The sequence below is a fragment of the Streptomyces sp. CB02980 genome (genome assembly GCF_014451325.2).
In the GTDB taxonomy this organism is placed as follows: Bacteria; Actinomycetota; Actinomycetes; order Streptomycetales; family Streptomycetaceae; genus Streptomyces.
This window is the reverse complement of sequence record NZ_JACSCH020000026.1, coordinates 54,912-105,367: the sequence shown is the minus strand read 5'-3', so window position 1 is coordinate 105,367 and position 50,456 is coordinate 54,912. Positions and strand designations below refer to the sequence as shown.

General features: G+C 71.9%; 51 protein-coding genes and 1 tRNA gene. 23 read left to right on the top strand and 29 right to left on the bottom strand.

The features are described from left to right. Both E0F75_RS36685 and E0F75_RS36680 read right to left on the bottom strand, forming a co-directional pair. Positions 1-2,388 (bottom strand): tetratricopeptide repeat protein (locus tag E0F75_RS36685; RefSeq protein WP_229315306.1); only part of this gene is annotated, 2,388 nt, incomplete at its 3' end. A gap of 148 nt (positions 2,389-2,536) precedes the next feature. Further along, positions 2,537-2,869: a trypco2 family protein gene (locus tag E0F75_RS36680; protein WP_229315305.1), complete on the bottom strand. Its 333-nt coding sequence runs from the start codon at positions 2,867-2,869 to the stop codon at positions 2,537-2,539. A 1,215-nt stretch (positions 2,870-4,084) separates the two neighbouring features. On the opposite strand from E0F75_RS36680, the gene E0F75_RS36675 reads away from it, so the two are divergent. Then, positions 4,085-4,384, top strand: a complete 300-nt coding sequence (locus E0F75_RS36675; protein WP_229315304.1) for a hypothetical protein — start codon at positions 4,085-4,087, stop codon at positions 4,382-4,384. A gap of 71 nt (positions 4,385-4,455) precedes the next feature. On the opposite strand, the gene E0F75_RS36670 is transcribed toward E0F75_RS36675, so the two are convergent. Beyond that, positions 4,456-4,529: transfer RNA gene (locus E0F75_RS36670), tRNA-Thr, on the bottom strand. A 182-nt stretch (positions 4,530-4,711) separates the two neighbouring features. Between E0F75_RS36670 and E0F75_RS36665 the strand changes: the two genes are divergently transcribed. The 4 genes from E0F75_RS36665 to E0F75_RS36650 all read left to right on the top strand — a co-directional run bounded on the left by E0F75_RS36665 (position 4,712) and on the right by E0F75_RS36650 (position 7,464). After that, complete coding sequence (locus E0F75_RS36665) at positions 4,712-5,809, top strand: ABC transporter ATP-binding protein (protein WP_229315303.1); 1,098 nt, start codon at positions 4,712-4,714, stop codon at positions 5,807-5,809. Between the two features lie 283 nt (positions 5,810-6,092). Then, a complete protein-coding gene (locus tag E0F75_RS36660) occupies positions 6,093-6,503 on the top strand; it encodes a hypothetical protein (RefSeq protein ID WP_229315302.1) in 411 nt (136 codons plus the stop codon). Positions 6,504-6,583: 80 nt separating this feature from the next. Continuing rightward, on the top strand, positions 6,584-7,300 hold the full coding sequence (locus E0F75_RS36655; RefSeq protein ID WP_229315301.1) for a nucleotidyltransferase family protein: 717 nt from the start codon (positions 6,584-6,586) through the stop codon (positions 7,298-7,300). Positions 7,301-7,305: 5 nt separating this feature from the next. Then, on the top strand, positions 7,306-7,464 hold the full coding sequence (locus tag E0F75_RS36650; RefSeq protein ID WP_229315300.1) for a hypothetical protein: 159 nt from the start codon (positions 7,306-7,308) through the stop codon (positions 7,462-7,464). Between the two features lie 133 nt (positions 7,465-7,597). On the opposite strand, the gene E0F75_RS36645 is transcribed toward E0F75_RS36650, so the two are convergent. The 6 genes from E0F75_RS36645 to E0F75_RS36620 form a co-directional block, all read right to left on the bottom strand. Continuing rightward, a complete protein-coding gene (locus E0F75_RS36645) occupies positions 7,598-9,226 on the bottom strand; it encodes a DoxX family membrane protein (RefSeq protein ID WP_229315299.1) in 1,629 nt (542 codons plus the stop codon). Positions 9,227-9,332: 106 nt separating this feature from the next. Further along, positions 9,333-10,292 (bottom strand): 23S rRNA (guanosine(2251)-2'-O)-methyltransferase RlmB, encoded by a 960-nt coding sequence (rlmB, locus tag E0F75_RS36640; protein ID WP_229315298.1) that lies wholly within the window; start codon positions 10,290-10,292, stop codon positions 9,333-9,335. 99 nt (positions 10,293-10,391) lie between these two features. Then, the gene (gene cysS / locus E0F75_RS36635) at positions 10,392-11,792 is read right to left on the bottom strand and encodes a cysteine--tRNA ligase (RefSeq protein ID WP_229315297.1); all 1,401 of its coding nucleotides are present in this window, start codon (positions 11,790-11,792) and stop codon (positions 10,392-10,394) included. A 124-nt stretch (positions 11,793-11,916) separates the two neighbouring features. Then, on the bottom strand, positions 11,917-12,426 hold the full coding sequence (gene ispF, locus E0F75_RS36630) for a 2-C-methyl-D-erythritol 2,4-cyclodiphosphate synthase (RefSeq protein WP_229315296.1): 510 nt from the start codon (positions 12,424-12,426) through the stop codon (positions 11,917-11,919). After that, positions 12,416-13,165 carry a 2-C-methyl-D-erythritol 4-phosphate cytidylyltransferase gene (gene ispD / locus E0F75_RS36625; RefSeq protein WP_229315295.1) on the bottom strand — a complete coding sequence of 250 codons (750 nt, stop codon included), beginning with the start codon at positions 13,163-13,165 and terminating at the stop codon, positions 12,416-12,418. The genes ispF and ispD overlap by 11 nt, the downstream gene beginning before the upstream one ends. Before the next feature lie 384 nt (positions 13,166-13,549). Next, the gene (locus E0F75_RS36620) at positions 13,550-14,032 is read right to left on the bottom strand and encodes a CarD family transcriptional regulator (RefSeq protein WP_003953493.1); all 483 of its coding nucleotides are present in this window, start codon (positions 14,030-14,032) and stop codon (positions 13,550-13,552) included. Positions 14,033-14,712: 680 nt separating this feature from the next. Here E0F75_RS36620 and E0F75_RS36615 point away from each other — a divergent pair. Then, positions 14,713-15,351 carry a DUF461 domain-containing protein gene (locus E0F75_RS36615; protein ID WP_229315294.1) on the top strand — a complete coding sequence of 213 codons (639 nt, stop codon included), beginning with the start codon at positions 14,713-14,715 and terminating at the stop codon, positions 15,349-15,351. 253 nt (positions 15,352-15,604) lie between these two features. Here E0F75_RS36615 and E0F75_RS36605 read toward each other — a convergent pair whose 3' ends face one another. Both E0F75_RS36605 and E0F75_RS36600 read right to left on the bottom strand, forming a co-directional pair. After that, positions 15,605-16,285 carry a response regulator transcription factor gene (locus tag E0F75_RS36605; RefSeq protein WP_015035162.1) on the bottom strand — a complete coding sequence of 227 codons (681 nt, stop codon included), beginning with the start codon at positions 16,283-16,285 and terminating at the stop codon, positions 15,605-15,607. Beyond that, complete coding sequence (locus E0F75_RS36600; protein WP_229315293.1) at positions 16,282-17,511, bottom strand: cell wall metabolism sensor histidine kinase WalK; 1,230 nt, start codon at positions 17,509-17,511, stop codon at positions 16,282-16,284. The genes E0F75_RS36605 and E0F75_RS36600 overlap by 4 nt, the downstream gene beginning before the upstream one ends. A 276-nt stretch (positions 17,512-17,787) precedes the next feature. Between E0F75_RS36600 and phoU the strand changes: the two genes are divergently transcribed. Together phoU and E0F75_RS36590 are read left to right on the top strand one after the other, a co-directional pair. Beyond that, on the top strand, positions 17,788-18,468 hold the full coding sequence (phoU, locus tag E0F75_RS36595) for a phosphate signaling complex protein PhoU (protein ID WP_229315292.1): 681 nt from the start codon (positions 17,788-17,790) through the stop codon (positions 18,466-18,468). A gap of 90 nt (positions 18,469-18,558) precedes the next feature. Then, complete coding sequence (locus E0F75_RS36590) at positions 18,559-18,717, top strand: hypothetical protein (protein ID WP_229315291.1); 159 nt, start codon at positions 18,559-18,561, stop codon at positions 18,715-18,717. Positions 18,718-18,784: 67 nt separating this feature from the next. Here E0F75_RS36590 and E0F75_RS36585 read toward each other — a convergent pair whose 3' ends face one another. From E0F75_RS36585 to E0F75_RS36570, 4 genes are all read right to left on the bottom strand, one after another. Beyond that, positions 18,785-19,252, bottom strand: a complete 468-nt coding sequence (locus E0F75_RS36585) for a GNAT family N-acetyltransferase (RefSeq protein WP_229315290.1) — start codon at positions 19,250-19,252, stop codon at positions 18,785-18,787. Positions 19,253-19,350: 98 nt separating this feature from the next. Further along, positions 19,351-19,701 (bottom strand): hypothetical protein, encoded by a 351-nt coding sequence (locus tag E0F75_RS36580; protein ID WP_229315289.1) that lies wholly within the window; start codon positions 19,699-19,701, stop codon positions 19,351-19,353. Positions 19,702-19,855: 154 nt separating this feature from the next. Next, positions 19,856-21,193 (bottom strand): S41 family peptidase, encoded by a 1,338-nt coding sequence (locus tag E0F75_RS36575; RefSeq protein WP_229315288.1) that lies wholly within the window; start codon positions 21,191-21,193, stop codon positions 19,856-19,858. 271 nt (positions 21,194-21,464) lie between these two features. Beyond that, entirely contained in the window at positions 21,465-22,433 is a 969-nt protein-coding gene (locus E0F75_RS36570) for a YafY family protein (protein ID WP_229315287.1), read from the bottom strand. Between the two features lie 63 nt (positions 22,434-22,496). Between E0F75_RS36570 and E0F75_RS36565 the strand changes: the two genes are divergently transcribed. Then, positions 22,497-23,642 carry an epoxide hydrolase family protein gene (locus tag E0F75_RS36565; protein WP_229315286.1) on the top strand — a complete coding sequence of 382 codons (1,146 nt, stop codon included), beginning with the start codon at positions 22,497-22,499 and terminating at the stop codon, positions 23,640-23,642. A 136-nt stretch (positions 23,643-23,778) separates the two neighbouring features. Here E0F75_RS36565 and E0F75_RS36560 read toward each other — a convergent pair whose 3' ends face one another. Beyond that, complete coding sequence (locus tag E0F75_RS36560) at positions 23,779-24,537, bottom strand: phosphoglyceromutase (protein WP_055601085.1); 759 nt, start codon at positions 24,535-24,537, stop codon at positions 23,779-23,781. A gap of 126 nt (positions 24,538-24,663) precedes the next feature. Here E0F75_RS36560 and E0F75_RS36555 point away from each other — a divergent pair, with 126 nt between their 5' ends. Beyond that, the gene (locus tag E0F75_RS36555; RefSeq protein WP_229315285.1) at positions 24,664-26,082 is read left to right on the top strand and encodes an MFS transporter; all 1,419 of its coding nucleotides are present in this window, start codon (positions 24,664-24,666) and stop codon (positions 26,080-26,082) included. On the opposite strand, the gene E0F75_RS36550 is transcribed toward E0F75_RS36555, so the two are convergent. Continuing rightward, a complete protein-coding gene (locus tag E0F75_RS36550) occupies positions 26,072-27,034 on the bottom strand; it encodes an MBL fold metallo-hydrolase (protein WP_229315284.1) in 963 nt (320 codons plus the stop codon). The genes E0F75_RS36555 and E0F75_RS36550 overlap by 11 nt on opposite strands. Positions 27,035-27,148: 114 nt before the next feature. On the opposite strand from E0F75_RS36550, the gene E0F75_RS36545 reads away from it, so the two are divergent. Further along, positions 27,149-28,141 (top strand): AraC family transcriptional regulator, encoded by a 993-nt coding sequence (locus E0F75_RS36545; RefSeq protein ID WP_229315283.1) that lies wholly within the window; start codon positions 27,149-27,151, stop codon positions 28,139-28,141. Here E0F75_RS36545 and E0F75_RS36540 read toward each other — a convergent pair. From E0F75_RS36540 to mshA, 3 genes are all read right to left on the bottom strand, one after another. Beyond that, positions 28,128-29,786, bottom strand: a complete 1,659-nt coding sequence (locus tag E0F75_RS36540; RefSeq protein ID WP_229315282.1) for a glycoside hydrolase family 55 protein — start codon at positions 29,784-29,786, stop codon at positions 28,128-28,130. The genes E0F75_RS36545 and E0F75_RS36540 overlap by 14 nt on opposite strands. Before the next feature lie 85 nt (positions 29,787-29,871). Then, positions 29,872-30,372: a YbjN domain-containing protein gene (locus E0F75_RS36535; protein ID WP_229315281.1), complete on the bottom strand. Its 501-nt coding sequence runs from the start codon at positions 30,370-30,372 to the stop codon at positions 29,872-29,874. After that, complete coding sequence (gene mshA / locus E0F75_RS36530; RefSeq protein ID WP_229315280.1) at positions 30,365-31,732, bottom strand: D-inositol-3-phosphate glycosyltransferase; 1,368 nt, start codon at positions 31,730-31,732, stop codon at positions 30,365-30,367. The genes E0F75_RS36535 and mshA overlap by 8 nt, the downstream gene beginning before the upstream one ends. Before the next feature lie 277 nt (positions 31,733-32,009). Between mshA and E0F75_RS36525 the strand changes: the two genes are divergently transcribed. The 3 genes from E0F75_RS36525 (at position 32,010) to E0F75_RS36515 (ending at position 35,768) form a co-directional block, all read left to right on the top strand. After that, positions 32,010-32,804 (top strand): class I SAM-dependent methyltransferase, encoded by a 795-nt coding sequence (locus E0F75_RS36525; RefSeq protein WP_229315279.1) that lies wholly within the window; start codon positions 32,010-32,012, stop codon positions 32,802-32,804. Positions 32,805-33,094: 290 nt separating this feature from the next. Next, the gene (locus E0F75_RS36520) at positions 33,095-34,144 is read left to right on the top strand and encodes a C40 family peptidase (RefSeq protein ID WP_229315278.1); all 1,050 of its coding nucleotides are present in this window, start codon (positions 33,095-33,097) and stop codon (positions 34,142-34,144) included. A 307-nt stretch (positions 34,145-34,451) separates the two neighbouring features. Next, positions 34,452-35,768, top strand: a complete 1,317-nt coding sequence (locus tag E0F75_RS36515) for a PP2C family protein-serine/threonine phosphatase (protein WP_229315277.1) — start codon at positions 34,452-34,454, stop codon at positions 35,766-35,768. 59 nt (positions 35,769-35,827) lie between these two features. Here the strand turns inward: E0F75_RS36515 and E0F75_RS36510 are convergent, their stop codons facing one another. The 3 genes from E0F75_RS36510 to E0F75_RS36500 all read right to left on the bottom strand — a co-directional run bounded on the left by E0F75_RS36510 (position 35,828) and on the right by E0F75_RS36500 (position 37,432). Continuing rightward, positions 35,828-36,172, bottom strand: coding sequence for a DUF2516 family protein (locus E0F75_RS36510; protein ID WP_030323240.1), 345 nt, complete (start codon positions 36,170-36,172; stop codon positions 35,828-35,830). 89 nt (positions 36,173-36,261) lie between these two features. Next, positions 36,262-36,852, bottom strand: coding sequence for a hypothetical protein (locus E0F75_RS36505; protein ID WP_229315276.1), 591 nt, complete (start codon positions 36,850-36,852; stop codon positions 36,262-36,264). A gap of 52 nt (positions 36,853-36,904) precedes the next feature. After that, the gene (locus E0F75_RS36500) at positions 36,905-37,432 is read right to left on the bottom strand and encodes a helix-turn-helix domain-containing protein (protein WP_229315275.1); all 528 of its coding nucleotides are present in this window, start codon (positions 37,430-37,432) and stop codon (positions 36,905-36,907) included. 285 nt (positions 37,433-37,717) lie between these two features. On the opposite strand from E0F75_RS36500, the gene E0F75_RS36495 reads away from it, so the two are divergent. Further along, the gene (locus E0F75_RS36495; RefSeq protein WP_229315274.1) at positions 37,718-38,401 is read left to right on the top strand and encodes an ATP-dependent endonuclease; all 684 of its coding nucleotides are present in this window, start codon (positions 37,718-37,720) and stop codon (positions 38,399-38,401) included. 60 nt (positions 38,402-38,461) lie between these two features. Here the strand turns inward: E0F75_RS36495 and E0F75_RS36490 are convergent, their stop codons facing one another. Then, positions 38,462-38,851, bottom strand: a complete 390-nt coding sequence (locus tag E0F75_RS36490) for a helix-turn-helix domain-containing protein (RefSeq protein WP_229315273.1) — start codon at positions 38,849-38,851, stop codon at positions 38,462-38,464. A 113-nt stretch (positions 38,852-38,964) separates the two neighbouring features. On the opposite strand from E0F75_RS36490, the gene E0F75_RS36485 reads away from it, so the two are divergent. From E0F75_RS36485 to E0F75_RS36475, 3 genes are all read left to right on the top strand, one after another. After that, on the top strand, positions 38,965-39,372 hold the full coding sequence (locus E0F75_RS36485) for a RidA family protein (protein WP_229315272.1): 408 nt from the start codon (positions 38,965-38,967) through the stop codon (positions 39,370-39,372). A gap of 109 nt (positions 39,373-39,481) precedes the next feature. Next, on the top strand, positions 39,482-39,889 hold the full coding sequence (locus tag E0F75_RS36480; protein ID WP_229315271.1) for a helix-turn-helix domain-containing protein: 408 nt from the start codon (positions 39,482-39,484) through the stop codon (positions 39,887-39,889). Positions 39,890-39,945: 56 nt separating this feature from the next. Further along, positions 39,946-40,362, top strand: a complete 417-nt coding sequence (locus tag E0F75_RS36475) for a VOC family protein (protein ID WP_229315270.1) — start codon at positions 39,946-39,948, stop codon at positions 40,360-40,362. 105 nt (positions 40,363-40,467) lie between these two features. On the opposite strand, the gene E0F75_RS36470 is transcribed toward E0F75_RS36475, so the two are convergent. Continuing rightward, the gene (locus tag E0F75_RS36470) at positions 40,468-41,217 is read right to left on the bottom strand and encodes a class I SAM-dependent methyltransferase (protein ID WP_229315269.1); all 750 of its coding nucleotides are present in this window, start codon (positions 41,215-41,217) and stop codon (positions 40,468-40,470) included. Between the two features lie 166 nt (positions 41,218-41,383). Then, the gene (locus E0F75_RS36465; protein ID WP_229315268.1) at positions 41,384-41,863 is read right to left on the bottom strand and encodes a hypothetical protein; all 480 of its coding nucleotides are present in this window, start codon (positions 41,861-41,863) and stop codon (positions 41,384-41,386) included. Positions 41,864-41,949: 86 nt separating this feature from the next. Here E0F75_RS36465 and E0F75_RS36460 point away from each other — a divergent pair, with 86 nt between their 5' ends. The 3 genes from E0F75_RS36460 (at position 41,950) to E0F75_RS36450 (ending at position 45,029) form a co-directional block, all read left to right on the top strand. Then, positions 41,950-42,435 carry a MarR family winged helix-turn-helix transcriptional regulator gene (locus E0F75_RS36460; protein WP_229315267.1) on the top strand — a complete coding sequence of 162 codons (486 nt, stop codon included), beginning with the start codon at positions 41,950-41,952 and terminating at the stop codon, positions 42,433-42,435. A 162-nt stretch (positions 42,436-42,597) separates the two neighbouring features. Beyond that, positions 42,598-44,025 carry an MFS transporter gene (locus tag E0F75_RS36455; protein WP_229315308.1) on the top strand — a complete coding sequence of 476 codons (1,428 nt, stop codon included), beginning with the start codon at positions 42,598-42,600 and terminating at the stop codon, positions 44,023-44,025. Next, entirely contained in the window at positions 44,022-45,029 is a 1,008-nt protein-coding gene (locus E0F75_RS36450; protein WP_229315266.1) for a YafY family protein, read from the top strand. The genes E0F75_RS36455 and E0F75_RS36450 overlap by 4 nt, the downstream gene beginning before the upstream one ends. Here E0F75_RS36450 and E0F75_RS36445 read toward each other — a convergent pair. From E0F75_RS36445 to E0F75_RS36435, 3 genes are all read right to left on the bottom strand, one after another. Continuing rightward, a complete protein-coding gene (locus E0F75_RS36445; protein WP_229315265.1) occupies positions 44,941-46,944 on the bottom strand; it encodes an AAA family ATPase in 2,004 nt (667 codons plus the stop codon). The two genes, E0F75_RS36450 and E0F75_RS36445, sit on opposite strands and share 89 nt — an antisense overlap. Positions 46,945-47,016: 72 nt before the next feature. Continuing rightward, the gene (locus tag E0F75_RS36440; protein WP_229315264.1) at positions 47,017-47,661 is read right to left on the bottom strand and encodes a TetR family transcriptional regulator; all 645 of its coding nucleotides are present in this window, start codon (positions 47,659-47,661) and stop codon (positions 47,017-47,019) included. Further along, positions 47,658-48,491, bottom strand: coding sequence for a TetR/AcrR family transcriptional regulator (locus E0F75_RS36435; protein ID WP_374115496.1), 834 nt, complete (start codon positions 48,489-48,491; stop codon positions 47,658-47,660). The genes E0F75_RS36440 and E0F75_RS36435 overlap by 4 nt, the downstream gene beginning before the upstream one ends. Before the next feature lie 122 nt (positions 48,492-48,613). On the opposite strand from E0F75_RS36435, the gene E0F75_RS36430 reads away from it, so the two are divergent. Continuing rightward, entirely contained in the window at positions 48,614-49,600 is a 987-nt protein-coding gene (locus tag E0F75_RS36430) for an ATP-binding cassette domain-containing protein (RefSeq protein ID WP_229315263.1), read from the top strand. Continuing rightward, positions 49,593-50,360 carry an ABC transporter permease gene (locus tag E0F75_RS36425; protein ID WP_229315262.1) on the top strand — a complete coding sequence of 256 codons (768 nt, stop codon included), beginning with the start codon at positions 49,593-49,595 and terminating at the stop codon, positions 50,358-50,360. Before E0F75_RS36430 ends, E0F75_RS36425 begins: the two co-directional genes overlap by 8 nt. Positions 50,361-50,456: the final 96 nt, after the last annotated feature.

The window sequence follows — 50,456 nt, the reverse complement described above, 5'->3', positions numbered from 1 at the left end:
GGCGAGGTCGGGGAGGAAGGCGTCAGGCCGCCGGTCGGCGAGGGTCTGGTAGGTGTCGACGGCGCGGGTGATGGCGGTCAGCGCCTCCTCCCGGCGCCCCAGATCGGACAGGCGGTTGGACTGGTTGTTCAGCGACATGGCGAGGTCGGGGAGGAAGGCGTCAGGCCGCCGGTCGGCGAGAGTCTCGCGGATCTCGACGGCGCGGGTGACGGCGATCAGCGCCTCCTCCCGGCGCCCCAGCCCTGTCAGACGGACGGACTGGTTGTTCAGCGAGGCGGCGAGGCCGGGAAGGTCGGGATTGTGTGAATCGTAGTGTTCGACCAGGGCTGTGGCGAGGTCGGCGGCCCATTCGCTGAGGGCCAGGGTGGCGTGCGGGATCCGGCTACTGAGGTCGCACAGCAGCGCGACGTCCGACGTGGTCCGGGTCAGCTCGGTCAGCGCGGCGATCAGGGGTGCGGGGTGCGCGGTACGGGTCGCGGTGGTCAGGGCGGCCGGTCCCAGTACCTCCGGGGCGGTACCGACGGCCTCGCGCAGGATGTGGCTGATCACGCCATTGTATTGGGGGTGCTGGCTGGTGCGGGCCAGGACAGTCAGGGCCTGGGCGGCTTGCGGGTCGGGGAGTTCGGTGAGGATGCGGGTGAACAGGGACCGTTCGCGGGCGGCCTCGGTGCCGAGCTGGTGTTCGGCGATCCGGTCGGGCTGGAGACTGCCCCATTCTGCTTCCGCGGGTGCGGGATACAGATCAGTGAGCCAGGTGGCCAACTCGCTGCGCACGGCGGCCGCGCTGTCGTCGCCCAGACCGGGCAGATGGGCCAGAAGCGCGCGGGCGTCGTCGCGATCGGTCGCGGGGACCATGCAGGCCAGGGCGACAGCCAGCGCACGCGTCTGGGTCCCGGTACGTTCCCCGCACAGGGCTTCCCGGCTGCTGGCGGTCTTGTCCCAGTAGCCACGCTCATGCCCCAGGAGTCGACCTTCGAGTGAGTTGGCCTGGTTGGTCGGCTGGGGGATGCCGGTGGCGTCAAGCAGGGCGAGAAGCGCGGCCATCTGCACCGACAAAGGCGTGTCGAACTCGCTGCCGTCCAGTGGCGGTCGTGCGGCCGGGGCAAGGACTGTGGGCAGGAGCGCCGACCAGTCGACGGTGGGGGACAGGAGGTGCAGCCGAGTACTGAAATCGCCCACCGCCTGCTGGTAGGCAGTGGCGCGGTCGTCGACGGCGGGGTGCAGGGCCGTTACCGGGGTGACGGCGGCGGCGGCCAGGGCCTGGCTGTGGGGGTGCTGCGCGGCGCGGGTCCACCAGTCGCCCGCGGCGCGGGCCAGAGCCAGCACCCGTACGGGGCTGTCCGCCTGGTCGTGGTCGACTGCTTCGAGCAGGGCATGTAGTTGCGGTGTACGGGTCTCGGCGTAGTCGACCACGATCAGCAGTGGGCGGCCAACCTGGGACAGGATGTCTAGCGGCACGGTGGTGTCGGTTGTCAGACGGATCGTCGTCCAACCCCGGACCGTCATCCGGGCGGCGAGCTCGCCGGACAGCCGGGTCTTGCCCGCTCCCCCCTGCCCGGTCAGCAGCCGCGCCCGCACAGGGCTCTCGCCCCACTCCCAGATCCCCTCGCCTGCCGCATCCGGCGGGCTGGACGCGGCGGTCTCGGGGGCCGGTTCGCACCAGTGGCTCAACTCCTTGAGGAGGTCGTCCCGCCCCATGAAGGACACCACCGCCTGCTCGGGGCGCAGCAGGTCGGCCGGTGAGCGTGGTGGCCGGGGTGTGGCCAGGCGGTCGGTGACGTCCTGGAGGTCGGCCGGCTCCAGGGACATCGGCCGTCCGGTGTGCTCCTCGACCAGCCGGCGCACGACCGGATTCGACGCCAGCGCGTAGGCGGGCATGGCCTCCAGTTGGGTGTGGCTCCAGCCGGGTGCGTCACCGACCACCACCCCGGTCAGCAGCGGCAGCATGCCCGGCCCGCTGCCGCACCACAGGGCCGCCCCCGACATCCCGCCCCACGGCGAGACCCCCTCCACCGGTGCGGCGCCACTGGCGCCGGCCAGGACGTAGCGGTCCCGGTCCCGGCCGCTCACAGGCAGCACGCGTCCGTCCCGCTGCACCAGCGACACCGCGTCCCCGCCGGCCTTCCCGACCTCCGGGAAACCGAACGCCCGTGCGGGACAGGACTGCATGGTCACCAGCCGCCCCCACCGCACCCCCGGCAACGGCCGGTCCGACAACTCCCCCTCCGCCAGCAACAGCGCTGCATCCCACCCCTGCGGACCGTCATCCAACTGCTGCCACATCACCCGGCACTTCACCACACCCGCCCGGTCCGGCAACTGCACCGACACCCGCGAGGGGTCCTTCAGCACGTGCGCGGCCGTCAGCACCAGCCTTCCGCCCAGCACATACCCCGACCCCCGCGCCTCCCCCGACCGCACCACCGCTATCCGCGCCCTGTGCACCCCGATCAGCCCTCCCCGCGATCGCGCCCGACTCCGATGTGCACCATCCCGCGGGCCGGCACCCCGTGGTCGGCGGGCGGGATGCCCGGCCCTACTCGCCGAAGCGGGAGCCAATCAACTCGCCTGTCTCGTCAGGCCGGTCGGTGTTCACGTGATAGGCGCCGTTGGTCACCGTGTCCTTCGGCGTCAGCACCAACTTCACCCGGTGCACCGACGCCTTCGACACCGACCCCTCCGCCCCCGCCGACACCACCCACGCCTTCACACCCAGCTTCCCCTTGCCCTCCCTGCGCATCTCCACCGAGAACTCCAACTCCACCGGCCCCACCTCGAACCGCGGACCGCTCCCCTCACCTGCCGCCGCGGCCACCAGCTCCGCCCGCAGATGCTCCACAGCCTCCGCGATCCCGATCTCCTCAGCCATCCTGAACCCCTCTTCTTTCGGCGCACAGCGCGTCACCGCCCCCACGGGCGATGCACCCGTGAGTACGACCACCACCACTGGATGAGTTCCCCCACCAACCCACACGACAACAAACGATCGAAAACAACCGACTCGACACACTGGAGATCGCTTGTGCGCCATCACGGGAAACGTCACACCCAGCCCTCACCCCAGCTTCCATCCCGTCTGCCGTCGACCCACACACCGTGGAGCAGCCGCGGTGCCGGGCGCCCAGGTGGAGCGCGCCACTGTACGAACGACCTGGACGCCCGGTGCCGTGTCTGCTCAGCTCTGCCTGGGTCGACGGCAGACGGGATGGGAGCCCCCACCGCCACACCCCACCGGCCGGCACCCGAGCACGGTCCCCCGCCATCCCGGAGCCTGAGCGCCCCCGCCGGAGGCATCGTCTTGAGCCGCACCCGCGGACCGCCTCGGCCGATCCGTGGTCGTCGCCCATCAACCCGAGCTGTCAGGCGTGCGGTCGGCGGCCGGGCTGGAGTGGGGCGTAGACAGGAGCGCAGGCCCGGGCGACGGGCCGTGCGCGGCGGGTGCCTTGACGAGGTAGAGAAATCTGTAACAGCTCCCTGCGGCCGCAAGCTCTGGGACCTGTCCGGTTGATCATGCGCAGCAGTCGCTGGCCCACGTTCCCGGGCACCGGTGCGTGCCAGAATCGGCAGATGGTGCTCGTGGGAGAGTTCTTCCTTGCTGGAGACGACGAGTCCGCAGTGCGTGTAGGACCGCGTAAGAGTCACGCCTTTCCTGCCGTGCCGTGTGACGGTGTCTATGCGGATGACGCGGTTCCGAGGTGGGAGGCCCTGCTGACCGGGGCAGAGAGTCCACTCAGATACGTGGTGCCGATGGCCAACGATGGCTTCACCGTCTTCGCTGTTCCGCAGCCGCTCTGCACGGCATTGGCAAGTGCAGGAACGGATCGGCTCCGAACCGCAGCTACGAGTTGGGCTGAGATCCTCTCTGAGCCCGACGATGAGATTTCACCAGACAGCGCGGTTGGTCTCCTTGAACGTCTGTCAGCCTTGGCCGGCAGTCGTAAGGAGAGAGGCCTGAGCCTGTACTGCTGGTACTTCGCTCCCTGATCACACCTCGTCGGCATGCCTGTAGCTGCGCTCCCAGCCTCGCCAGGGCGGAGCGAGCGGGCCTCGCTCCGCCGCCGGCCTCGACCTGACCCGCCGCTCCGTGGTCCTGGTCCGCCGTGCCCAGTCCGAGCTGCAGAACGGCACGCTGGCCGACAAGGCGCCGAAGACCGCTCCCGGCGTCTCCGGTGATATCCACTTCCACGACCTCCACCACACCGGGACCACCCTCGCCTCCAGCGCCGGGGCCAGCACGCGCGAGCTGATGACGCGGATGGGACACAGCACGACCCGGGCCGCGCTGATCTACCAGCACATGACGAGCGACCGTGATCAGCACATCGCCGGGAAGCTCGGCGAGATGATCCGCCAAGCCCGCCCGGAAGGGCCTTCTGGCACGTAGGTGGCACGGCCGTGATCATGCGAAAGGGCCAGCGCCGGGGAAACATGCCCCTGCGCCGGCCCTTTGCCTTGAGCCCCCTGTCGGGTTCGAACCGACGACCCCCGCTTTACAAGAGCGGTGCTCTGGCCAGCTGAGCTAAGGAGGCAGCGAGTGCAGTGTAACCAACCTCGTCCCGGCGACGGTCGGAAATCTCACCCCGGGCGGAGTGCTGACAGATGCCGCGGCGCCAGGTAGCGTCACGTGCAGTTCATCCAGGTGGACTAGACCTCAATCCTTCCTTTACTCGGATCGTCCGGCACGTTCCTGCCGGTGAAGGGACACATCACCATGGCTTCCGTCACTTTCGACAAGGCGACCCGGGTGTACCCCGGTGCCACCAAGCCCTCCGTCGACCAGCTCGACATCGAGATCGCCGACGGCGAGTTCCTCGTCCTCGTCGGGCCCTCCGGCTGTGGCAAGTCGACCTCCCTGCGCATGCTCGCGGGTCTCGAGGACGTCAACGCCGGCTCCATCCGCATCGGTGACCGCGACGTCACGCACCTGCCGCCCAAGGACCGGGACATCGCCATGGTGTTCCAGAACTACGCGCTGTACCCGCACATGAGCGTCGCCGACAACATGGGCTTCGCGCTCAAGATCGCCGGTGTCAACAAGTCCGAGATCCGCACCAAGGTCGAAGAGGCCGCGAAGATCCTGGACCTCACCGAGTACCTCGACCGCAAGCCGAAGGCGCTCTCCGGCGGTCAGCGTCAGCGTGTCGCCATGGGTCGCGCCATCGTGCGTGAGCCGCAGGTCTTCCTCATGGACGAGCCGCTGTCGAACCTCGACGCCAAGCTCCGTGTCTCGACCCGTACGCAGATCGCCGGCCTCCAGCGCCGTCTGGGCATCACCACGGTCTACGTCACCCACGACCAGACCGAGGCCCTCACCATGGGCGACCGCGTCGCGGTCCTCAAGGACGGTCTGCTCCAGCAGGTCGACTCGCCGCGCAACATGTACGACAAGCCGGCCAACCTCTTCGTCGCCGGCTTCATCGGCTCCCCCGCGATGAACCTGATCGAGGTCCCGATCACCGACGGCGGCGTCAAGTTCGGCAACAGCGTCGTCCCGGTCTCCCGTGACGCCATCGCCGCCGCCTCCGCCAACGGCGACACCACCGTCACCGTCGGCGTCCGCCCCGAGCACTTCGACGTGCAGGGCCCCACCGGCAAGGACGGCCTGGCCGTCACCGTCAACGTCGTCGAGGAGCTCGGCTCCGACGGCTTCGTGTACGGCTCCACCCGCGTCGGCGGCGAGGACAAGGACCTGGTCGTCCGCGTCGGCGGCCGTGACGTCCCCGCCAAGGGCACCACGCTGCACGTCGTCCCGCGCGCCGCCGAGCTCCACGTCTTCTCGACGTCGACCGGCGCCCGCCTCAGCGACTGACCTCAGTGGCTGACCTCAGTGGCTGACCTCAGCCGCGTGATGCCTGACGACTGACGCCTGACAGCCGGCGGCTGGTCCTGGCCGAACGGCCCCGTATCTCTTGCAGATGCGGGGTCGTTCGTCTTGGTGCAGGACCCCGTGGGGTTTACCGGGGAAAACCCCGGCATTCCCGGCCCACCCCCACCCCCCGCGTCAACACGGAATTCGAAAAGCCGCTTCGAACCATCCCCCGCGAGAGTGACTAAATGTCGCCATATCACTACCGGCCGCTACGCTCGCCTGCGTGACGCCTACTGCCCGCCGAATCGGCCGCTCTCTCGCCCTCGTCCTGCCCGTCGTCCTGGTGCTCTCGGGAACGCTCGCGGTGTCCGCCGTGCCGTGGGCCGGCGAGGACGCCGGGACCCAGCTGACGGCGTCCTCCTCCGAGGTCTCCGTCCGCGCCAAGTCCCGTGCCCCGCAGGACATTCTGCGCGACCAGCTCCTCGCCGAGCTCCAGGAGAAGGACCCCGGGGTCGCCCTCACCCACCTCCAGCGCGAGGTGGAGAACCGGCCCTCCCTCGCCAAGCACTGCATGTCCATCGCCCGCTCCCTCGGCCGCGCCGCCGTCGAGCAGTACGGCCCCTCCCGCGCCCAGGGCTTCTCGCGGCCGGTCTGCGACACCTCGTACGCGACCGGCGTGATGCACGCGAGCTGAGCGACGACGCTGAGCCACGACGCGCGTCCGGCCGTCGGGCGTCCGACCGCCGGACGTACGGGGCGCCTATCGTTCCCCGTATGCACACCACTCCGACGCAGGCCGTGGTCCTGGCGGGCGGCCAGGGCTCACGGCTCCGCCCGTACACCGACGACCGCCCCAAGCCGATGGTCGAGATCCCGGGCACCGGGACCCCGATCATCGGCCATCAGCTTTCCTGGCTTGCCGCCGAGGGCGTGACCGACGCCGTCGTCTCCTGCGGCCACCTCGCCGAAGTGCTCCAGGAGTGGCTGGAGAGCGCCGACCTCCCCCTCAAGGTGACGACGGTCGTCGAGACCGAGCCCCTGGGCCGCGGCGGAGGCCTCAAGTACGCCGCCGCACATCTGCCCGCGCCGGACCAGCCCTGGTACGCCACCAACGGCGACATCTGGACCCGCTTCTCGCTGCGCGAGATGGCCGCCTTCCACGACGAGCGCGACGCCCTCGCCACCCTCGCCCTGGCCCGCCCCCGCATCCCGTGGGGCGCCGTCGAGACCGACACCTTCGGCCACATCACCGACTTCATCGAAGCGCCGCCGTCGCCCTTCCTCATCAACGCGGGCGTGTACGTCTTCTCCGCGGCCTTCACGGAGCTTCTCCCGGACCTGGGCGACCACGAGCGCACCACGTTCCCCCGGCTCGCCCGAGAGCGGCGGCTGGCCGGCTTCCCGCTGCCCCAGGGGGCCTACTGGCGGGCCATCGACACCGCCAAGGACCTCACCGAGGCCGCCAAGGAGCTTGCCGCACAGCGGGGATGACCCACATGGCCCGCATGGCCCGCATGGCCCGCATGGCCCGCACGGCCCGCACGGCCCGCACGGCCCGCATGGCCCGCATGGCCCGCATGACCCGCATGACCCGCATGGCCCGCACGGCCTCCACGGCCTCCACGGCCTCCATGGCCGACTCCCACCGGGGATGACATCCCCGCACACGAAGAGGGCGGCACCGCGTTCTCGCGGTGCCGCCCTCTTCGTGTCCGTCGCCGTGGCCGGACGTCCGTACGTACGGAAGGTCGTCGGAAGGTCGTCCGGACGTCCCTCCGTACGGACTCCTCAGCCCAGCAGTCCGCCGATCGGGTTCCTCGCCCCGCCCGACGTCGAGCTGCTCTCCGACGGCGTGCCCGTCGAGCCGGTCGAGCCGCCGCCGGAGCCGCCGCCCGACGTGCTGCCGCCCGTGCTGCTCGGGGTGTCGCTGGTGGACGGCGGCGGCTCCGGGTTGGACTGCGTGGGCGTACGGCTGCTGCCGCCGCCACCGGTGCCGGTGCCCGAGCCCTGCGTGGCCGTCGGGCGCTGCTCCTGCGTCCGGGTGGCCTCGCGGGTGGTCTCGGTGGGCCGGGTCGCCTCCTGCGTCTCCTCGCGCTCCGCCGGGGCCTCGCTGGTCGCGGCGGGCGCGGGCACGGTGGACGCGGCCTGGGAGGGGGCGCTGCGCTTCGGCTCGGTGGGGAGCGGCCGGCCCGGGAGGTGGTTGATCGGGTCGTCGTTGGGGCCCGGGACGGTGACCATCTCGGTGGAGCGGACGGCGCCGCCGAGGACGGAGCCGATGAGGAGGGTGAGGCCGACGACGACCGCCGCGACGAGGGTGCTGCGGCGCACGACGCGGCGGCGCAGGTCCCACAGGTCGGCGCGCGGGCCGAGGGTGCGCCAGGCCTCGCCGGCCAGGCGGCCGTCGATCGAGTAGACGGGGGCGCCGGCGATGATCAGCGGGGACCAGGCGGCCAGGAAGATGATGTCGGCGGAGTCGTAGACCGGGACGGTCTTCCAGCTGACCGTGAGGAGCAGCGCGGCGGAGAGCAGGGCTCCGACGACGGCGGCGACGCGCTGCCAGAGGCCGAGGACGGTGAGGACGCCGACGACGACCTGGAGGAAGGCGACGGTGAGTCCGGCGCCGACCGGGTGCTGGAGGGCGAAGTCGCGGAGGGGTTCGGCGAGGGGCCAGGGGTGCAGGGAGTTGAGCCACTTGACCATGGAGCCGCGCTCGCCGCCGTCGAAGTAGACGGGGTCGCAGAGCTTGCCCATGCCCGCGTAGATGGAGATGAAGCCGAGGAAGACGCGGAGCGGGAGGAGGACGACGCCGAGGTTCATCCGGCGGCCGGGGTAGTAGGCGTGCCGGACAGTGTCCTGCCCGTGGCGCTGCGCGGGCCGGGCCTCCGCCGTGCCGTCCTCGTACGCCGCCGAGCCGGGTCCTTCGGTCTCGGGCCGGAGCTCGTACACGTCGTCGTACGCGCCCTCGGCGCGGCGCATCGGCGGCAGCAGGGGGCCGGAGTCGGCGGTCACCACGGGGGTGGGCATGGTGTCGCCGATGCGCGGGATGGCCTGGGTGGAGCCCGCGTCCAGACCCGGGTGGCCGCCGCGGCCGCCGTCACGACCGCCGTGGCCGACCGCCGGCTCCAGCGTGGAGACGGAGGACTCCCGTACGGCCTGGAGGAGGCCGGTCGCGCCCGGCGCGGACTTTCCGGTCCACACGACGGGACGACGGCGCGGTCCGCCCGCTCCTGCCCCGGCCCCGGACAGGGCTGCGGTGCGGGCGCCGGCGCCGATCTTCGGCTGCGGAGCCGGCGCGAGCCGCACACGGAAGCTGGCGTGGTTCACGATCACCTGGGCGGGATCGGAATCCACCTTGACCATGCTCAACGCGGGCTGATCGTCGAACCCCGGCCGGGGCGTTCTGGTGTCCACACTCATCTAACCGAGTGATCTGGGTTTAGGACACTGCCTTGACGGCTCGCAAATGTCCGAGACCCGTCAAGATCACGCCACGGCCGAGGCCGGAAGTACTACCGGCCCGGTGTCAGCGGGCCATCCGGCGGCGGGCCGCCTCGTAGAGCACGACACCGGCCGCGACACCGGCGTTCAGCGACTCGGCGCCGCCCGGCATCGGGATGCGGACGAGGAAGTCGCAGGTCTCGCCGACGAGACGGGACAGGCCCTTGCCCTCGGAGCCGACGACGATGACGACCGGACCGCCCAGCTCCTCCAGCTCGTGCACCTCGCGGTCACCGTCGGCGGCGAGGCCGACGACCGTGACACCGGCCTTCTGGTACTGCTCCAGGCAGCGCGTCAGGTTGGTGGCGCGGGCGACCGGGGTACGGGCGGCGGTGCCGGCCGAGGTCTTCCACGCACCGGCGGTCATGCCGGCGGCGCGCCGCTCGGGGACGACGACACCGTGGCCGCCGAAGGCGGAGACGGAGCGGACGACGGCGCCGAGGTTGCGCGGGTCGGTGACGCCGTCGAGGGCGACGATCAGCGGGTCGTCGTGGTCGTCGAACGCGGCCGTGACGAGGTCCTCGGGGTGCGCGTACTCGTACGGCGGCACCTGGAGGACGAGGCCCTGGTGGTTCAGGCCGTTCGTCATCCGGTCGAGCTCGGGGCGCGGCGCCTCCATGATGTTGATGTTGCCGCGGCCGGTGGCGAGGTTCAGGGCCTCGCGCACGCGCTCGTCGTTGTCGATGAACTGCTGCACGTACAGCGTCGAAGCGGGCACGCCGTCCCGCAGGGCCTCGAAGACCGGGTTGCGGCCGACGACCATCTCGGACAGGCCCTTGCCGCCGCGGCGGGCGACGGGCTTGCGCTTGGCCGTGTTCCGGGCCATCGCGTTGGTTACGCGGAATGCCTTGTGGCCCTTGCGGGCCTCGGCCTTGGGCGTCGGGCCCTTGCCTTCGAGGCCCTTGCGCCGCTGGCCACCGCTCCCGATCGTCGCACCCTTCTTGTTGGACGTGCGACGGTTCCTGCGCTGGCTGTTCCCGGCCATGACTACCTAATCCTCGGTGTTGCGTACGGAGGCGTACTCGGCCCTCGTACAAGGTCTGTAACTGAAGTGTGCCGCCCGGAGGCCCGAGCGGCACGTCTTCTAACGGTTGCCCAGCGTCCAGCGGGGGCCGTCGGGGCTGTCCTCGATGGCGAGACCGGACTGGTTGAGCTGGTCGCGGATCGCGTCCGCGGTCGCCCAGTCCTTGCGCTCGCGCGCCGACTCGCGCTGCTGGAGCACGAGCCGTACGAGGGTGTCGACGGCGCCGTGGAGCTCGTCGCCGCCACCGCTCTCCTCGGCCCAGTGCGGGTCGAGCGGGTCCAGGCCGAGAACGCCGAGCATGGCCCGGACCTCGGCGAGGCGGGCGATGGCCTCGTCCTTGTCGTCCGCGGCGAGGGCGCTGTTGCCCTGCCGGACGGTGGTGTGGATGATCGCGAGCGCGTGCGGCACGCCCAGGTCGTCGTCCATGGCCTCGGCGAAGGCCGGCGGCACCTCGGCGGCGGGCGCGACGTCCTTCCCGGCCTTCTCGGTGGTGCGCTGGACGAAGCCCTCGATCCGGGCGAACGCCGACTCGGCCTCGCGCAGGGACTCCTCGCTGTACTCGATCATCGAGCGGTAGTGCGGGGTGCCCAGGTAGTAGCGGAGGACGATGGGGCGCCAGTTCTTCACCATCTCGGACACCAGCACGCTGTTGCCGAGCGACTTCGACATCTTCTCGCCGCTCATGGTGACCCAGGCGTTGTGCACCCAGTACTGGGCGAAGGAGTCGCCGAAGGCCTTGGCCTGGGCGATCTCGTTCTCGTGGTGCGGGAAGATCAGGTCGAGGCCGCCGCCGTGGATGTCGAAGGCGGAGCCCAGGTACTTGTGGGCCATCGCCGAGCACTCCAGGTGCCAGCCGGGACGGCCGCGGCCCCACGGGGTCTCCCAGTCGGGCTCGCCCGGCTTGGTCGCCTTCCACATCGCGAAGTCGCGCGGGTCGCGCTTGCCGGTGATGCCGTCCTCGGCGGGCTGACGCAGGTCGTCGATGTCCTGGTTGGACAGCTCCAGGTAGCCCGGGAAGGAGCGCACGTCGAAGTAGACGCTGCCGTCGGCCTCGTACGCGTGACCGCGCTCGATGAGGCCGCGCATCATCTCGATCATCTCGGGTACGTGCCCGGTGGCGCGGGGCTCGTACGTCGGCGGCAGGCAACCGAGCGCGTCGTAGCCCGCGTTGAACGCGCGCTCGTTCTCGTAGCCGATGGACCACCAGGGGCGGCCCTGGTCCGCACCCTTGGCGATGATCTTGTCGTCGATGTCGGTGACGTTGCGGATGAACGTGACGTCGTAGCCGCGGTACGCGAACCAGCGGCGCATGATGTCGAAGTTCAGCCCCGAACGGATGTGGCCGATGTGCGGGGCCGCCTGGACGGTGGCACCACAGAGGTAGATCGAGACCTGGCCCGGCGTGAGCGGGGTGAAGGCACGGATCTGCCGGGCGCTGGTGTCGTACAGGCGAATAGTCACCACTCCAGGGTAGTGGGCGTGTGGTAGTGCCCCGATACCTGTTCGCCGTCTCCGATGACGTTTTTCACCGGTACCGGTGGATGCCGGTACCGGTGAACGTGACGACGGACGCTCCGGAACGCGGTTACGCGCGTGCCACCGGGTACACGAGGGCCGTCGCCAGCGCCGCGAGGCCCTCCGCGCGGCCCGTCAGACCGAGGCCGTCCGTGGTGGTGCCGGAGACGGAGACCGGTGCGCCGGCCGCCTCGCTCAGCGCCTTCTGCGCCTCGTCGCGCCGCTTGCCGACCTTGGGGCGGACGCCGATGACCTGGACGGCGATGTTGCCGATCTCGTATCCCTCGGCGCGCACGATCCGGGCGGCCTCCGCGAGCAGGGTGACGCCGGAGGCGCCGGAGTACTCGGGGCGGGAGGTGCCGAAGTGGGCGCCGAGGTCGCCGATGCCGGCGGCGGAGAAGAGCGCGTCGCAGGCGGCGTGGGCGGCGACGTCGCCGTCGGAGTGCCCGGCGAGGCCGTATCCGTCGTTCTCCCCGGCGTCCCAGAGGAGGCCGGCGCACCAGAGTTCGCGGCCCTTCTCGAAGGCGTGGACGTCGGTACCGATGCCGGTACGGGGGAGGTTCATCGGCTCAGAAGCCATCGTTGGCCCTCCTGCGGGCGAGTACGGCCTCGGCGAGGACGAGGTCGAGGGGGCGGGTCACCTTGAAGGCCTCCTCGTGGCCGGGCACGACGACGACGGGCGCGCCGAGCCGCTCGACCATACCGGCGTCGTCGGTGGCGCCCTCACCGGTGAGGGCGATGGTGGCGTGGGCGTTGACCAGGGTGTCGTGGTCGAAGCCCTGGGGGGTCTGGACGGCGCGGAGCCGGGCCCGGACCGGGGTGGCGACGACCTGCTCGGGGCCGCCCGGCTGCTCGGCCGGCTCGACCTCCTTGACGGTGTCGGAGACGGGCATGGCGGGGACGACGGCGACGGCCCCGTCCCGTACGGCCTCGATGACCGCGTCCACGGTGTCGACGGGGACGAGCGGGCGGGCCGCGTCGTGGACGAGGACGATGCCGATGCCCTCGGGGAGCGCGTCGAGGCCGAGGCGTACGGACTCCTGGCGGGTGTCACCGCCGGGCACGACGAGGTAGTCGGTGCGCTCGGGGAGGGCGTGGGCGTCGAGGAGGTTCTTGACCTCGCCGGCGCCGTCGGGGGGTGCGACCACGACGACGAGCGACACCGCGCGGGAGGCGGCCATCGCGCGGACGGCGTGGATGAGCATGGGGGTGCCGTTCAGCGCGCGCAGCGCCTTGGGGGCGCCCGGACCGAGGCGTACGCCCCGTCCGGCAGCCGGGATCACCACGGCGGTACGAGGAGGACGCGCTTCGTCTGACATCGGTTGCACTCCGGCAGGTTTGTTTCCGCGGCCGACATGGGTATGGCCTCACCGTGCCGGACGCTCCGCCTTGACCGGGCCCTTTCCGTGACGACGGTCGAGGCGTTGACGCCCGCGCACAGGGGTTCGGACGTAACAGGGGGAACGAGAGCATACGTACATGAACGCGCGTACGCGAAAGTGCGTACAGGAACATGCGTGCTGTCGCGGTCGTGCGGTGTCGCAGTGGTGAGACGTCTCAGTGGCGAGACGTCTCGTCGGTGAAATGCCGCACTCGTGAAATGCCGCAGTGCCCGGCGGCAGCACTGTGTGGATCACAGCACACCGACAGGCACCGCGGCATCGCTTCACTTGGTAGCGCGCTCGGATGTCTTCAGAGCACGCTCAGGACGCGAGGACCTCGTCGAGGAGAGCCTCGGCCTTGTCCTCGTTCGTGTTCTCCGCGAGGGCCAGCTCGCTGACCAGGATCTGCCGGGCCTTGGCGAGCATGCGCTTCTCACCGGCGGAGAGACCGCGCTCGCGCTCACGCCGCCACAGGTCGCGGACTACTTCGGCGACCTTGATGACATCGCCGGAGGCGAGCTTCTCGAGATTTGCCTTGTAGCGACGGGACCAGTTCGTCGGCTCTTCGGCGTACGGCGCGCGCAGCACCTCGAAGACCCGGTCCAGCCCGTCCTGACCGACTACGTCGCGAACACCGACGAACTCCGCATTGTCCGCCGGTACACGAACCGTCAGGTCGCCCTGCGCGACCTTGAGCACCAAGTAGGTCTTGTCCACGCCTTTGATCTGGCGAGTTTCGATGGCCTCGATCAGCGCGGCCCCGTGATGGGGATAGACCACGGTGTCGCCAACCTTGAACGTCATGTGACAGGTACCCCTTCCGTGGCTATCCAGGGTAACACGGATACGGCTTCTTCTGAATGGCGTTTTCGCAGGTCAGGGCATATCTCGGGGCTTGACAACAGCAACACGATCGTGCTGCGGAGGGCTTCCGGAAGGCGGTATTCGCAGGTCGGAGCGGCTGCACGGACGGAGAGAAACGCGCACGTTACACCTACCCGAAGCCCCTCCAGGGAGGGGCGATGCCCCGTTTTGTCGGGTTCGGTGCGGCCTTCCCAACGTACTCCGTTCGAGCATCGTCCACCCGTACGGATGCATCACGGGGTGATTCCGCAATTGATCAGCGGATGCCGGTCGGGGTTTTTCCGGAGGTACGGCTCCGGGGAATGCGGGGCGGCCCTCGAATTGATCAAGGCGGTTATGTGAACACCAGGTCAATGGGTCGTGATCCGGCCACGGCGGCCGATGCACGGCGAGAGCGGCGGACGGCATGCGGAGCGCCCGGGAACCGCTCCGGGACCGACCCCGGAGACCCCGTGGCCGGTAAGGGGCGGGTCGGGTGCGGGACGGAGAGTGCGGCTCGGTAACCTGAGCGCGCTGACACACCCTTAGTTGGTCTTAGCTGGTCTTAGTTGGTCTTTGGTCCCGAAGCAGTCCGAAGCCTGTCCGTAGCCCGTCCGTACGTCCTAGGAGATGCCGCCGCCGTGAGCCGCAGCCTTCGACGCGGCGCCCTCGCCGCCACCGCCATCGTTTTCTCCATCGCCGCGCTGTCCGCCTGTGGTGCGGGCAACGACGCGCAGACGCTCGGCGTCAAGCCGGACAACGCCGCCGTCACCGTGGACGACGTCAAGATCCAGAACGCTCTGGTGATCACCCAGCCCCTGGACGTCGCCAAGGGCCCGGCCGTCGTCTCGGCCACCGTCTTCAACAACGGCCGGCTGCCCCAGACGATCCAGTCCATCACCCTGCCGGGCAGCAGCGCCACCGTGGCGCTGAAGCCGGCCACGGGCGCCGGCCCGGTCATCGTCCCGGCCAACGGCTCCGTCGTCATCGGCGGCGAGGGCAACGCCTCCGCCGTCATCGAGAACGGCAGCGAGGCCGCCCGCGACGGTGACGCGCAGAAGGTCGTCTTCAAGCTCAGCCGCACCGGCGACGTGAGCCTGAACGCCTTCGTGGTCCCGGCGACGAGCTACTTCAAGGACTTCGGCCCGACGATCGTCCCGGCGCCCCCGGGCACCGAGCCGACCGCCACGGCGACGCCCTCGGGCGCGGCCGAGGGCGAGCACGGCGGCGAGGCCACCGGCGAGCCGTCGGGCGAGGCGAGCCACGCGGCCGGCCACTGACCGTACGTCCACGTGAAAGGGCGCCCTCCCCGGCGGGGAGGGCGCCCTTTCACATGTATCCGGTCCACCGAGGTTCGGTCTACGGCTCGAACTTGTACCCCAGGCCACGGACCGTGACCAGGTAGCGCGGGGCGCCCGGGTCGGGTTCGAGCCCCATCCCGCGTGCGCCCCTCGCACCGCTCGGCCCAGGGGGCCTCACGGGCTTCGGAGCGCTGCGCCGGACTCCGTCCGGCCTCGTGGGCCGAGGTTCGGTCTACGGCTCGAACTTGTACCCCAGGCCACGGACCGTGACCAGGTAGCGCGGGGCGCCCGGGTCGGGTTCGATCTTGGCGCGGAGGCGCTTGACGTGGACGTCGAGGGTCTTGGTGTCGCCGACGTAGTCCGCGCCCCAGACCCGGTCGATGAGCTGCATACGGGTCAGCACGCGGCCCGCGTTGCGCAGCAGCATCTCCAGGAGGTCGAACTCCTTCAGGGGCAGGTCGACCTTGCCGCCCGCGACCGTCACCACGTGGCGGTCGACGTCCATCCGGACCGGGCCGGCCTCCAGGGCCGCGGGGGTGACCTCCTCCGGCTCACCGCGGCGGCGCAGGACCGCGCGGATGCGGGCGACCAGCTCCCGCGAGGAGAAGGGCTTCGTCACGTAGTCGTCGGCTCCTATCTCCAGCCCGACGACCTTGTCGATCTCGCTGTCCTTGGCCGTCACCATGATGACGGGGACGTTCGAGCGGCCGCGCAGCTGACGGCACACCTCGGTACCGGGGAGCCCCGGAAGCATCAGGTCGAGGAGGACGAGGTCGGCCCCGTTGCGCTCGAACTCGTCGAGGCCGTCGGGCCCGGTCGCCGCTACTGCGACTTCGAAGCCCTCCTTGCGAAGCATGTAGGACAGGGCGTCGCTGAAGGATTCCTCATCCTCGACGACAAGCACTCGGGTCACGGAAGGACCTCCGGGGCAGGAAGCGGTTCGGTCATGAGATCAGGGGTGAGGGACGAGGCGGGTCGGCGGTCCCGTACGGCGCCCGCCTCGGGCAGCCGCAAGGTGAAGGTGGAGCCCTGACCCTCGGTGCTCCAGACGGTGACCTCTCCGCCGTGGGAGGCGGCCACGTGCTTGACGATGGCCAGGCCGAGTCCCGTACCGCCGGTGGCACGGGAGCGGGCCGGGTCGACGCGGTAGAAGCGCTCGAAGATGCGCTCGCGGTCCCTCTCGGAGATGCCGATGCCCTGGTCGGTCACGGCTATCTCGATCAGGTCCCCGCCCGGCGCCGCGATGTTGCGGGCGGCGATGCCCACCCTCGTACGGGCCGGTGAGTAGTTGACGGCGTTCTCCACGAGGTTACCCAGGGCGGCGGCCAGCTGACCGCGGCTGCCCCAGACGTAGAGGTCGGCCGCACCCCCCGACACCATGGTGATCTGCTTGGTGGAGGCGGGCTGCCGCGAGCGGTCGATCGCCTCGGCGACGAGTTCGTCCACGGACACGGGCTCGGAGTCTTCCAGCGGGTCGTCGTTCTGCACCCGGGAGAGGTCGATGAGCTCCTGTACGAGGTTGGTGAGGCGGGTCGCCTCTATCTGCATGCGGCCGGCGAAGCGGGTGACCGCCTCGGGGTCGTCCGAGGCGTCCATGACCGCCTCGGAGAGCAGGGAGAGCGCGCCCGTCGGGGTCTTGAGCTCATGGCTCACGTTGGCGACGAAGTCGCGCCGTACCGCTTCGATACGACGGGCCTCGGTGAGGTCCTCGACCAGCAGCAGCACGAGGCGCGAGCCCAGCGGGGCGACCCGGGCGGAGACGGCGAGGGCCTCGCCGCGTCCGCTGCCGCGCCGGGCCAGGTCCAGCTCGACCTGCCGTATCTCTCCGTCTCGGCGGGTGTCACGGGCCATGTTGAGCATGGGCTCGACAGCCAGTTTCCCGCCGCGGACCAGGCCGAGTGCGTACGCCGCCGAGCTGGCCTTCACCACGGAGTCGCTCTCGTCGAGGACGACCGCGGAGGAGCGCAGCACGGACAGTACGGTGTCGACGCCGGGCGGGAGCACGGCGTCGGTGTGCAGGGAAGTACGGGTGGGTCTCGCCTGGTCGCGTTCGCTCCAGCGAAACGCCAGCATGGCGATCACGCCGGTGCACACGCCGGCGATCGCGGCCAATGCGGCGACCGCCGCGTTCACGTCCATGTCTCCCAGGTTATGCGGGTCCGAGGGCTCTCTCCCAGCCGTCCGAGTGGCTGCTCGAACACTCGTCGCTCAGAGTTCACCCCCAGGACCTGGTTGGTTCACATGTCCCGGGAGGGGCGACGGCTTACGTCGCCCAGAGTTCACCTGGGAGAAGGTATTGATTCATGTGCGCGGGTGGAACCGGACGCGTGGAGGGCCGAACGTGGGAGCGTGGGGATCCGAGGCCCCCATCCGGACCCCGAAGCTTTGCCGAGCTTTGCGTAGAGAGGGACATCCATGCGGGACGCGTACCACGAGGAACTGGACTCGATCGGCGAGAGCCTGGTCGAGATGGCCCGGCTCGTCGGGTCGGCGGTCGGGCGCGCCACCACGGCGATGCTCGACGCGGATCTCAAGCTCGCGGAGAGCGTGATCGCCGCCGACCAGAAGGTCGACGACCTCCAGCACGAGCTGGAGGCCCGGGCCATCGCGCTGCTCGCGCGGCAGCAGCCGGTGGCGACGGATCTGCGGATAGTGGTCACCTCGCTGCGGATGAGCGCCGACCTGGAGCGCTCGGGCGACCTGGCGCAGCACGTGGCGAAGCTCGCCCGACTGCGGTTCCCCGAGACCGCGGTGCCGCGGGACCTGCACGCGACCATCCTGGAGATGGGGCAGCTGGCGCAGCGCCTGATGGCGAAGGCGGCGGAGGTCATCATCACGAAGGACGTCGACCTGGCGCTCCAGCTGGAGCAGGACGACGACGAGATGGACCTGCTGCACCGGACGCTGTTCCAGCACCTGATCGACGACCGCTGGAAGCACGGCATCGAGACGGCGGTCGACGTGACGCTGCTCGGCCGCTACTACGAGCGGTTCGCCGACCACGCGGTGTCGGTGGCGAAGCGTGTGGTGTACCTGGTGACGGGTGAGCACGCGGACGAGCTCCAGGCGGCGGACGCGCCGGTCGACGGCGCGTAGCGCACGGGCGCCGATGCGCCGTTGATGCGCCGGTCCGGGTGGGCATGCAATGGGGGGAGGCGATGTGCGCCTCGAAAGGGAGGGACCCCCATGGCCGAATCCCCCGACACGACCGTGACCGACTCCGGGGCGGAGGCACCGCGTGAGGCGGTGCACCTGCCCCTCCTGGGCGCCTGCGGGTGCGGCTCGGGCTGCGGCTGCGGCTGCCAGTCGGGCGGCCCGTGCCAGTGCGGCGGCTGCTCGGGCTGATCGGGTGCGACGGAGGGGGTGGGGTGCGGCATCCGCACCCCACCCCCTCCGGCCCCGTCTCCCCGCTCTATATGTCCATCACGCCGACGGTCTCGCCGCCGCTGGTCTCCCCCGTCGTGCGGAAGCCGAGACGGTCGTAGAAGGCGCCGGGCCCTTCGTCGCCGGGTTCCCAGGTGACGTACAGCTGCGATGCGCCGCGCCGGCGCAGCTCGTCGCGGACGGCTTCGACGGCGAAGCGGCCGTACCCCTTGCCCTGCTTGTCGGCGGAGATGTTGAGCCGCCAGAGGCCGCTGCGCCGGTCGTCGGGGTCCTTCTTCACGTTCCACTGGATGTCGACGAAGGCCATCAGGAAGCCGACGAGCTCGTCCCCGTCGAAGATCAGCCGCGGCCAGGCGGTCTCCCCGAAGGCGTACGCCTCGGCGAGGGAACGCACGACGGGGGAGACGTTCCGCTCCTGGTGGGGGTGGACGCGCAGGTCGAGCGCGGCGTCGATCGTGGCCGGAGTGATCTTCTCCAGGCGGAGTGCGGTGGTCATGGCCCGGACGGTAGCCGGATCGTGGGCGGTCGTCGCATGATTTCCGCGAGGGGCGGCGGCTGGAGTGATCCAGCCGCCGCCCGCTCGCCTTCCGCCGCCTAGCGCACGAACACCACGGAGCGGAGCGTCAGCCGCTCCGAGGCGGGCCGGCCGTGGGGGCGCAGGGTCCAGGAGTCTCCCGCGCAGTCGGGCTCGGTGAAGACGATCGCGAACTCGTCGGTGTCGTTGTGCGGCGCGAACGCGGGCTCGGAGGCACCGGGGTCGGCGGCCTCCGGGATCGTGACGCACTCGCCGCTCGCCGGATCGAGCAGCGTGCCGGTCTGCGGTTCTCCGCTGATGCCGATGAACCGGTAGTGGAACTCGCCGGTCGCGGCGTGGGCGGGCGTGGCCAGAGTGGCGGTGAGGGCAAGGGCGCCGCAAGCGGCGGCGAAGGAGTGCCGGAGACGCACGAACGTTCTCGTTTCATGGGAGGGGACGGGTTCCTCCGCACTCCTGCCTCCTCCTCACGTCCCCCACGCGGAGAGCGCGCGCCGGAAGGTTTCCCCCTCACCCGTCCGGCGCAGCTTCGGTGCTTCGTGCCTCGATCTGCCGGGCCTCAGCGCTTCAGCGCTTCAGCGCGGCGACGGCCGTGTCGAAGGCGGAGTCGCGGTTCTGCTCGAACTCCGCCTCGGTGAAGACGGGCGTCGGCAGGTGCGGGGGGATGCCGGTGATGTCGAAGGTCCTCCCCGTGCGGGTCAGGAACTCCTCGTTCGGGAGCGTGAACTCCATGCCGTTCGGGAGCGAGCGCTCCAGCATGTCCGAGAAGACGCCCTGGGTCGGTCCCCCGACACGGACGGTCCGGCCGGGTCGGTCGATGAGGGCCTGGATGAAGCTCTCCCCCGCGCTGAACGTCGTGTCGGCCGTGAGCACGGCGACGGGGCCGGTGTAGCGGGGGGCGTCGCGGGCCGGCTCCACGCGGACGGACTGCGGCGCGGTGTACCGGGTGCGCTTGCGGTAGGCGAGGTACGGGGTGTCGGTCAGGCGTCCGGCGAGGTGCACGCCCAGGGCGTCGTCGCCGCCGCCGTTGAGCCGGAGGTCGATGATCAGCCCTCGGAGGGATTCCGTGCGCTCACGGGTGAGGACGGCGTCCAGTGCCCGGTCCAGTTCGGCGAGCTGGCCGGCGTACGTGCGGTCCTTCGGGTTGTAGCCCGCGAATCCGGAGATCCGCAGGTAGCCCTGTCCGTCGGGCAGGTCGGCGTAGGAGATGCGACCGTTCCCGAACTCCTGTGGAGTCCTCCCGCCGAGGTCCCGCCGGACGATGTGCTCCTTGACCCTGGCGTCCAGGGCCTGGAGATCGCTCGTGGTGCCGGGCCGGAAGTGGGGGTCGGAACGGAGCTTCCCGTAGGAGACGGAGACGTGCGCGTCGTTCAGCGGAGCCACCATGTCGTCGAAGAGGGCGAGGAGTTCCTCCCTGGTGGTGTCCGCGTGGACCTTGGGGCGGTAGGCGTCCCGGACGGCGTGCCAGTCGATGCCCCGGTCCGCGAAGAAGGGGTAGTTCTCCTCGAAGGTCTGCCAGAAGACGTCGAAGGCCGTCAGTGCCGTCACCTTGTCGGTGGGCAGCACGTGGTCGCAGGTCTTCGGCAGCGCTGCGAGCCGCCGCAGTCGGCGGTCGCCGGTGGCGCCGGCCACGTGCAGCGTGCCCTGCGGGCGGACCGTGAGCAGGGTCTTGTCCTCGGTGCGATAGGTGCCCGGGGCCGTACGGACGGCCGCCTCGCCCGGTACACAGCTGATCGCCGTGGTCTGGTGCTCCTGCAGGTGCCCGTCCGCGATCGACAGGACCGTGCCGTAGCCGTCCACGCGCCAGACTCCGTCGACCGAGCTCCCGGCGCCGGTCGGGTGTCCCGCCGCGACGGCGGGCAGGGTCGTCCCGACGGCCAGGGTCGATGCCATGACGATCGTCATGGCGATGGCTCCTCCGAGCCTCTTGTGTCGCATTCAGTTGTCCCCGTTCTCGTCCACGGCGTGCCGGGCCGGTGCGGCCCCACACAGAAAACGATCATGGCCGGGACGCGTGCCCGGGGAACATCCGGCGAACCGGTGGCCCGATCGGGGGTTAACCCCCGGACGCACTTTCGATCCCGGGTCTCATCGACCGGGGATCGCCTCAGCCGGCCGGCGGAGTCGGCGGACTCAGCGGGCCGGCGGGCTCAGCGGGCCGGCGGAGTCGGCGGGCTCAGCCGGCCGGTGGAGTCGAGCGGGCATAGCGCGACGCGAGCCGGCGGAGGTGGGTGACCAGTTCCTCCGGCTCGGTCACGTCGAAGTCGAAGTCGAGCATGCCCAGATAGACGGCGAGGGTCTGCACCGTGTCGGCCCCGGTGGTCAGGACGCAGCTGTCGGCGTCGACGGCCTCGACTGTGCCCACCGCGGGGTTGATCCGCTCGATCACCGCCGTCGCCGGCGCATGGACGGTCACGCGCGCATGGTGGCGCCAGGCCGCGCTCGACACCCGTCGGGAGACGTACGAGGCGACGTCGCCGCCGGGCAGTTCACGCGGAGCGAAGCGCGGTCCTGTCGGGGTGCGGGGCTGGATCCGGTCGATCCTGAACGTACGCCAGTCCTCGCGGTCGACGTCCCACGCGACCAGATACCAGCGCCGTCCCCAGTTCACCGCCCGGTACGGCTCCACCACGCGGCGGGTGGACGAGCCGACGTGGTCCAGGTAGTCGAAGCGCAGTCGCTCCCGGTCGCGGCAGGCGGACACCAGGGTGGTGAGCACCTCCGCGGAGACGCTCGGCGCCGGACGGTCGGCGGGCACGGCCACGGTGTAGGCCTGGAGTGCCCGCACCCTTCGGCGCAGCCGTGAGGGCAGCACCTGCTCCAGCTTGACCAGGGCCCTCAGCGAGTTCTCCTCGGTGCCCGGGACAGCGCCCTGTGCGGCGGTGCGCAGCGCGATCGTCACCGCGACGGCCTCCTCGTCGTCGAGGAGCAGCGGGGGCACCGCTGCCCCGGCGCCCAGCCGGTAGCCGCCGGTGGATCCGCGTGTGGCGTCCACGGGGTAGCCGAGCTCGCGCAGTCGGTCGATGTCGTTGCGGACGGTGCGGCCGCTCACCCCCAGGCGCTCGGCCAGTTCGGACCCCGGCCAAGCCCGGGGGGTCTGCAGGAGGGAGAGCAGGCGCAGCAAACGTGCGGAGGTGTCGAGCATGAGGCCCAGCCTGTTGTGTCATTAGGAAGGCGACGTGCCTATATTGAGAATACTGTTTCATGCATGGAGATCAGCAGCAGCACCGACGCCCGGATCCACCCGTACCGCATCGACATCGCGCAGGCCGAGCTCGACGATCTGCACGACAGGCTGGCCCGCAGCCGCTGGGGCAGTGAGATCCCCGGCACCGGCTGGAGCCGGGGGGTCCCCACCGACTACCTCAAGGCCCTGGCCACGTACTGGGCCGACGGTTTCGACTGGCGCAAGGCGGAGGCGGAGCTCAACGAGTTCCCCCAGTTCACCACCGAGATCGACGGCCAGAACATCCACTTCCTGCACGTCCGTTCGCAGAATCCGGCGGCCGTCCCGCTGCTCCTGCTGCATGACTGGCCCTGCTCGTTCGTGCAGTTCGTCGAGGTGATCCGTCCGCTGGCGGAGGACTTCCACGTCATCGTGACCTCGACGCCCGGCACCGGCTTCTCCGGTCCGCTCGGCGAGGCCGGGTGGAACACCGGACGCATCGCGGGCGCCTTCGTCGAGCTGATGGACCGGCTCGGTTACGACTCCTACGGCGTCCAGGGAACGGGTGGCGGCGCCTGGATCGCCGCCGAGATGGGGCGCCGGGCGCCCGATCGGGTCGTCGGCATCCACGTCAACGGCCTGATCACCTTCCCCTCGGGGGACCCCGCCGAATTCGAGGGGCTCACCGGAGCCGAGCAGGAGCGCCTCGCCCGGCTGGAGGACTTCCAGCAGGACAAGATGGGCTTCAACGCCATCCAGTCCACCCGCCCGCAGACCCTCGCCTATGGACTGCACGATTCCCCTGTGGGCCAACTCGCCTGGATCACCGAGAAGTTCAAGGAGTGGACGGACCCCGCCGCCGAGCTTCCCGAGGACGCCGTGGGCCGGGACCGCCTCCTGACGAACATCAGCGTCTACTGGTTCAGCGGCACGGCCGGCTCCTCGGCGAACCTCTACTACGAGGCCGGTCACGATGCGAGCGCGTGGGCCCCGAAGGCTCGCGGCACCGTCCCGACCGGTGTCGCCGTCGCCCTGGGCACCGACGTCGCCATCCGCCGCTTCGCCGAGCGGGACCACAACATCACCCACTGGACCGAGCTGGAGCGCGGCGGCAACTTCCTCGCGCTTGAGCAGCCCGAGGCGTTCGTCACCGACGTCCGCGCCTTCTTCGGCGCACTCGCCGGCTGACCCCGGCAGGGCCCCCTGAGGGCCGGCGCCGCACGGCCCGCAGACGGCCTAGACGGCCCACAGACGGCCCACAGGCATGAACAAAGGCCCCCACTCGCGGAGAAACCGCAGGTGGGGGCCTTGATCACGCGTAGGGCTACTTCTTGCCCTGGTTCTTGACCGCCTCGATCGCCGCCGCGGCGGCCTCGGGGTCGAGGTAGGTGCCGCCCGGGTTGAGGGGCTTGAAGTTCTCGTCAAGCTCGTAGGCGAGCGGGATGCCCGTCGGGATGTTGAGGCCCGCGATGGCCTCGTCCGAGATGCCGTCGAGGTGCTTCACCAGCGCGCGGAGGCTGTTGCCGTGGGCCGCGACCAGGACCGTGCGGCCCGACAGGAGGTCCGGGACGATCGCGTCGTACCAGTACGGGAGCATCCGCTCCACGACGTCCTTCAGGCACTCGGTGTCCGGGCGCAGCTCCGGCGGGATCGTCGCGTAGCGCGCGTCGTGCGCCTGCGAGAACTCGCTGTCGTCCGAGAGCGGCGGCGGCGGGGTGTCGTACGAGCGGCGCCACAGCATGAACTGCTCCTCGCCGAACTCGGCGAGCGTCTGGGCCTTGTCCTTGCCCTGGAGGGCGCCGTAGTGGCGCTCGTTGAGGCGCCACGAGCGGTTCACCGGGATCCAGTGGCGGTCCGCGGACTCCAGCGCGAGCTGGGCGGTGCGGATGGCGCGCTTCTGGAGGGAGGTGTGCAGTACGTCGGGGAGCAGGCCGGCGTCCTTGAGCAGCTCGCCGCCGCGCGTCGCCTCCTTCTCACCCTTCGCGGTGAGGTTCACGTCCACCCAACCGGTGAACAGATTCTTCTCGTTCCACTCGCTCTCGCCATGGCGGAGGAGGATCAGCTTGTACGGTGCGTCGGCCATGCGTACGAGCCTAATGGACCTCTGACGATTGACGCGCGTCGTCAATCCGCTGGCGTCCGGCACATGAGATGCGTAAGTTACGAGAGCCGTAAGAGGGACTTACAGATAGCAGGGGGCCGGCCACACATGTCCATCGACTCGCTCAGACGATCAGCCAGCGCGACCGTCTCCGGCCTCCCGCAGGGCTTCTGGTGGCTGTGGCTGTCGACCCTGGTCAACAGGACCGGGGCTTTCGTCCTGACTTTCCTCTCCCTCTATCTGACGGTGGAACTCGGGCACTCGGCGTGGTTCGCCGGACTCGTCATCGCCCTCCACGGCCTCGGCGGCGTCGCCGGTTCCCCGCTCGGCGGCGCGCTCACCGACCGCTGGGGCCGCCGCCCCACCATGGTCACCATGCACCTCGCGGCCGCCGCGTCCGCCGCCGCCCTCGCCGTCGTCACCAGCGCCTGGGCCATCGCGACGGTCGTCCTCCTCATGGGGGTGGCGATGCAGGCCGTCCGCCCGTCGATCAACGCCACCATCGCCGACATGGTCCCCGCGCACGACGTGCGCCGGGCCTACGCCCTCAACTACTGGGCCCTGAACCTCGGCTTCGCCATCGCCTCCATCGGCGGCGGCGCCGCGATCTTCCTCGGTTACCGGACGCTGTTCGTCGTCGACGCCGTCGCCACCGCGCTGTGCGCCCTCATCGTCTTCCTCCGCCTCCCCGAGACCCGCCCCGAGGCCCGGACCGACAAGGCCGGCAGGCCGGTCGTCGAGGACAAGGTCAGCATGCTGACCGTGCTGCGCGACGCGCCCTTCCGCACGCTCGTCCTCCTCAACCTCTTCGTCTGCATCGTCTTCACCGCGCCCTGGATCGGCCTCCCCCTCACCATGGCGGACAAGGGCCTCTCGCCCTCGTCCTACGGCGTCGTCATCGCCGTCAACGGCATCGTGATCGTCGGCTTCCAGCTGCTCGTCAACAAGCTGACCGACAAGCGCTCCCCCGTCCTCCTGCTCACCCTCTCCTCCCTCCTCTTCGCCGTCGGCACCGGTGCCACCGCCCTCGCGGGCTCCTCCGTGGTGGCCTTCGCCGCGACCGTCGTCGTCTGGACCGTCGGCGAGATGATCCACGTCCCGACGAACGCCGCCGCCACCGCGCGCCTCGCCCCCGAGCACGCCCGCGGCCGCTACCAGGGCGTCATGGGCATGTCCTGGGCCGTCGCCGGTTTCGTCGCCCCGATCGGCGCCGGCGCCATCGTCGGCGGCCCCGGCCCGAACGTCCTCTGGGCCGCGACCTTCGCCATCGGTGTCCTCGCCGCGGTCGGCTACACCGTGCGGCTTCGCAAGGCCCTCGACGACATCACCGACAACGACAGCAACGACAGGGCCGGCGGCGACGCCGACGGTGAGGTCGCCACCCCGGCCGACGTCAAGGACCGCGTCGGCGTCGAGGACCGCGTCGGTGTCGAGGACCGCGTCGGTGTCGAGCCCGGCCTCGGCGTCGAGCCCGGCGAGGGCCTCGGCGACGTCGACTCCGCCGGGAAGTCCCCCGTCACCGCCTGACCCGGGGCCCCCTCCCGGCGAGCCTGAACCCGCTTCCCTCCCTGCGCACTTCGGCGATGCCCGACCCGCCGAAGTGCGCGGGCACGACCAGCTCCCGCTCGTCGGCGGCCCGTTCGAGGATCCGGCGGCGGCTCGCCGACGCCCCCCGCGCGTCCAGGCAGAAGCAGCTGTTGTGTGCGGGGTCGAGGATCTGCACGGGACTGTGCAGCAGGTCCCCGACGAAGACCGCCCGCTCCCCCGCCGACGCGAGCCTCAGCACGGCCGACCCGGGCGTGTGGCCGGGCGCGGACTCCAGGGTGAGGTGCTCGTCGATGCGGTGGACGCCGTCCCAGAGGACGATCCGCCCCGCGCGGTGGAGGGGCGCGACGCTGTCCTCGTAGACGAATCGGTCGGCCTGGTCGCGGTTGCCGCCGTAGGCGTTGTCCGGCCCGAAGTGGGCGTCGTCCGCCGCCGGTACGAGGTACTCGGCGCGCGGGAAGGTCGGCACCCACTCCCCGCTGCCGGTGCCGTCGCTGCCGGTGCCGGTGCCGGTGCCGTCGCTGCCGTCGGCGGCTCGGGTGTTCCAGCCGACGTGGTCGGCGTGGATGTGGGTGTTGACGACGACGTCCACGTCCTCGGGGCGGACCCCGGCCCGCTCCAGAAGGCCGAGGAAGTCCCCCTGCCAGTGGTGGAACTGCGGCGAGCCCGGCCGCTCGCGCCCGTTGCCCACCCCGGTGTCGACCAGGATCGTCCGTCCCCCGCTGCGCAGCACCCAGGTCTGCAGCGCCATGACCGCCCGGTCGCTCTCCGGGTCCCAGTGGTCCGGCGCCAGCCAGTCCTCGTTGTCCTTCCAGGTCTTCTCACCGGCCGAGGGGACGAGCTCCCCGGCGGTCGCGAACGGCCCCTGCCACTCGACGACCCGGATGACCTCGACGTCCCCCACCACCATGCGCTGTGCGCTCTCCTGTGTCATGGAGTCGACGTTAGGGAGCGCCGATGAGCCTCTCAATGCCCGTACGACTCCGCCGGATACGCGTACGTCTCATCGTGGGGCCCTCGGGCGGTCTGGCAGGGCTACGCTGGCGCGATGGACGTGGTGAGCGACGCGATCTCGGCCGTACGGATCGGGCGGCCCTCCTCCCAGCGGGTGCGGGTCGCCGGGAGCTGGTGCACCCGCCTCGCCCCGTACGACGGCGCGGGCTTCCATGTCGTCCTCGAGGGGCACTGCTGGCTGCTGCCCGACGGCGGCGACCCGGTCGCACTCGGCCCGGGCGACGCCATCCTGCTGCCGCACGGGACCGGGCACGTGATCGCCGACGGGCCCGCCGACGCGGCGAGGCTCGCGCGCGCCGTGCCCTTCGAGCGGTGGCCGGCCGGGACCGGGTCGCCGCCGCGGAGGCCGGAGCCCGCCACCGCCCCCGAGGACGGCGCCGCGGTGGAGATGCTGTGCGGCAAGTACCGGCTCGACCGCAGCCACGTCCACCCGCTCCTCGCGGAGCTCCCCCCGCTCGTCCATCTGCCGAACCGGGCCGACCGGGCCGCCGGTACCGGCGGCGTCGATCCCGGCCTGCGCTCCGCCATCGCGCTGCTCGGTCACGAGGTGGGCGAGCGGCTTCCCGGCTCGGGGGTCGCCCTGCCGAGCCTGCTCGACCTGCTCCTCGTCTACATGATCCGTTCCTGGACGGCCGAGAACGCCGCCCCGGGGCGCCGGGGCGGCACGGCCGGAACCTGGCCGGCCGCCCTCGGCGACCCGGTGACCGCCGCCGCCCTGCGGGCCCTGCACACCGACCCGGCCGCCCCTTGGACCAACGAACTCCTCGCGGCCGAGGCCGGGGTCTCCCGGCCCACCCTGGCCCGCCGTTTCACCGCCCTCGTCGGCCGGCCGCCGATGGCGTACCTCACCTGGTGGCGGCTCACCCGCGCCGCCGCCCTGCTCCGGGACACCCCGGACCCGTTGGCCGCCGTCGCCCGACGCGTCGGCTACAGCACGCCGTACGCCTTCTCGCACGCCTTCCGCCGGGAGTTCGGCACGACCCCGGGGCAGTACCGGGCGGGCCTGGCCGCGGCTACCGCCGGCTGAGCGCGCGCTGTGCCTCGTACAGGTTCGCCGGCCGCACCGAACCCGGGCTGCCGTAGGCCTCCACGCGCGCGTGGAGCTCGCCCGTGAAGTCAGGGACGTCGATCTGGTCGAACTCGCGGACCTCGCCGATGCCGACCGTCGCGCTGTACGGGGCGATGGTGTCGATCTTCACCAGGCCGGCCCGGCCGTTCGTCACCGTCACGTTCCAGTGGGCGAACCGGGCTCCGTAGAGGGGACCGGCGGAGGCGTCGCCGCCGTGCCGGCCGTTGTTCTCGACCGTGATCTCGGTCCGCACGTTCGCGAAGGGCATGCCCCGGTGGGTGTCGAAGGTGCCCATCTCCATCACCCCGCGCGACCAGACGTTGTGGCTGGACAGGCCCTCGACGTTGATGCCGTGGAGCTGGGTGCCGGCCGGCGCGGGGACCGTACGGGCCGCGATGCGGAAGTCCTCGACCAGGTTGTCGTGCGCGCCCTCCCGGCAGAAGTAAGGGTGGTGGGAGCCGCGGCCCTCCACCCGCGTACGGCGCAGGGTGCAGGCGGAGGCGGCGACGAGTCCGAAGCCGTTGTCGACGTGCCGGACCACCACGTCCTCCGCCCAGCAGTCGTACGCGCACTGAAAGGTGACGCCGTTGTAGCCCTTGTCCAGGAGGTGCGGGGACTGCGGGGTCTCGACCGCCTCCAGGGTCAGGCCCACCACCCCGGAGTGGGTGAGCGCCTCCGCCCCCGAGACGAGCCGGGGGTCCCACTCCGGGCGCGCGTCGAGCGGGAGCGGGCGCTCCAGGGTGACCGTCCGGCCGCGTACGGCGGTGATCCTCACGGGCCACTCGTAGGGGACGTAGCTGGTCAGCTTGGTCTTGTCGTCCCAGAAGTACGCCTCCGGGCCGGCGCCGTCGCCCGCCATGTGCTCCAGGAGCGTGTGGTCGGCGTCGTCGGCGAGGCGGAGGACGACGAGTCGGCCGCGCCGGAGGGCGGAGGGGTCGTCGACCGTGATCGTGCGGTCGCCCCGGCGGCCGGGCCGGACGGTCGTCAGGGTGGTCCACTCGTCGCGCCTGTTGCCGGTCCAGCCCTCGAAGGGCCAGGCCCGGTCCCGTATCGCGGCGACGAGGGAGGCGTGCCGGGCCTGCGGGGAGAGCCAGATCAGGCCGCCGGCCCAGGACCAGGAGGACTTGTCGCCGCCGTAGCGGGAGCCGTACGGGCCGATCAGTTCGGTGAGGTGCCGGGTGGCGAGCAGTCTCGTACGGCCGGAGCCCGCGCCGCGCAGGACGACACCGCTGTGGCCGATCCGCAGGTAGTCGTCGATCCGGTACGTGCCCGGCGGGAGGAGGACCGTGCCGCCGCCGCGTTCCCCCGCCTCCGTGAGGGCGCGGTTGATCGCGGGCGCCGAGTCGGTCGAGCCGTCGGGGGTGGCCCCGTGGGTGAGGGCGTCGGCGACGACGCGGGGGCGGGGTGCGCGGCGGGCGCCGCCGTGGGCGCCGGCCCGGCCGACGTACGGGATCTGGGGGTGGGTGTAGGGGGCGGCCTCGAACTCCCGCCAGAGCCCCGCGGGGCGGGTGGGGGGAGCGAAGCCGGTGGTGCCCAGTGCCGCGGTCGTGGCTCCCGCGACGGCCACGGCGCCGCCGACGAACTGCCTTCTGCTCAGTGCCATGCCCCTGAACCTTTCATGTATATGAACGGTGTTCAGATCTGCGTCGGCCGTGAGCATGGCACTGGAAGTCCCTTGCGGGAAGAGGTCAGTTACCGGGTTTCTGAGTCAGGTTCTTGAACGCGTCGAGATTCCGGGTCGACTCGCCGCGCGAGACCCGCCACTCGTACTCACGCCGGATCGCCGAGGCGAAGCCCAGCTCCAGGAGCGTGTTGAAGTCGCCGTCCGCCGCCTCCAGGACCGAGCCGAGGAGCCGGTCAAGCTCCTCGGGCGTCACGGCGGAGAGCGGCAGCTTGCCGGCCAGGTAGATGTCGCCGAGGCCATCGACCGCGTAACTCACCCCGTACAGCTTGAGGTTGCGCTCCAGAAGCCAGCGGTGGACACCCGCCTCGTTCTCGTCGGGGTGACGGATGACGAAGGCGTTGAGGGAGAGCGAGTGGCGTCCGACGCGCAGCGAGAGCGTGGTGAAGAGTTTGCGCGTGCCGGGGAGTTTGACCACGTAGGAGCCCGGTGCGGGGGACTCCCACTCCAGTTCCGCGTCCTTGAACGTGTCCTCGACGGTCCGCCGGACGTCCTCAAGATCAGACATGGTGGGAGCGTACGCGACGGCGGTTCTCCCGCAGCCGATGGTCGTGCACGGCGGCCGTGTACACATCCGCCGTACCCGAGGCCGCCGTGTCCCAGCCGAACGACCCGGCGTGCAGGGCAGCCGCCGCGCCCATCCGCGCCGAGAGCGACGGGTCCGCCACGAAGCGGCCGAGCGCCCGGGCGTAGTCCACCGGGTCGTGCCCCTGGACGAGGAAGCCGGTCACGTCGTCCCGTACGGCCACGGGCAGGCCGCCCACCGCCGCCGCGACGACCGGGGTGCCGGCCGCCTGCGCCTCGATCGCGACCAGACCGAAGGACTCGCTGTACGACGGCATGACGAGGACGCTCGCCGCGCGGAACCAGTCGGCGAGCCGGTCCTGGCCCACCGGCGGGTGGAAGCGCACGATGTCCGCGATGCCCAGCCGGGCGGCCAGCTTCTGCAGCCCCTCCGGCTTCGCCAGGCCGCTGCCGCTCGGGCCGCCGACCACAGGAACGATCATGCGCGAACGCAGCGAGGGGTCCCGGTCGAGGAGCTCGGCGGCGGCGCGCAGCAGGATGTCCGGGGCCTTCAGCGGCTGGATGCGGCCGGCGAAGACGGGGATGAAGGCGTCCTGCGGCAGCCCGAGCCGGGCGCGGGCGGCGGCGCGGCCGTCGGCCGGGCGGAAGTGGTCGAGGTTGACGCCCGGGTGGACGACCGCGATCTTGCCGGGGTCCGCGTCGTAGAAACGGGCGAGCTCGTCGGCCTCCTCGGCCGTGTTCGCGATCAGCCGGTCGGCGGCGTCGACGATCTGCGTCTCGCCGATCACCCGGGCCGCGGGCTCGGGGGTGTCGCCCTCGGCGAGCGCCGCGTTCTTGACCTTCGCCATGGTGTGCATGGCGTGGACGAGCGGGACGCCCCAGCGCTCGGCGGCCAGCCAGCCGACGTGGCCGGAGAGCCAGTAATGGGAGTGGACCAGGTCGTAGTGGCCGGGCCGGTGGCCCGCCCAGGCCTGCATCACGCCGTGCGTGAAGGCGCAGAGCTGGGCCGGCAGCTCTTCCTTGGCCAGGCCCTCGTACGGGCCGGCGTCGACGTGCCGCACGAGGACGCCGGGGGTCAGCTCGACGACCGGGGGGAGGCCGCCGGTGGTGGCCCGGGTGAAGATCTCGACCTCGATGTCGATGGCGGCGAGTCGTTTCGCCAGCTCGACGATGTAGACGTTCATGCCGCCCGCGTCGCCCGTGCCGGGCTGGTGCAGCGGGGAGGTGTGGACGCTGAGCATGGCCACGCGGCGCGGGGTGCGGTTCCGGCCGGGGAGCCGGAGCCGGGCCGGTGCCGGGTGCCGGTGCCGGGTACCGGCGAACCGGGACACGTACTGGCTCACGTCGGCGGTCCTTCCGCTCGGGGGGCGAACGCATCGGGTCCGACACGTTCGGGTCTGAGCACGTCGGGCTGAACAGGTCGAACAGGTCGGGCCGAGCCGGTCGGCCCGAACGGGTCGGGCCGAGCTCGGCGCCGTGGGCATGACGGCGGGAGGGCGTGGTGCGCCCTCCGGCCGGGACAACACCGGAACGGACCCTTTCATTTCCATCACCGATGGCGCTTTGCCAATTCATTACCGGGGCGCACCACCCCACACCCCCACCCCGTAACCTTTCGGCATGGCCCCGCGCACCACCCTCCCCGTCGGCACCCCGACCCGCGGGACCACCAACCCCAACCGCCTGCGCCGCATGGACCGCTGGATCGCCGCCGTCCACGGGCCCGCCCTGCGCCGCTCCCCCGAGCCGCCGCTCGCCGTGGACCTCGGGTACGGGGCCGCCCCCTGGACCGCCGTCGAGCTCCTCGCCCGGCTGCGCACCGCCGAACCCCGCACCCGCCTCTACGGCATCGAGATCGAGCCCGCCCGCGTCGAGGCCGCGAAGCCGTACGAGCACGAGGGCCTCTCCTTCCTGCACGGCGGCTTCGAGGTGCCCGTACCCGGCCGGGTCGCCCTGATCCGGGCGGCGAACGTGCTGCGCCAGTACGACGAGGAGCAGGTCGCGGCCGTCTGGGAGCGGCTGTGCGGGCGGCTCGCCCCGGGCGGGCTGCTCGTGGAGGGCACCTGCGACGAGATCGGGCGCCGGCACGTCTGGGTCGCGCTCGACGGGAGCGGGCCGCGGACGGTGACCTTCGCGACCCGGCTCGGCTCGCTCGACCGGCCGTCGGACCTGGCGGAGCGGCTGCCGAAGGCGCTGATCCACCGCAATGTGCCGGGTGAGCCGGTGTACGCGTTCCTGCGGGACTTCGACCGGGCGTGGGCGGCGGCGGCCCCGTACGCCTCGTTCGGCGCGCGGCAGCGGTGGATCCGCTCGGCCCGCGACCTGGCGGCGGACTGGCCGCTGACGGACGGGCCCCGGCGGTGGCGCCAGGGCGAGGTGACGGTGCGGTGGGAGGCGCTGGCGCCGCGGGGGTGAGGGGCCGGTGGGGGCGGCGGCACCTCGGGGGTGAGGGGTCGGCGGCACCACGGGGGTGAGGGGTCGGCGGCACCTCGGGGGTGAGTGAACGAGACCTCTCTTTTCCCAACTGGCGCTGAATTTCCGGTACGTCGGGAACGCCACGCCCGTATCTCTCGTCCCCCGTGGGGGGAGCAGGCCCGACAGGCCCCGGTTTCCCCTGTTGCTTTACGGTTTCGCATGGCACTATCGCCAAGGTCACCGCTAAGTTACTGACGGTAAATCAGATTTGGTCACTCGAGGGGGAGCTCGTGAACCGACGCCGCCACGCCACCGCCGCGATCACCATGATCTGCGCCTTGACCGTGCTGGCCTCGCCCGCGCTGACCCTGCAGGCCGCCGCCGCACCGCTCCCGCCGCCACCTCCCAAGAAGAGCCTGGAGGAGGTGCGCCAGGAGATAGACACCCTGTACCGGCAGGCCGCCGTCGCCACCGACGCGTACAACCTCGCGGAGGAGAAGACGAAGGAGCAGTCCGCCGAGATCGTCCGGGTCGCCGTGATGATCGTGGAGGGCCGCGAGAAGATCGAGGCCCTCAAGGCCAAGGCCGGCGCCACCGCCCGCGCCCAGTACCGCAACGGCGGGCTCCCCGACGGCGCGCAGCTCGTCCTCACGAACGACCCCCAGCTCTTCCTCGACAACGCGGGGCGCCTCAAGGCCGGGGCGAAGGCCACCACGGACCTGCTCGGTGAAATGACCCGCACGCAGGCCCAGTTGGACGTCTACGCCAAGGACGCGGGCGTGAACTGGACCAAGCTGGAGGCCAACCGCGTGCGGCAGGCCCAGGCGAAGAAGGAGATCAACGGCAAGATCGCCGCCGCGAAGAAGCTGGAGTCCGAACTCGCCGCCGAGGAGCGGGAGCGACTGCGGCGGCTCGAGGAGCAGGCGCTGTCCAGGGCCCAGACGACCTGGCTCGGCACCGGTGTCCTCGCCGGCCTCAAGGGGGACACGACGCCGGCGGCGAAGAAGGCGATCGAGTTCGCGACCGGGCAGATCGGCAAGCCGTACGAGTGGGGCGCGGAGGGACCGGACTCGTTCGACTGCTCGGGACTGACCCAGCTCGCCTGGGGCACGGCGGGCCGGCCGATACCGCGTACCTCGCAGGAGCAGTGGCGCCTGCTGCCGCGCGTGGACATCAAGGACATGCGACCCGGCGACCTGATCGTCTACTTCAAGGACGCGAGCCACATCGGGATGTACGTCGGAAGCGGCACGATCGTCCACGCACCGCGCCCCGGCCGGAACGTGACGCTCGCGGGGGCGGGCTCGATGGAGATCCTGGGCGTCGTCCGCCCGATGTGACGGGTCGCCGTCCGCCGGTGTGCCGGCGGACACCGTCTCGCACCCTCCCCCGATGTGACGGAGTCCACGCGAGGCGGCGGAACCGCGGGCGCCGCCCAGGCGTGACCTTTCTCATTGCCCCGGGGGCGCCCCGTCGGCCGTACGGGGGCAAGTACCTCCCCTTCCGCGGCATATGCCAATCGAGACGCGGACGCCGACCCGCTGATCACCATTCCGCTGCGCACCGCCCTACCGCTATGGTCCGGGACGGGCGGGACGCCACCCGGCGCCCTGCGCACCCTCGGGGGGAGGGAAGGAAACCGGACCGATGCCCGTATCCGTACCGCGTCAGAGAAACGTCTCTGCCGTTGCGGGACCCGGCGACGTCGCCACTACGGACGCCACCGCCATGGACGCCACCGCTATGACAGGCACAGTCACAGGCACCGATCGCACCGATCTCACTCTCCTGGTCGTCGAGGACGACCCGGCGGGTGCCCTCGCCGTACCCGAACTGCTCGACGCGGCCGACGCCGCCGGCACCCGGGTCCGCATCCGTACCGCCCGCAACCTCACCGAGGCCGAGCGGCTCCTCACCGACGACGTCCACTGCATCCTCGTCGACCTGTCCCTGCCCGGCCCCCGCGCCGCCGCGGGCGACGACCCGCTCGCCCCGCTGCGGCACATCCTGCGGCTCGCCCCGCGCCACGCCGTCCTCGCGCTCGCGGCCTCCGCCGACGCCGAGCTGGCGGCCGAGGCGGTACGCGTCGGAGCCCAGGACCACCTCTTCCGCGAGGAACTCGACGGGCGGCTGCTCAGCCGGGCCATCCGGTACGCGGTCGAGCGCAAGCGCGCCGACGCCGTCCAGGTGAAGCTCGCCGAGTCCCGGCTCCGCGCGCAGGAGAACGCCCGCCTGGAGCGCGGGCTGCTCCCCACGCCGCTCCTGGAGGGCTCCGACCTCCGGTTCGCGGCCCACTACCGGCCCGGCCGCTCGCGCGCCCTGCTCGGCGGCGACTTCTACGACGTGGTCCGTACGCCCGACGGCACCGTCCACGCCATGATCGGCGACGTGTGCGGCCACGGCCCCGACGAGGCCGCGCTCGGCGTCGAGCTGCGGATCGCCTGGCGGGCCCTGACCTTCGCGGGGCTGTGCGGGGACGAGTTGCTCTCCACGATGCAGCAGGTCCTGGAGCACGAGCGGGAGAGCGAGGAGATCTTCGCGACCCTCTGCACCGTCGACATCGCGCCCGACGGCCGCCGCGCGGGCCTGTGCCTGGCCGGGCACCCGTCGCCGCTGATCGCCCGGCAGGGGCGGGCGGCACGGCTGCTTCCGTACGAGGACGGCGGCCCGGCTCTCGGACTGCTGCCGCGCGCCCGCTGGCCGCGCCGGCAGGTCGAGCTCGGCGGGGCGTGGAGCCTGCTCATGTACACGGACGGACTGATCGAGGGACGCTCGGCCGGACCCGGCTCGCCGCGGCTCGGCCAGGACGGGATGGTCGACATGATCAACCGGCAGCTGACCTCGGGCCTGCGGGGCGACGAGCTCCTGGAGGCCGCGGTGACGGAGGTCCGGTCCCTGAACGGCGGCGAGCTGACGGACGACGTCGCGGTCCTGGCCCTGGAAAGGGACAGGACCCGGGGATGACCCCGGGCCCTGATGTCGCTTCGTGCGGCCAGGGCCTGTCCGACCCTGATCCGCCAGGCCTAGCGGCCGCCGTTGTAGGGGCCGTACGGCCCGTCACTGCTGGAGCCGCCGCCCCGCCGGCCGCCTCCGCCGCCCGACACCTGCTGGAGCGCGGGTCGGACGTCGACCATGAAGACGATGGCGGCGATCACTCCCGCGATCTGCAGGAACAGCATCGGGAAGAGCAGGTTCAGGGCGAGGTTGATGCCCAGGACGATCAGCCAGAACTTCTTCGTCTGCTTCTCGGCGGCGCGGTAGGCGTCCTCGCGCGCCATGGCGGCGAAGACGAGCGCGGCGACGGCGAAGCCGGTGAAGATCAGGAACATCACCAGGGAGAGGAGGGAGTCGAATCCCGCGCGCAACATGCTGAGCACCGCCTAGGGAAGAGGGAAAGAGCGCCTCGCGGTCAAGGTACCCGGTTCAACGCACCAGGTACCCGCATTGGTGCCCGGTGCTACTCCTTCTCGGCGGCGACGGACGCCTTCTTGGCGGGGGCCTTGCGGGCGGTGGTCTTCCGGGCGGGCGCCTTCTTGGCCTCGGCGGGCTCGGACGCGGCGGACTCGGACCCGGACCCGGCGGAGGCCTCCACCGGCTCCTCGGCCTTGGTCTCCTCCGGCTCGACGACGACGGCGATCTCGACGATCTCCTCGGCGACCTCCCCACGCCAGGCCTTGACGGCCTCCTCGCCGTGGGCGGCGACCTCCTCGTACTTCTCGCGGGCCTTGACGGCGTACTCGGCGGCGACGCCGACGCCGCGCAGGGCGAGGTCCTGGGCGGTCTCGCCGAGCTTCTTGAGGTCCGTGTCGAGACCGCCGACGACGTCGGCGAGCTTCGACTGCACGGTCGCCTGGGCCTCCTTGGCCTGTGCGGTCACCTTCTCCTGCACGGCCTTGGGGTCGGTGTTCCGTACGGCCTCGATGCGGGCGGGCGCCTCGGCGGCGATCTGCTCGATCAGGCCGGGAACCTTCTTGGCCTGCTGCACGGCGAGGTCCGCGGTGCCGGCGGCGAAGTAGAGAGGGGTACGCAGTTCGTCGATGATGGCCATGCTGGTGGTCCTCCCGGTGGTGACGTACGAGCGAGCGCTGGCTCAGGGGCGGTCAGGCATCGGACGCGTCGGCGGGCCGCTCGGCGGCCGCGGCGGGGGCGCCCGCGGGGGTCTCGGCGGTTCCGGTGGTTCCGGCGGTTCCGGCTCCGATGGATCCGGCTCCGGCGTGGTCGGCCTCGGCGGTTCGTGCCGCCTGGGCCGCCTGGGCGGCTGCCGCGGCAGCCGCGGCCGCCTCGACGGCGTTCTCCTTGCGGAAGGATTCGTAGATCTGGAGCAGCACCTGCTTCTGCCGCTCGTTGATCGAGGGATCGGCGAGGATGACGGCGCGCGTCTCCAGCTCCTCCCGCTCCTTCTCGTCGAGGATTCCGGCCCGTACGTAGAGCGTCTCGGCGGAGATCCGCAGCGCCTTCGCGACCTGCTGCAACACCTCGGCGCTGGGCTTCCGCAGCCCCCGCTCGATCTGACTCAGGTACGGGTTCGACACCCCGGCGGCGTCGGCGAGCTGCCGCAGGGAGAGCTGCGCGGTCCGCCGCTGTTCGCGGAGGTACTCACCGAGATTGCCGACGTTGAGCGATGCCATGCCCCGACCATGCCAGCCTTTGCTAACTATTGCAAGCAGCCGCTTGCAAGAGTCGCCCCCGGTCGGCAACCGCCCGGGGGCGCCCGTACGTCCTCAGGACACGACGCAGTCCACCCTCCGCGACACCCCTCCGCCCGCGCCCGGCCGGCCGCGCCCGGCCGGCCGCGGTGCGACCGCGCCGCCGATCCGGCCGGTGCGGCCCCTCGGCCGACCGGCCCGCGCACTCGTGCGAGGCCCGTCTAAATCCCCGTGATCCTCGCGGGCACTGCTGCGAGACTGGGCCGCATGGAGACGACGACGGGGCGCTTCCGGGCGGCGGTCAGGGAGTGGGCGGCCGATGGCGCGGAGGCTTCGGCGGCCGCCGCGGCCGCGCGCGAACTCGCCGCCGGCACCGAGCTGCGTACGGCCGTGCTCGTGGAGGGGGTCAGCGACCACGTCGCGCTCGATGCGCTCGCGGCCCGTCACGGCCGCTCCCTCGACGCCGAGGGCATCGCCGTCGTTCCGCTCGGCGGGGCGACCAACATCGGCAGGTTCGTGCATCTGCTCGGGCCGCAGGGGCTCGGCGTCACGCTCGCGGGCCTGTGCGACGCCGGCGAGGAGGGCCATTTCTCGCGCGCGCTCGAACGCGAAGGACTCGGCCACGACCTCGCGCGCGCCGACATGGAGCCGCTCGGCTTCTACGTGTGCGACGCCGACCTGGAGGAGGAGCTGATCCGCTCCCTCGGCGCCGAGTCGGTGCAGCGGGTCGTCGACGCCCAGGGCGACCTGCGGGCCTTCCGCATCTTCCAGAAGCAGCCCGCCCAGCGGGAGCGGGACGTCGAGCGGCAGCTGCGGCGCTTCATGGGCACCATCAGCGGGCGCAAGAGCCAGTACGCCCGCTCGCTCGTCGCCGCCCTCGACCTCGCCGAGGTGCCCCGCCCGCTGGACCGCCTGCTCGCGCACGTGTCCGCGTCCGCGGCCACGAGCTGAGGAACCTGCACCCGCTGCCCCTCTGACCCTCCGCCCGCCTCCGCCCCGGCTCAGGCCGCCTCAGGCCGCCGGGGTGTCGAAGCGGCGGCGGGCCGTCTCGATGGCGCCGAGGTACTGGTGGGTCCAGTCGCACATGCCGTCGATCGTCGCCCGGAGCGCGCGGCCCGGCGCCGTGAGCGTGTACTCGACGCGGGGCGGGACCTCGGGGTGCACGGTCCGGTCGATCAGGCCGTAGCGCTCCAGCATGCGCAGGTTCTGGGTGAGCATCTTGTGGCTGATGCCCTCGATCTCGTTCCGCAGCTCGCTGAAGCGCAGGGTGCGCTCACCGAGCCGCTCGACGATCAGGAACGCCCACTTGTTGGCGAGGTCGGAGAAGATCTCCCGCGCCAGGGAGTCCGCGCGCCGCAGGTCCGCGTCCTCGGGCGAGCCGCTGTACTGCTTGGTCACCATCAGGTTCCCCAGTCACCGAAAAGTGCGTTCTTCCATGTCAGCGGCCACTCTCCTACGGTTCCCGAGTCACTACAAGAGACCACGTTCACCGCTGCTCTCCCCCGGAGGAAGCCATGACCATCACCCTCGTGAACCCCGACGGACTTCCCACCGTCGACGTCTACCGCCAGGTGTCGATCGCGACCGGGTCGAAGCTGGTCTTCCTCGCCGGCCAGGTCGCCTGGGACGCCGACGGCGGCACGGTCGGCGTCGGCGACCTCGCCGCCCAGGTCGAGCGGTGCTACCTCAACGTCGGCACCGCCCTCGCCGGCGGCGGCGCCTCCTTCGACGACGTCGCGAAGCTGACCGTGTACGTCGTCGACTGGACCCCCGACAAGATGCCCCTGCTCCTGGAGGGGATCGCCCGGGCGGCCGCCCGGCTGGGGGTCACTCCGGTGCCGCCGGCCACGCTGATCGGCGTCGCCGCGCTCGACGTGCCCGAGCACCTCGTCGAGATCGAGGCCACCGCGGTCGTCGGCTGAGGCCGCGGAGCCGCCGGCCGCGTCCCGCCGCCCCACCGCCCCGCCCGCCCCGCCCGTCTCGCCCGTCTCGCGCCCGTCACCTCTCGCGCCCCTCCCGCCCCGCCGTGCCATGCTGGTGGGCGTGGCACTGGAGGACCTGGTACGGCTGCGCCGGGCGCGGGACGTGATGGATCGCGACTACGCGCAGCCGCTCGACGTACCCGCGCTCGCCTCCGTCGCCCTCATGTCGACCGGTCACTTCGCCCGCAGCTTCCGCGCCGCCTTCGGCGAGACCCCGTACAGCTACCTCATGACCCGCCGCGTCGAGCGCGCCAAGGCACTGCTCCGGCGGGGTGACATGAGCGTCACGGACGTCTGCTTCGCCGTCGGGTGCACCTCGCTCGGGTCCTTCAGCTCCCGCTTCACCGAACTCGTCGGCGAGACGCCGTCCGCCTACCGGGCCCGCCGCCACGAGGACGGGGCCTCGATCCCGGCGTGCGTCGCGAAGGTCCGTACGAGACCGGTCCGCAGGACCTGAGCCATCGGTCGGTTTCGGAGAAGCGGGATTCTCCGGTCCGCCGTAGCTTCGAAGGCATGAACGTCAAGCTCTCGCAGTGCTTCATCGCCGTCGACGACCACGACAAGGCCCTCGCCTTCTACCGCGACGCCCTCGGCCTCGAGGTGCGGAACGACGTCGGTTTCGAGGGGATGCGCTGGGTGACCGTCGGGTCCCCCGCGCAGCCGGACGTGGAGATCGTCCTCGAACCGCCGCTCGCCGACCCCAATGCCTCCCCCGCCGACCGGCAGGCGGTGGCCGAGCTGCTCGCCAAGGGCATGCTGCGCGGCGTGATCTTCTCCACCGACGACGTCGACGCCACCTTCGAACACGTCCGGGCGGCCGGCGGCGAGGTCCTCCAGGAGCCGGTCGACCAGCCGTACGGCGTCCGCGACTGCGCCTTCCGCGACCCGGCGGGCAACATGCTGCGCTTCACCCAGCCCCGCGCCTCGTAGCACCCCGCACCTTGCCGAACCCTCCTCGCCGGGGCAGGAGGGTCGCGTCGGCGCCCCGGGCTCGGGCGCCGGCCCACCCCGGCCCGGCCCGGCCCCGACCCCCGGTCAGGCGCGGCAGCGCAGCATCACCAGTGGCGGGTGGGCGAGGAGGTCCGCCCAGAAGTCCTCGCCGAACTCCTTGATGCCCGCCTCGGACACCTCCAGCGGCACCCACTCCACGTCCCGGAACCCCGCCGCCCGCAGGCACTCCTCGTAGACCTCCCGGCGCGGGACCGTGCCGATGATGCTGATCGGCTCCGGGTCGAGGAGCGCCGTGACCCGGACGCGCGGACCCGTCTCGCCCTCCTCGCCCGTCGGCTCGCAGCGGAAGCCGTACGCGGGCAGGGACGCGCAGTCGAACCGGTAGTCGGGCCGCTGGGCGAGCACGAAGAACTCACCGCCCGGCACCAGGTTCCGGTGGATGCTTCGGCACATCCGCTCCATCCCCGCGATGTCCTCGGCGTAGTTGAGACACTGCACGCCGAGCGCGATGTCGAACTTCCGGTCCAGTGAGGGAAGTTCCGCCACGTCGCCGACCTCGTAGCGCACGCCGCCCAGCGGGTCGCGCTCCTCGAACTCCCGCGCGGCGGCGATCATCTCGACGGAGATGTCGACGCCGAGGACCTCCGTGGCGCCGCGCCGCCTGAACTCCCGGCTGTAGAAGCCGGTTCCGCACGCCAGGTCGAGAACCGACCTGCCGCCGACGTCCCCGACCATGCCCAGGAAGCTGGGCACCTCTCCGTACCGCGTCAGCGGCAGGGACTTGAAGCCCTCGAACGCCTCGCCGATCCCGTCGTACTGCTGCCGCACGCCCATGTGGCGCCCCCTCGTGTCCTTCGTCGTGTGGTCCCGAAGTCCTGCGCGCCCGTCGAGTCTGCGCCGCCGCACCCCGCCCGCCGTACTGGCAGATGACACGAGAGGTCGGCGGGGTGACCCCCGTATCACCCAACACCCTTCGCCGGACCGGTGGTTGGACCGCAGATCACCCCGCCCAGGCGGCGAGCGTCCCGAAGTCCGCCGCCGTGAGCCCCTGCCGGGGATCCACCCGGTGGAGCAGTGCGCGGCCGGGGTGGTGGGCAGCCACCCAGTCACGGTCGGCCGCGCCGATCTCGTCGCCGACCCAGGCGAACGGCCGCCCGTCGGCCCAGGCGACGATCCCCGGCGTCTTCCAGTGCACCCCCGGCGCGGGCTCGGCACCGTCCCCGGGCCACCGGACCAGGGGCAGCGCGGGAAGCCCGAGGCGCGGCGCGACCCAGGTGTTCGCGTCGTCCTCCCAGGTCGTCGCCCAGACGAGTGCGTACGGGAGTGCCGCGAGCCGCGGCCCCTGTGCGGGATCGAGCCGCGCGAGGAGCGGGCTCACGGACGGGGGCGGTGGCGGTGCGTACGTCGGGTACTCCCGCCCGCTCGCCCCGAAGGGGATCAGCGGGCCGTCGACGTCCAGGAAGAGCAGGGGGGTCACCATGGGCCCATCCTGACCGGGCGACCGCGCCCCCATTCGTCCACTTCGCGATAATCCGCGACGGATCGATCCTCGTTACCCTGGCAGGCATGACAGCCATGGCACCCACCCGCACCGAGCCCGACCTCTCCTACCTCCTCGACCACACCAGTCACGCCTTGCGGACCCGGATGACCGCCGCGCTCGACGCGATCGGGCTCACCCCCCGGATGCACTGCGTCCTCGCGCACGCCCTGGAGGAGGAGCGCACCCAGGCGCAGCTCGCGGAGATCGGGGACATGGACAAGACGACCATGGTCGTCACCGTCGACGCCCTGGAGAAGGCCGGGCTCGCCGAGCGCCGGCCGTCGAGCACCGACCGGCGCGCGCGGATCATCGCCGTGACCGAGGCGGGGGCCGAGGTCGCCGCGGAGAGCCAGAAGATCGTCGACGGCGTCCACGAGAGCGCCCTCACCTCCCTCCCCGACGGCGCCCGCACCGCCCTGCTGAAGGCCCTGAACCTGCTGGTCACGGGCCATCTGGAGACCCCGATCGAGAGCCCGAGGCCGGCCCGCCGGGCCCGTCAGCGCGGCTGAGCCGGGCGCCGGGAAGCCCCACTCGTTCCGTAAAAAATAGTCTGCAACAAAACCTTCTGCTAACGTCACTCCTGTCGGCTCCACCGAACAGGAGTGATCCCCGTGCCCACGCCCACGCGCACCCCCTCCCGCCAGCTCGCCCTCGGCGTCCTCGCCACCGGCATGCTCATGACGATCCTCGACGGCAGCATCGTCACCGTCGCGATGCCCGCCATCCAGAGCGACCTCGGCTTCACCCCCGTCGGCCTCAGCTGGGTCGTCAACGCCTACCTGATCGCCTTCGGCTCGCTCCTCCTCCTCGCCGGCCGCCTCGGCGACCTGATCGGCCGCAAGCGGATGTTCCTCGCGGGCACCGGAATCTTCACCGCCGCCTCGCTCCTCGCCGGAGTCGCCACCTCCCCCGGCGTCCTCATCGCCGCCCGCTTCCTGCAGGGCCTCGGCAGCGCGACGGCCTCCGCCGTCGGCCTCGGCATCCTCGTCACGCTCTTCACCGTGCCGCGCGAACGGGCCCGCGCCATCGCCGTGTTCAGCTTCACCGGCGCCGCCGGCGCCTCCCTCGGCCAGGTCCTCGGCGGCATCCTCACCGACGCCCTCACCTGGAACTGGATCTTCTTCATCAACCTGCCCATCGGCCTCGCGACCCTCCTCGTGGCCCTCCGCGCCCTTCCCTCCGACCAGGGCCTCGGGCTCAGGGCGGGCGCCGACGTCCTCGGCGCGGTGCTCGTCACGACCGGCCTCATGACCGGCATCTACGCAGTCGTCAAGATCGAGGAGTACGGGGCCGGTTCGGCCCACACCCTCGGCCTCGGGGCCCTCGCACTCGCCCTCCTGACCGGTTTCCTCGTCCGGCAGGCGAAGACGGCCAACCCGCTCATGCCCCTGCGGATCCTCCGCTCGCGCAGCGTCTCCGGTGCCAACGCCGTCCAGATGCTGATGGTCGCCGCGCTCTTCTCGTTCCAGATCCTCGTCGCGCTCTACCTGCAGAAGGTCCTCGGGTACGGAGCCGCCGAGACGGGTCTCGCGATGCTGCCCGCGGCGGCCGTCATCGGCGCCGTCTCCCTCGGTGTCTCGGCCCGCCTCATCGCCCGCTTCGGCGAGCGGAACGTCCTGCTCACCGGCCTCGTCCTGCTCGTCGGCGTCCTCGGCCTGCTGGCCCGCGTCCCCGTCCACGCCTCCTACGTCACCGATCTGCTCCCCGTGATGCTGCTCGCCGCCGGCTTCGGCCTGGCGCTCCCCGCCCTCACCTCGCTCGCCATGTCGGGCGCCGAGGAGAAGGACGCGGGCCTCGCCTCCGGCCTCTTCAACACCACCCAGCAGATCGGCATGGCCCTCGGCATCGCCGTCCTCTCCACCCTGGCCGCCACCCGCACCGAGTCGCTCACCGCGGCCGGCCGCCCCGCCGCCGAGGCCCTGACCGGCGGCTACCACCTGGCGTTCGCCGTCGGCGCCGGTCTGCTGCTCGCCGCCCTGGCCCTCGCCTTCACCGTCCTGCGCAGCCCCGGGAAGCCGGGAACGCCGGGGGCGCGGGAACAGGCGAAGAGGACCAGGCAGACGAAGAAGACGAAGTCCCCCGCGACAATGGCGGCATGAGAGCCGACCGACTCGTCGCCGCCCTGCTCTTCCTCCAGACCCGGCAGCGCGTCACTGCCGCCGAACTGGCCGCGGAACTGGACGTGTCCGAGCGCACCGCACGCCGGGATCTCGAAGCTCTCGCGAGCTCCGGGATCCCGGTGTACTCGCAGGCGGGCCAGGGCGGCGGCTGGTCCCTCGTCGGCGGAGCCCGTACCGATCTGACCGGCCTCACCGCCCCCGAGATCCGCGCGCTCTTCCTCCTGACCGGACCGGACACCGACGCCGACCCCCGGACCCGGACCGCCCTGCGGAAGCTCGTACGGGCCCTCCCCGCGACCCTCCGGGAAGGCGCCGAGGCGGCGGCCCGCGCGGGCGTCTCCGACGGCACGGACTGGGCGGGCACGGAGACGGAGGAGGCCCGACTCGCCCCGCTCCAACGGGCGGTGGTCGACGCGAGGGAGATCAGGATCGGCTACGCCCGCCCCGGCCGGGAACCTCGCGAGCGCACCGTCCAGCCGCTCGGCATCGCCGCGAAGTCCGGGGTCCGCTACCTCGTCGCCGGCACCGAGCACGGCCTGCGGACCTTCCGGATCGGCCGCGTCACCTCCGTCACCGAGACCGGCGCCCCCGCCGTACGCCCCGACGGCTTCGACCTCCCCACCGCCTGGCGCGCGCTCGCCGCCCGCATGGAGGACCGGATGGTCGCCGCGACGGTACGGGGCCGGGCCGCCCCCGGCACCGAGTCGGTCCTGGAGGGCCTGCTCGGCGGGCGGATACGGTACGGGGAACGCGCCGCGGACGACTGGGCGCCGTTCGAGGCCGTCGGGCCCTCCCCCGAGGTGGTCGCCGCCCAACTGGCCGGTCTCGGCGCCCGCGTGGAGCTCCTCGACCCGCCGGAGGCGCGTACGGCCCTCGCCCGCATCGGAGCCGAACTCACCCTGGTCTACGGGCCGTCGACGCCGTCAGGCAGTCCGGAAGCTCCGCCGCGTGCACCAGGGTCAGCCGTGACACCGCCCGTGTGAGCGCCACGTACAGCCGGTTCGGTCCCCGCGCCTCGGCCGCCACGATCGCGGCCGGTTCGACCACGACGACATGGTCGAACTCCAGGCCCTTCACGACCGTCGCGGGCAGCACGGTCACCCGCTCGTCCGCCCCGCAGCCCCGTACGGCCTCCGCCACGGGACCCACCAGGCCGTCGGCCGTGATCACCCCGACCGAGCCCTCCGCCGCGAGCGCCTCTCGTACGGCCTCGGCCGTCGCGCCGGGCAGATCGAGCCGGTCCGCCGTCCTGGTGACCGTCACCTCGCCGTCCTTCCGGACGGAACGGCCCGCCGGCACGTCCGCGCCCAGGTGCGGCAGGAGCCGGTTGGCGAGGTCCACGATCGCCGCCGGGACCCGGTAGCCGAGGGTGAGCGGCACCACGGGCGCCCCGCTCTTGCCCAGGTGGGCCAGCTGCTCGTGCCAGTCGCGGGCCGCCCACGGGGTGGTGCCCTGGGCGAGGTCGCCGAGCACGGTGAGCGAGCCGAACTCGGTGCGGCGGGCGATCGCCCGGCACTCCATGGGCGAGAGGTCCTGGGCCTCGTCGACGACGACATGGCCGTAGCTCTCGGGCCGCTCGATCAGCCCCGCGAGCTCGTCGAGGAGCACGAGGTCGGCGGCGGTCCAGCGCGCCGAGCGGTACGAGCGCGGCGGCCGGTCCCAGCGGATCGCCGCCCGCTCGGCCGCCGTCAGGGCGGAGTCGGAGGGGTCCGTGAGGAGGCCGGCGAGCACCTCCTCCGGGGTCGCCTTCGGCCAGCACGCGTCGAGGAACGCCGTCACCGCGCGTGCCCGCTCGATCCGCCGCGCCCAGGCCGCGCCCATGGGCCCCCACCGGCGCTCGGCCCTGAGCTGGAGCGCCCGCACGACCCGGGCGCGGACCCGCTCGCGGCCCGTCGCGTAGGGCGGGGCCTCCTCCCGTACGTCCGCGACGATCGCGGCGAGCTGTGCGGCCGGCAGCCGCCAGTGGTACGAGCCGTCCGGCACCGCGAGGTCCTCCGCGGGCACCGGGTCGACCCTGCCGTACAGCGCGCGGTGCAGCACCTCCGCCATCCGGGCGTCGTGCTTGACCCGGGCCGCCGCCTCGCCGTCCTCGGCGCGGACCGGGTGGCGGGCGATCTCGTCGTCGAGGGTGGCCTGGCGCACACCGGTCTCGCCGAGCGAGGGCAGCACCTCGGAGATGTACGAGAGGAACGCGCGGTGCGGGCCGAGGACGAGCAGACCGGAACGCCTGATCCGCTGCGGATGGGTGTAGAGGAGGTACGCGGCCCGGTGCAGGCCCACGGCGGTCTTGCCGGTGCCGGGCGCGCCCTGCACACACAGGGAGGCGGTCGGGTCGGAGCGTACGAGGTCGTCCTGCTCGGGCTGGATGGTGGCCGCGATGTCCCGCATCGGGCCCACCCGGGGGCGCTCGATCTCCCCGGCGAGCAGCGCGCTGACGCTCACCTCCCCGCCCGCCGTGAGCCGTTCGTCCTCGAGCGCGGTCAGATCCTCCGAAGCGCCCCTGCTGTACGGGGCCCAGCCGAAGCGGCGGCGCCGGAGCACGCCCCGCGGGTCGCGGGCACCCGCCTGGTAGTAGGCGCGGGAGACGGGCGCGCGCCAGTCGACGACGAGCGGCGGGGCGGCCGGGTCCTCGCCGATCCGGCGGCGGCCGATGTGGTGGACCTGACCGTCGTCGAGGTCGAGGCGCCCGAAGAACAGCGGCCCCGGCGGCTGTTCCCGCATCTCCTTGGCGCGGCTGCGCAGATGGCGGCCGAGCGCCTCGGCATCGGCGCCGGACGCGGCGGTGTCCTCGCCGGTGACGACCTGTTCGGCGACGTCCTCGGTCATCCGGGTCAGGGCGGCACGGCAGGCGTCGTGGTGGGAGCGTTCGCGAGCAAGCTCAAGGTCCGGTGACGTCATTCCGTCAAGCCTAACGGAAAACGTTACTGAGTTACATTTTTAACCTGAGGCAATGAAGGGCGGTCCGCGCGCTCAGTACGGAAGCCCCTCCCGCAACGCCCGGAACGCCAGCCCCACCGCCGCCACCGCGTCCGCCTCCACCTCGCCGGCCGTCTCCCCGGCCGCGATCCGGGCCGCGTTCTCCTCCGCCAGGACCCGGAGCACGGTCACGATCTGCCCGGCGGCGAGCCGCGCGAGGAGGGGGTCGCCCTTCTCGCCGTCCGCCAGCGCGTCCGCGAGCGCCGCCTCCGACCGCACGCGGTAGGCGTGGAGGCGACCGACCAGGGCCGGCGTGCCGTACAGCAGCCGGAGGTACGCCAGGACCGACGGGTGATCGCAGAGCCCGGTGACCGGGTCGCGGCGGGCGAGGCCGTCGAGCAGATGCGCGGACAGCGCGTCGAGCGGGGCCGTACCGGCACGGCGGCCCGCGGCCACCACCCGGGCCGACTCGTCCTCGTGATCGGCGAACCGGTGAAGGACCAGGTCCTCCTTGGCCGGGAAGTACCGGAACACGGTCGGCTTGGAGACCTCGGCGGCGGCCGCCACCTCCGCGACCGAGACGGCGTCGAAGCCGCGCTCCAGGAAGAGCGCGACGGCCGCGTCCGACAGGGCCCGGCGGGTCCGCTCCTTCTTCCGTTCACGCAGCCCGGGGGCGGCGGCATCGCGGTCCGGAGTCATGAGGCACGCCCTTCCACCAGTTCGGCGACCCCGTCCAGGATCCGGGCCAGACCGAAGCGGAACTCGACCTCGGGTTCGTCGGCGACGTCCATCACGCCCGAGTCCAGCATCCGCGCCACCTCCGGGTACTTCTCCGGGTCGGCGAGCCGCCGCAGGGTGCGGCTGTACCGGGCGAGCACCTCCTCCGGGTTCGCCTCGACCGAGGCGATGACCGAGGCGAGGTCAGCCATGACCAGGCCGTCGTTGCGCACGAATCCGCCGACCAGCAGGGTCACCGAGATCTTGGAGCCGGCGTCGAGACCGGTGCCCTCCAGGGCGACGAGGGCCTTCTCCCACCAGGCGACCAGGTTCGGGGTCGCGGGCGGGCCCGAGACGGGGACCCGCAGCATCCAGAGGTTGCGGTGGTAGACCTCGCGCAGCGCCCACGCCCAGGCCTCCATGGCCTCGCGCCAGTGAGTGCCGGGCGGGAAGAACTCGGGCGGGGCGCCGGTGGCGGCCTCCTGCATGAGAACGTACAGCTCGCTCTTGGCGGAGACGTACCGGTAGAGCGACATCGTCGAGGCGCCGAGCTCCTTGGCGACCCGGCCCATGGAGACGGCGCCGATCCCCTCGGTCGAGGCGAGGGAGACGGCCGCGTCGACGATCCGGTCCAGGGTCAGGCCGGGCTTGGGGCCCTTCGAGGGACGCTCCCGGAGCCCCCAGGCCGCCTCGATGCTCGGCGGCAGGAAGGTCCCGCCGCCACCTGCCGCGTCGGCTCCGCCCCCGCCGGCGGTGCCCGCGGCACCGCCGGCGCCGGCACCGCCGCCCGTACGTTCCTCGCCGTTCGTCACAACCCGTCGCCTCCCGGCCACCTCGCACGCTTGACGCCCATCCTAGTAATGCGTAACCCTTACACAGTAACGCGTACGGCATACGCAGTACGGCAGCCTCCACACGCCCAGGGAGCACAGCCATGCCTCCGGCCATCGAAGCCACCGGTCTGACCAAGACCTACGGAGACGTCCGCGTCCTCGACACCCTCGACCTCCACGTCCCGCGCGGCACCGTCTTCGCCCTCCTCGGCCCCAACGGCGCCGGGAAGACCACGACGGTCCGCATCCTCGCCACCCTCACCGCACCCGACGCCGGCCACGCGCGCGTCGCCGGACACGACGTCGTCACCGCACGCTCCCGGGTCCGCCGCGCGATCAGCCTCACCGGACAGTTCGCCGCCGTCGACGAGAACCAGACCGGCACCGAGAACCTCCGGATGGCGGCACGGCTCTCCGGCCTCTCCCGCCCCGCCGCCACCCGCCGCGCCACCGAACTCCTCGAACGCTTCGGCCTCACCGAGGCCGGCGACCGCCTCACGAAGACGTACTCGGGCGGCATGCGCCGCCGCCTGGACCTCGCCGCCGGTCTCGTCCGCGACCCCGGCACGACCCAGGTGATGTTCCTCGACGAACCCACCACCGGACTCGACCCGCGCAGCCGCCAGGAACTGTGGCAGGCCGTCCGCGAACTCTCCGACGCCGGTACGACGGTCTTCCTCACCACCCAGTACCTGGAGGAGGCGGACCGGCTGGCCGACCGGATCGCGGTCCTCGGCAAGGGCCGCACCCTCGCCGAGGGCACCCCCGCCGGCCTCAAGGCCCGGTACGCCGCCCACCGCCTCGACGTCGTGGCGCACGACGAGGAGAGCCGCCTGCGGCTCGCCGCGCTCGCCGGCCCCACCGCCGCCCACGACCCCGAGGCCCGCACGCTCGGCATCCCCACCGACGGCAGCGCCGGCCACGTACGGGAGCTGCTCGACGTGCTCGACCCCGAGCGCCGGGACATCGCCCGCTTCAGCCTGCACACGGCCACGCTCGACGACGTCTTTCTGGCCCTCACCGCCGACAACAGGCCCCGCACCGCCGACAAGACCCTCACCGCCGACCAGGAGCCCAGCCATGTCTGACGTCCTCACGGGCGGACTCACCGCCGCGAGCACCCTCGCCGGGCGCGGCATCCGCCTCAGCCGCCGCAACCTCGACGCCGTCATCACCTCGATGATGCTGCCGATCATGCTGATGCTGATCTTCGTCTACTTCTTCGGCGGAGCCATCGACACCGGCACCCGGTACGTCACCTACGTCGTCCCCGGTGTGCTCGTCCTCTGCGCCGGTTTCGGCGCGTCGGGAACCGCCGTCTCCGTCAGCGAGGACATGCGCCTCGGAGTCGTCGACCGGTTCCGCACGCTCGACGTCGGCGGGACGGCGTTCCTCGCCGGGCACGTCGCCGCAGCCCTCACCCGCAACGCGCTCTCGACCACGCTCGTCCTCGGCGCCGCGTTCCTCATCGGCTTCCGACCGGCCGCCACACCGGGCGGCTGGCTCGCGGCGATCGGACTGCTGCTCGCCTACATCACGGCCGTGTCCTGGCTGTCCGCGGCGATCGGCCTGGTCACCCGCACGGCGGAGGCGGCCGGCGCGGTCTCCTTCTTCGTGATGTTCCTGCCCTATCCGAGCAGCGCGTTCGTGCCGATCGACACCATGCCGAGCTGGCTCCACGGCTTCGCCGAGCACCAGCCGGTGACCCCGCTGATCGAGTCCATGCGGGGCCTGCTGCTCGACCAGCCGGTCGGCAACTCGCCGTGGATCGCCCTGGGTTGGTGCGCGGCCCTGCTCGCCCTCGCGCTCGCCGCGTCAGGGTTCCTCTTCCGGCTCCGTACCCGCTGACGGGGGGCCTCGGAAGAAGCCGCGCCTCAGAGGACGCCGGACCTCGGAAGAAGCCGCGCCTCAGAGGACGCCGGACCTCGGAAGAAGCCGCGCCCC

Coding starts and splice junctions, on each gene's coding strand:
- E0F75_RS36680 (WP_229315305.1), bottom strand. CDS start 2,869: ATGGCTGAGGAGATCGGGATCGCGGAGGCTGTGGAGCATCTGCGGGCG.
- E0F75_RS36665 (WP_229315303.1), top strand. CDS start 4,712: ATGGCTTCCGTCACTTTCGACAAGGCGACCCGGGTGTACCCCGGTGCC.
- E0F75_RS36655 (WP_229315301.1), top strand. CDS start 6,584: ATGCACACCACTCCGACGCAGGCCGTGGTCCTGGCGGGCGGCCAGGGC.
- E0F75_RS36650 (WP_229315300.1), top strand. CDS start 7,306: ATGGCCCGCATGGCCCGCATGGCCCGCATGGCCCGCACGGCCCGCACG.
- E0F75_RS36645 (WP_229315299.1), bottom strand. CDS start 9,226: ATGAGTGTGGACACCAGAACGCCCCGGCCGGGGTTCGACGATCAGCCC.
- rlmB (WP_229315298.1), bottom strand. CDS start 10,292: ATGGCCGGGAACAGCCAGCGCAGGAACCGTCGCACGTCCAACAAGAAG.
- ispF (WP_229315296.1), bottom strand. CDS start 12,426: ATGGCTTCTGAGCCGATGAACCTCCCCCGTACCGGCATCGGTACCGAC.
- ispD (WP_229315295.1), bottom strand. CDS start 13,165: ATGTCAGACGAAGCGCGTCCTCCTCGTACCGCCGTGGTGATCCCGGCT.
- E0F75_RS36620 (WP_003953493.1), bottom strand. CDS start 14,032: ATGACGTTCAAGGTTGGCGACACCGTGGTCTATCCCCATCACGGGGCC.
- E0F75_RS36600 (WP_229315293.1), bottom strand. CDS start 17,511: ATGGACGTGAACGCGGCGGTCGCCGCATTGGCCGCGATCGCCGGCGTG.
- phoU (WP_229315292.1), top strand. CDS start 17,788: ATGCGGGACGCGTACCACGAGGAACTGGACTCGATCGGCGAGAGCCTG.
- E0F75_RS36590 (WP_229315291.1), top strand. CDS start 18,559: ATGGCCGAATCCCCCGACACGACCGTGACCGACTCCGGGGCGGAGGCA.
- E0F75_RS36585 (WP_229315290.1), bottom strand. CDS start 19,252: ATGACCACCGCACTCCGCCTGGAGAAGATCACTCCGGCCACGATCGAC.
- E0F75_RS36575 (WP_229315288.1), bottom strand. CDS start 21,193: ATGACGATCGTCATGGCATCGACCCTGGCCGTCGGGACGACCCTGCCC.
- E0F75_RS36570 (WP_229315287.1), bottom strand. CDS start 22,433: ATGCTCGACACCTCCGCACGTTTGCTGCGCCTGCTCTCCCTCCTGCAG.
- E0F75_RS36565 (WP_229315286.1), top strand. CDS start 22,497: ATGGAGATCAGCAGCAGCACCGACGCCCGGATCCACCCGTACCGCATC.
- E0F75_RS36560 (WP_055601085.1), bottom strand. CDS start 24,537: ATGGCCGACGCACCGTACAAGCTGATCCTCCTCCGCCATGGCGAGAGC.
- E0F75_RS36555 (WP_229315285.1), top strand. CDS start 24,664: ATGTCCATCGACTCGCTCAGACGATCAGCCAGCGCGACCGTCTCCGGC.
- E0F75_RS36550 (WP_229315284.1), bottom strand. CDS start 27,034: ATGACACAGGAGAGCGCACAGCGCATGGTGGTGGGGGACGTCGAGGTC.
- E0F75_RS36545 (WP_229315283.1), top strand. CDS start 27,149: ATGGACGTGGTGAGCGACGCGATCTCGGCCGTACGGATCGGGCGGCCC.
- E0F75_RS36540 (WP_229315282.1), bottom strand. CDS start 29,786: ATGGCACTGAGCAGAAGGCAGTTCGTCGGCGGCGCCGTGGCCGTCGCG.
- E0F75_RS36535 (WP_229315281.1), bottom strand. CDS start 30,372: ATGTCTGATCTTGAGGACGTCCGGCGGACCGTCGAGGACACGTTCAAG.
- E0F75_RS36525 (WP_229315279.1), top strand. CDS start 32,010: ATGGCCCCGCGCACCACCCTCCCCGTCGGCACCCCGACCCGCGGGACC.
- E0F75_RS36515 (WP_229315277.1), top strand. CDS start 34,452: ATGCCCGTATCCGTACCGCGTCAGAGAAACGTCTCTGCCGTTGCGGGA.
- E0F75_RS36510 (WP_030323240.1), bottom strand. CDS start 36,172: ATGTTGCGCGCGGGATTCGACTCCCTCCTCTCCCTGGTGATGTTCCTG.
- E0F75_RS36505 (WP_229315276.1), bottom strand. CDS start 36,852: ATGGCCATCATCGACGAACTGCGTACCCCTCTCTACTTCGCCGCCGGC.
- E0F75_RS36500 (WP_229315275.1), bottom strand. CDS start 37,432: ATGGCATCGCTCAACGTCGGCAATCTCGGTGAGTACCTCCGCGAACAG.
- E0F75_RS36495 (WP_229315274.1), top strand. CDS start 37,718: ATGGAGACGACGACGGGGCGCTTCCGGGCGGCGGTCAGGGAGTGGGCG.
- E0F75_RS36490 (WP_229315273.1), bottom strand. CDS start 38,851: ATGGTGACCAAGCAGTACAGCGGCTCGCCCGAGGACGCGGACCTGCGG.
- E0F75_RS36485 (WP_229315272.1), top strand. CDS start 38,965: ATGACCATCACCCTCGTGAACCCCGACGGACTTCCCACCGTCGACGTC.
- E0F75_RS36480 (WP_229315271.1), top strand. CDS start 39,482: ATGCTGGTGGGCGTGGCACTGGAGGACCTGGTACGGCTGCGCCGGGCG.
- E0F75_RS36475 (WP_229315270.1), top strand. CDS start 39,946: ATGAACGTCAAGCTCTCGCAGTGCTTCATCGCCGTCGACGACCACGAC.
- E0F75_RS36470 (WP_229315269.1), bottom strand. CDS start 41,217: ATGGGCGTGCGGCAGCAGTACGACGGGATCGGCGAGGCGTTCGAGGGC.
- E0F75_RS36465 (WP_229315268.1), bottom strand. CDS start 41,863: ATGGTGACCCCCCTGCTCTTCCTGGACGTCGACGGCCCGCTGATCCCC.
- E0F75_RS36460 (WP_229315267.1), top strand. CDS start 41,950: ATGACAGCCATGGCACCCACCCGCACCGAGCCCGACCTCTCCTACCTC.
- E0F75_RS36455 (WP_229315308.1), top strand. CDS start 42,598: ATGCTCATGACGATCCTCGACGGCAGCATCGTCACCGTCGCGATGCCC.
- E0F75_RS36450 (WP_229315266.1), top strand. CDS start 44,022: ATGAGAGCCGACCGACTCGTCGCCGCCCTGCTCTTCCTCCAGACCCGG.
- E0F75_RS36445 (WP_229315265.1), bottom strand. CDS start 46,944: ATGACGTCACCGGACCTTGAGCTTGCTCGCGAACGCTCCCACCACGAC.
- E0F75_RS36440 (WP_229315264.1), bottom strand. CDS start 47,661: ATGACTCCGGACCGCGATGCCGCCGCCCCCGGGCTGCGTGAACGGAAG.
- E0F75_RS36430 (WP_229315263.1), top strand. CDS start 48,614: ATGCCTCCGGCCATCGAAGCCACCGGTCTGACCAAGACCTACGGAGAC.
- E0F75_RS36425 (WP_229315262.1), top strand. CDS start 49,593: ATGTCTGACGTCCTCACGGGCGGACTCACCGCCGCGAGCACCCTCGCC.